The organism is Paenibacillus taihuensis (genome assembly GCF_003386535.1).
GTDB lineage: Bacteria > Bacillota > Bacilli > Paenibacillales > Paenibacillaceae > Paenibacillus_Z > Paenibacillus_Z taihuensis.
Window position 1 is genome coordinate 114,874 of sequence record NZ_QTTN01000007.1, and the last position, 57,671, is coordinate 172,544.

Annotated in this window: 53 protein-coding genes, 1 tRNA gene and 1 pseudogene (2 of these 55 only partly in view); 9 read left to right on the top strand and 46 right to left on the bottom strand. The window is 52.0% G+C overall.

What is annotated here, in order from left to right; genetic code table 11:
- The 3 genes from A8990_RS08155 to A8990_RS08165 form a co-directional block, all read right to left on the bottom strand.
- On the bottom strand, positions 1 to 380 hold the 5' portion of the coding sequence (locus A8990_RS08155; RefSeq protein ID WP_116188523.1) for a GNAT family N-acetyltransferase. 97 nt of this gene lie to the left of the window's left edge; the window shows 380 of its 477 coding nt (coding positions 1-380); the start codon lies at positions 378 to 380; its stop codon lies off the left edge, out of view.
- 216 nt (positions 381 to 596) lie between these two features.
- A complete protein-coding gene (locus A8990_RS08160) occupies positions 597 to 1,304 on the bottom strand; it encodes a DNA alkylation repair protein (protein WP_116188524.1) in 708 nt (235 codons plus the stop codon).
- Positions 1,305 to 1,365: 61 nt separating this feature from the next.
- The gene (locus A8990_RS08165) at positions 1,366 to 2,157 is read right to left on the bottom strand and encodes a DUF817 domain-containing protein (RefSeq protein WP_281272488.1); all 792 of its coding nucleotides are present in this window, start codon (positions 2,155 to 2,157) and stop codon (positions 1,366 to 1,368) included.
- Between the two features lie 477 nt (positions 2,158 to 2,634).
- Between A8990_RS08165 and A8990_RS08170 the strand changes: the two genes are divergently transcribed.
- Entirely contained in the window at positions 2,635 to 3,513 is an 879-nt protein-coding gene (locus A8990_RS08170) for a LysM peptidoglycan-binding domain-containing protein (RefSeq protein WP_116188526.1), read from the top strand.
- Positions 3,514 to 3,609: 96 nt separating this feature from the next.
- Here the strand turns inward: A8990_RS08170 and A8990_RS08175 are convergent, their stop codons facing one another.
- The 12 genes from A8990_RS08175 to rpiA all read right to left on the bottom strand — a co-directional run bounded on the left by A8990_RS08175 (position 3,610) and on the right by rpiA (position 17,603).
- Positions 3,610 to 4,914 carry a homocysteine synthase gene (locus A8990_RS08175; RefSeq protein WP_116188527.1) on the bottom strand — a complete coding sequence of 435 codons (1,305 nt, stop codon included), beginning with the start codon at positions 4,912 to 4,914 and terminating at the stop codon, positions 3,610 to 3,612.
- 105 nt (positions 4,915 to 5,019) lie between these two features.
- Positions 5,020 to 6,021, bottom strand: a complete 1,002-nt coding sequence (locus A8990_RS08180) for a zinc-binding dehydrogenase (protein ID WP_245995899.1) — start codon at positions 6,019 to 6,021, stop codon at positions 5,020 to 5,022.
- Positions 6,022 to 6,055: 34 nt separating this feature from the next.
- On the bottom strand, positions 6,056 to 7,192 hold the full coding sequence (locus tag A8990_RS08185; protein ID WP_116188528.1) for a GerAB/ArcD/ProY family transporter: 1,137 nt from the start codon (positions 7,190 to 7,192) through the stop codon (positions 6,056 to 6,058).
- Positions 7,193 to 7,209: 17 nt separating this feature from the next.
- Positions 7,210 to 7,449: a hypothetical protein gene (locus A8990_RS08190; RefSeq protein WP_116188529.1), complete on the bottom strand. Its 240-nt coding sequence runs from the start codon at positions 7,447 to 7,449 to the stop codon at positions 7,210 to 7,212.
- A 4-nt stretch (positions 7,450 to 7,453) separates the two neighbouring features.
- Positions 7,454 to 8,656: a Ger(x)C family spore germination protein gene (locus tag A8990_RS08195; RefSeq protein ID WP_116188530.1), complete on the bottom strand. Its 1,203-nt coding sequence runs from the start codon at positions 8,654 to 8,656 to the stop codon at positions 7,454 to 7,456.
- On the bottom strand, positions 8,656 to 10,128 hold the full coding sequence (locus tag A8990_RS08200; RefSeq protein WP_116188614.1) for a spore germination protein: 1,473 nt from the start codon (positions 10,126 to 10,128) through the stop codon (positions 8,656 to 8,658). The genes A8990_RS08195 and A8990_RS08200 overlap by 1 nt, the downstream gene beginning before the upstream one ends.
- A gap of 218 nt (positions 10,129 to 10,346) precedes the next feature.
- On the bottom strand, positions 10,347 to 10,907 hold the full coding sequence (locus tag A8990_RS08205) for a DJ-1/PfpI family protein (protein ID WP_116188531.1): 561 nt from the start codon (positions 10,905 to 10,907) through the stop codon (positions 10,347 to 10,349).
- A gap of 118 nt (positions 10,908 to 11,025) precedes the next feature.
- Positions 11,026 to 12,027 carry a formimidoylglutamase gene (gene hutG, locus A8990_RS08210; RefSeq protein ID WP_116188532.1) on the bottom strand — a complete coding sequence of 334 codons (1,002 nt, stop codon included), beginning with the start codon at positions 12,025 to 12,027 and terminating at the stop codon, positions 11,026 to 11,028.
- On the bottom strand, positions 12,024 to 13,337 hold the full coding sequence (hutI, locus tag A8990_RS08215; RefSeq protein ID WP_116188533.1) for an imidazolonepropionase: 1,314 nt from the start codon (positions 13,335 to 13,337) through the stop codon (positions 12,024 to 12,026). The genes hutG and hutI overlap by 4 nt, the downstream gene beginning before the upstream one ends.
- Before the next feature lie 14 nt (positions 13,338 to 13,351).
- Positions 13,352 to 15,007: a urocanate hydratase gene (hutU, locus tag A8990_RS08220; RefSeq protein WP_116188615.1), complete on the bottom strand. Its 1,656-nt coding sequence runs from the start codon at positions 15,005 to 15,007 to the stop codon at positions 13,352 to 13,354.
- Positions 15,008 to 15,093: 86 nt separating this feature from the next.
- The gene (hutH, locus tag A8990_RS08225; protein ID WP_116188534.1) at positions 15,094 to 16,623 is read right to left on the bottom strand and encodes a histidine ammonia-lyase; all 1,530 of its coding nucleotides are present in this window, start codon (positions 16,621 to 16,623) and stop codon (positions 15,094 to 15,096) included.
- Between the two features lie 299 nt (positions 16,624 to 16,922).
- On the bottom strand, positions 16,923 to 17,603 hold the full coding sequence (rpiA, locus tag A8990_RS08230; protein ID WP_116188535.1) for a ribose-5-phosphate isomerase RpiA: 681 nt from the start codon (positions 17,601 to 17,603) through the stop codon (positions 16,923 to 16,925).
- Positions 17,604 to 17,668: 65 nt separating this feature from the next.
- Between rpiA and A8990_RS08235 the strand changes: the two genes are divergently transcribed.
- The gene (locus A8990_RS08235) at positions 17,669 to 17,878 is read left to right on the top strand and encodes a hypothetical protein (RefSeq protein WP_245995901.1); all 210 of its coding nucleotides are present in this window, start codon (positions 17,669 to 17,671) and stop codon (positions 17,876 to 17,878) included.
- 805 nt (positions 17,879 to 18,683) lie between these two features.
- Here the strand turns inward: A8990_RS08235 and A8990_RS08240 are convergent.
- Positions 18,684 to 19,220: a nucleoside-triphosphatase gene (locus A8990_RS08240; RefSeq protein WP_181909463.1), complete on the bottom strand. Its 537-nt coding sequence runs from the start codon at positions 19,218 to 19,220 to the stop codon at positions 18,684 to 18,686.
- Positions 19,221 to 19,350: 130 nt separating this feature from the next.
- Here A8990_RS08240 and A8990_RS08245 point away from each other — a divergent pair, with 130 nt between their 5' ends.
- Positions 19,351 to 20,085, top strand: a complete 735-nt coding sequence (locus A8990_RS08245; protein WP_116188537.1) for a class I SAM-dependent methyltransferase — start codon at positions 19,351 to 19,353, stop codon at positions 20,083 to 20,085.
- Positions 20,086 to 20,171: 86 nt separating this feature from the next.
- Here the strand turns inward: A8990_RS08245 and A8990_RS08250 are convergent, their stop codons facing one another.
- The 7 genes from A8990_RS08250 to A8990_RS32035 all read right to left on the bottom strand — a co-directional run bounded on the left by A8990_RS08250 (position 20,172) and on the right by A8990_RS32035 (position 24,682).
- Positions 20,172 to 21,023, bottom strand: coding sequence for a phytanoyl-CoA dioxygenase family protein (locus tag A8990_RS08250; protein WP_116188538.1), 852 nt, complete (start codon positions 21,021 to 21,023; stop codon positions 20,172 to 20,174).
- A 98-nt stretch (positions 21,024 to 21,121) separates the two neighbouring features.
- Entirely contained in the window at positions 21,122 to 21,550 is a 429-nt protein-coding gene (locus A8990_RS08255) for a GNAT family N-acetyltransferase (RefSeq protein ID WP_116188539.1), read from the bottom strand.
- 152 nt (positions 21,551 to 21,702) lie between these two features.
- The gene (locus A8990_RS08260) at positions 21,703 to 21,918 is read right to left on the bottom strand and encodes a hypothetical protein (protein WP_116188540.1); all 216 of its coding nucleotides are present in this window, start codon (positions 21,916 to 21,918) and stop codon (positions 21,703 to 21,705) included.
- Positions 21,919 to 22,070: 152 nt separating this feature from the next.
- Positions 22,071 to 23,048, bottom strand: coding sequence for an ABC transporter ATP-binding protein (locus A8990_RS08265; RefSeq protein ID WP_116188541.1), 978 nt, complete (start codon positions 23,046 to 23,048; stop codon positions 22,071 to 22,073).
- Positions 23,049 to 23,065: 17 nt separating this feature from the next.
- Complete coding sequence (locus A8990_RS08270) at positions 23,066 to 23,878, bottom strand: ABC transporter permease (RefSeq protein ID WP_116188542.1); 813 nt, start codon at positions 23,876 to 23,878, stop codon at positions 23,066 to 23,068.
- A 7-nt stretch (positions 23,879 to 23,885) separates the two neighbouring features.
- Positions 23,886 to 24,413: an ABC transporter permease gene (locus A8990_RS08275; protein ID WP_342772807.1), complete on the bottom strand. Its 528-nt coding sequence runs from the start codon at positions 24,411 to 24,413 to the stop codon at positions 23,886 to 23,888.
- Positions 24,332 to 24,682 (bottom strand): hypothetical protein, encoded by a 351-nt coding sequence (locus A8990_RS32035; RefSeq protein ID WP_245995902.1) that lies wholly within the window; start codon positions 24,680 to 24,682, stop codon positions 24,332 to 24,334. The genes A8990_RS08275 and A8990_RS32035 overlap by 82 nt, the downstream gene beginning before the upstream one ends.
- 312 nt (positions 24,683 to 24,994) lie before the next feature.
- Between A8990_RS32035 and A8990_RS08280 the strand changes: the two genes are divergently transcribed.
- Both A8990_RS08280 and A8990_RS08285 read left to right on the top strand, forming a co-directional pair.
- A complete protein-coding gene (locus tag A8990_RS08280) occupies positions 24,995 to 25,762 on the top strand; it encodes a PIG-L deacetylase family protein (RefSeq protein WP_116188544.1) in 768 nt (255 codons plus the stop codon).
- 54 nt (positions 25,763 to 25,816) lie between these two features.
- Complete coding sequence (locus tag A8990_RS08285) at positions 25,817 to 27,100, top strand: MFS transporter (RefSeq protein ID WP_116188545.1); 1,284 nt, start codon at positions 25,817 to 25,819, stop codon at positions 27,098 to 27,100.
- Between the two features lie 241 nt (positions 27,101 to 27,341).
- On the opposite strand, the gene A8990_RS08290 is transcribed toward A8990_RS08285, so the two are convergent.
- Positions 27,342 to 28,322 carry a quinone oxidoreductase family protein gene (locus A8990_RS08290; RefSeq protein WP_116188546.1) on the bottom strand — a complete coding sequence of 327 codons (981 nt, stop codon included), beginning with the start codon at positions 28,320 to 28,322 and terminating at the stop codon, positions 27,342 to 27,344.
- Positions 28,319 to 28,555: a hypothetical protein gene (locus A8990_RS08295; protein ID WP_116188547.1), complete on the bottom strand. Its 237-nt coding sequence runs from the start codon at positions 28,553 to 28,555 to the stop codon at positions 28,319 to 28,321. Before A8990_RS08295 ends, A8990_RS08290 begins: the two co-directional genes overlap by 4 nt.
- Before the next feature lie 67 nt (positions 28,556 to 28,622).
- On the opposite strand from A8990_RS08295, the gene A8990_RS08300 reads away from it, so the two are divergent.
- Positions 28,623 to 29,009 carry a protein kinase family protein gene (locus A8990_RS08300; RefSeq protein ID WP_116188548.1) on the top strand — a complete coding sequence of 129 codons (387 nt, stop codon included), beginning with the start codon at positions 28,623 to 28,625 and terminating at the stop codon, positions 29,007 to 29,009.
- A 51-nt stretch (positions 29,010 to 29,060) separates the two neighbouring features.
- On the opposite strand, the gene A8990_RS08305 is transcribed toward A8990_RS08300, so the two are convergent.
- From A8990_RS08305 to A8990_RS08315, 3 genes are all read right to left on the bottom strand, one after another.
- Complete coding sequence (locus tag A8990_RS08305) at positions 29,061 to 29,819, bottom strand: cyclase family protein (protein WP_116188549.1); 759 nt, start codon at positions 29,817 to 29,819, stop codon at positions 29,061 to 29,063.
- A 159-nt stretch (positions 29,820 to 29,978) separates the two neighbouring features.
- Positions 29,979 to 31,538, bottom strand: a complete 1,560-nt coding sequence (locus A8990_RS08310; protein WP_281272490.1) for a malate:quinone oxidoreductase — start codon at positions 31,536 to 31,538, stop codon at positions 29,979 to 29,981.
- 401 nt (positions 31,539 to 31,939) lie between these two features.
- The gene (locus A8990_RS08315) at positions 31,940 to 33,142 is read right to left on the bottom strand and encodes a methyltransferase domain-containing protein (RefSeq protein WP_116188551.1); all 1,203 of its coding nucleotides are present in this window, start codon (positions 33,140 to 33,142) and stop codon (positions 31,940 to 31,942) included.
- A 202-nt stretch (positions 33,143 to 33,344) separates the two neighbouring features.
- Here A8990_RS08315 and A8990_RS08320 point away from each other — a divergent pair.
- Together A8990_RS08320 and gluQRS are read left to right on the top strand one after the other, a co-directional pair.
- Positions 33,345 to 33,421 (top strand) — tRNA-Asp (locus A8990_RS08320).
- Positions 33,422 to 33,520: 99 nt separating this feature from the next.
- Entirely contained in the window at positions 33,521 to 34,480 is a 960-nt protein-coding gene (gene gluQRS, locus A8990_RS08325; protein WP_116188552.1) for a tRNA glutamyl-Q(34) synthetase GluQRS, read from the top strand.
- 86 nt (positions 34,481 to 34,566) lie between these two features.
- Here gluQRS and A8990_RS08330 read toward each other — a convergent pair whose 3' ends face one another.
- Complete coding sequence (locus A8990_RS08330; protein ID WP_116188617.1) at positions 34,567 to 35,181, bottom strand: TetR/AcrR family transcriptional regulator; 615 nt, start codon at positions 35,179 to 35,181, stop codon at positions 34,567 to 34,569.
- Positions 35,182 to 35,461: 280 nt separating this feature from the next.
- Here A8990_RS08330 and A8990_RS08335 point away from each other — a divergent pair, with 280 nt between their 5' ends.
- Positions 35,462 to 36,895, top strand: a complete 1,434-nt coding sequence (locus tag A8990_RS08335; RefSeq protein WP_116188618.1) for a DHA2 family efflux MFS transporter permease subunit — start codon at positions 35,462 to 35,464, stop codon at positions 36,893 to 36,895.
- A gap of 74 nt (positions 36,896 to 36,969) precedes the next feature.
- Here the strand turns inward: A8990_RS08335 and A8990_RS08340 are convergent, their stop codons facing one another.
- The 17 genes and pseudogenes from A8990_RS08340 to A8990_RS08415 all read right to left on the bottom strand — a co-directional run.
- Entirely contained in the window at positions 36,970 to 38,142 is a 1,173-nt protein-coding gene (locus tag A8990_RS08340) for an MFS transporter (RefSeq protein ID WP_116188553.1), read from the bottom strand.
- Positions 38,129 to 39,322 carry an MGDG synthase family glycosyltransferase gene (locus A8990_RS08345; RefSeq protein ID WP_181909465.1) on the bottom strand — a complete coding sequence of 398 codons (1,194 nt, stop codon included), beginning with the start codon at positions 39,320 to 39,322 and terminating at the stop codon, positions 38,129 to 38,131. Before A8990_RS08345 ends, A8990_RS08340 begins: the two co-directional genes overlap by 14 nt.
- A gap of 216 nt (positions 39,323 to 39,538) precedes the next feature.
- Positions 39,539 to 40,303 carry a sugar phosphate isomerase/epimerase family protein gene (locus A8990_RS08350; RefSeq protein ID WP_116188555.1) on the bottom strand — a complete coding sequence of 255 codons (765 nt, stop codon included), beginning with the start codon at positions 40,301 to 40,303 and terminating at the stop codon, positions 39,539 to 39,541.
- A gap of 15 nt (positions 40,304 to 40,318) precedes the next feature.
- Positions 40,319 to 41,368, bottom strand: coding sequence for a Gfo/Idh/MocA family protein (locus tag A8990_RS08355; protein ID WP_181909466.1), 1,050 nt, complete (start codon positions 41,366 to 41,368; stop codon positions 40,319 to 40,321).
- A 192-nt stretch (positions 41,369 to 41,560) separates the two neighbouring features.
- Positions 41,561 to 42,868 (bottom strand): uracil-xanthine permease family protein, encoded by a 1,308-nt coding sequence (locus A8990_RS08360; RefSeq protein WP_116188557.1) that lies wholly within the window; start codon positions 42,866 to 42,868, stop codon positions 41,561 to 41,563.
- Complete coding sequence (gene thiE, locus A8990_RS08365; protein ID WP_116188558.1) at positions 42,865 to 43,575, bottom strand: thiamine phosphate synthase; 711 nt, start codon at positions 43,573 to 43,575, stop codon at positions 42,865 to 42,867. The genes A8990_RS08360 and thiE overlap by 4 nt, the downstream gene beginning before the upstream one ends.
- Positions 43,572 to 44,384 carry a bifunctional hydroxymethylpyrimidine kinase/phosphomethylpyrimidine kinase gene (gene thiD, locus A8990_RS08370; protein WP_116188559.1) on the bottom strand — a complete coding sequence of 271 codons (813 nt, stop codon included), beginning with the start codon at positions 44,382 to 44,384 and terminating at the stop codon, positions 43,572 to 43,574. The genes thiE and thiD overlap by 4 nt, the downstream gene beginning before the upstream one ends.
- The gene (thiM, locus tag A8990_RS08375; RefSeq protein WP_116188560.1) at positions 44,381 to 45,193 is read right to left on the bottom strand and encodes a hydroxyethylthiazole kinase; all 813 of its coding nucleotides are present in this window, start codon (positions 45,191 to 45,193) and stop codon (positions 44,381 to 44,383) included. Before thiM ends, thiD begins: the two co-directional genes overlap by 4 nt.
- 323 nt (positions 45,194 to 45,516) lie before the next feature.
- On the bottom strand, positions 45,517 to 47,367 hold the full coding sequence (locus A8990_RS08380; protein ID WP_181909467.1) for an RICIN domain-containing protein: 1,851 nt from the start codon (positions 47,365 to 47,367) through the stop codon (positions 45,517 to 45,519).
- Between the two features lie 148 nt (positions 47,368 to 47,515).
- Positions 47,516 to 48,706 carry a sensor histidine kinase gene (locus tag A8990_RS08385; protein ID WP_147306787.1) on the bottom strand — a complete coding sequence of 397 codons (1,191 nt, stop codon included), beginning with the start codon at positions 48,704 to 48,706 and terminating at the stop codon, positions 47,516 to 47,518.
- Between the two features lie 127 nt (positions 48,707 to 48,833).
- Positions 48,834 to 49,538 (bottom strand): Na-translocating system protein MpsC family protein, encoded by a 705-nt coding sequence (locus A8990_RS08390; protein WP_116188563.1) that lies wholly within the window; start codon positions 49,536 to 49,538, stop codon positions 48,834 to 48,836.
- A 182-nt stretch (positions 49,539 to 49,720) separates the two neighbouring features.
- Entirely contained in the window at positions 49,721 to 52,135 is a 2,415-nt protein-coding gene (locus tag A8990_RS08395; protein ID WP_116188564.1) for a sugar phosphate nucleotidyltransferase, read from the bottom strand.
- Positions 52,132 to 55,002, bottom strand: coding sequence for a 1,4-alpha-glucan branching protein domain-containing protein (locus A8990_RS08400; protein WP_116188565.1), 2,871 nt, complete (start codon positions 55,000 to 55,002; stop codon positions 52,132 to 52,134). Before A8990_RS08400 ends, A8990_RS08395 begins: the two co-directional genes overlap by 4 nt.
- Positions 55,003 to 55,024: 22 nt before the next feature.
- Positions 55,025 to 55,678, bottom strand: coding sequence for a DUF4912 domain-containing protein (locus tag A8990_RS08405; protein ID WP_181909472.1), 654 nt, complete (start codon positions 55,676 to 55,678; stop codon positions 55,025 to 55,027).
- Between the two features lie 766 nt (positions 55,679 to 56,444).
- A pseudogene (locus A8990_RS08410) lies at positions 56,445 to 56,932 on the bottom strand (Gfo/Idh/MocA family oxidoreductase); the annotation flags it as partial.
- Positions 56,862 to 57,023, bottom strand: a complete 162-nt coding sequence (locus tag A8990_RS31810) for a hypothetical protein (RefSeq protein ID WP_220376793.1) — start codon at positions 57,021 to 57,023, stop codon at positions 56,862 to 56,864. The gene A8990_RS31810 and the pseudogene A8990_RS08410, both read right to left, overlap by 71 nt.
- A gap of 125 nt (positions 57,024 to 57,148) precedes the next feature.
- Positions 57,149 to 57,671: the 3' portion of a GNAT family N-acetyltransferase gene (locus A8990_RS08415; protein WP_116188567.1), read on the bottom strand. The gene runs 32 nt beyond the window's last position; 523 of the gene's 555 nt are visible here — the last part of the coding sequence; its start codon lies beyond the right edge, outside the window — the gene reads right to left on this strand; the stop codon is at positions 57,149 to 57,151.

Below are 57,671 nucleotides of genomic sequence, written 5' to 3' on the forward strand. Positions count from 1 at the left end.
TCTTTATAGGCAATCCAGCAGTACTTGGCGGGACCTGCCGGGAACGTACGGATGAATGCCATGATGCGTTCCATCGCTTCCCGGCCATATCCTCTTCCTTGGCAGTTCTTATCGATCATTAGTCTTAGGATGGTGTACCCTTCTTCTGCAACCGAAGGCAGATCATAACTCGTAATCTTGTACGTAATCATGACGAAGCCGACCGGCTTCTCGTCCGCATAGATCGCGAAAGGGAACGGATGCCCCCCATTCGTGGACAGGACATAGCATGAAGCAACGCTGGACAGATTGGAAGCGACGAAGCGCTTCTGATCCTCGGAAACCTCCAGATTAAAGATCTCGCGTCTGTTCTCCAGCGTAATCTTACGAAGTGTAATCATGCACGTGCTCTCCCTTCAATGCTCGAATTGGTGATGCCGCGGCCGCTTCATAAAGATACAATTATCACTGAGAAAGATATAGACTTATTCGGAATTTTTTTATAGACTATTATGTATCCATGTCATTTTTAGCGATAACAAATAAGCAGCTGCTTCCCGGTCTCCCGACCTGGGCAAGAGCTGCTTTTTTACTTCCTATCTATCCTCGTAACCAACCTAACACCTTACATATTTACGTTTAAAGCCGATTCGTTCTTTATCGATATCTTTCTGAATACTAACCATGGCTTGGATATGCTTGCTGGGACCCTTGTCCTTCTTCACTTCAACGGGACCTACCGCTGTCGCAGTTGCCACCGCTTTGTCATGTAACGGGACATACGATACGGCAACGGTATACATGAAGTTGTTCATCGCGTATTTGGCGCGCTCCGGCGCATCATGAATCGCCATGGCAACTTGATCAAGCATGGCGGATAGCTTGCTTTCGTCGAACTCGCTGTCCTTCCGGCTCCCGAGCAGCCAGCAATAACAGCTCCAGCCTGCCGACATTTTCAGCTCATCGCCGCTTGCAATCCAGCGATCCGCCACTTCCTGCGCAATGTCTGCCTCGGCCAGAGTCACGGCTACCACATAATCGGACAGCATATAGAAGTACGCATCTTCGATCCAGCGGTCGAAGTCTTCCCCCGTCATCGCCTTCGGATCGGCAATGACCCCTGCAAAATACATCGCATCATAATTGCCCGTCGCGTACAGCTGCTCCGCCAGCTCCTGATCCTTCTTGATCTTCTTCGCGAGCGGCTTCATCTCCCCTGTCGCTACGCCGAACACCGGCTCCTTCGCGCCATTTCCGCTGTACATTTTCTTCAAGCGCTCTTTGCCAAGCGCTTCTAATTCTTGCATGACGAGTTCCGCATTCATTCCTGGCACGTCCTTTCGATCGGGATATCCTTCATACGTATGTAAGCATGGATAGGTCTCATCATTCTTTGTTTTTCAGATCTGCTTTCACATGCTTAAGCTGTGCGACAATAATGACGCTGATGATGACGAGCAGAAACCATGAGCTGATCTTGCTGATATGCACCACATGCCACTCATGATGCTGATCGGGATACTTCCAAGCCCCGAAGAATGTCGCGATATTCTCGGCTAACCAGATGAAGAAACCGACGATGAAGAATGCAATCGTCAGCGGCATCCGGTACGTCTTGCTCCGTACCCGATAGATAATCCACGTCTTCCAGAACACGATCACGACAAGACTTGTCAGCCACCACCGGACATCGATGATGAAGTGATTCGTGAAGAAGTTCAAATAGATGCTTCCCCCCACGAGTCCCGCTGGAATGAGCCCTGGCCAGCCGGTCATGTCCATCCTTAGTCTACGCCAGATTTGGCACATAAAGCTAGCAACACTTGCGTACATAAACCCGCTATACAGCGGGACATGGAGCAGCTTCGTGAACGCATGCTCCGGGTACGCCCATGAACCAACGTGAACCTTATAGATTTCCAGCATTAAGCCGATGACGTGGAACACGCAGATCACTTTGATTTCGTCGCGTGTTTCAAGCCCGCTGAGATACATGAGGAGCTGCACGCCTAGCAGAATGAGCAATATGGCATCGTACCGATGGAGGAATGGGACTTCAACCATCCTCGACAGCGCAAGTGTCCCGAATATCGCGACAGGGAATATACAGCTCATGGCCTGGTGATAGCCGAACAGGAGCAGCTGTATGAGGGACTCCTTCGCCCTTTTCACGTTCAATCGGTCACCTCCATTATCGTCCTTCCTTACCCTTAGAATACTAGAACCATCCGAACAATAAAGAGAAATTTGCCGCGAAAAGATTTCGTATTTACGAGCATATGCTTGCACTGCGGGTGCATCATGTTACAATTCGCCACTGCTGCTTAAGTCGTACAAGCATCCCGCTTCTGATCCCAGCACTAGCCATTTACTACCGGAGTCATCTATGCCCTGCTACTCCTCCATTGGTCACCCGAATTGTCGACATACCTATTCCATCTGTAGATATGCATAGTACCAATCACCCGATTATGGCCAGAATCCTTTTCCTCCGCGCAATTTCATGTAATATGGTGTGTACCGATTCCGAACACGAAAGGAAGATTATTGTTGAACCCGAATTCGACAAACTCTAAATATGGTCCTAGATCCAAACGGGCTAAGAAAAATAGGAGCACCGCTTCCATCCTGCAAGTTTCTACGGGACTCCTGCTTATGTGCGTGGTATTGTATAGCATCTATGCAACGCAATCTCACTTCGGAGGCAAGCCGCTGGCTTCAAGCCCAGGTGTCCAGACTGCAACGGCTGATGTGACGAAGAGCAATGATCCGGGCCAGAAGCCGGCCAACAGTTCTTCTGTTACGACGACGAAGCAAACGGATAAGCCGGGCGTGACGAAGAACGATCAGTCCGAGGGCACGGCACCAACCACAACAACTGCTGATGCGTCTGCCTCTTCTGTAACCGTTACGAATCAAGCGTTAACAACGCTTAAGGATGCAAGGCCTGTAAGCACATCGTCGGCTTCATCATCGTCGTCAGAATATCCGAAGAAGTATGTGGTCCAGAAAGGCGATACACTTTCGAAGATCGCGTTGAAGTTCTATCAGTCCAAGCAGCAAGTGAACTTGATTGCAGAAGCGAACGATATTGTCTTCATCAACGATATGGTAGAAGGCGATACCATCACGATTCCGGCGCCGTCCAAGAATGCGAGCTCTTCCACTGGAAAACAGCGCAGCCTGGATTACTCCAAAGTCACGCTTCCAGCTATGTATCTCGTTCAATCGGGAGACACGCTGTATCATATTGCGAAGCAGTTCTATCGAACAGACGACTATGTCGGGCTTATCGCAAAGCAAAACGACCTCGATGTGGACGCAGGCTTGAAAGCCGGGACATCACTTATGATTCCTGCCCTGCCGAAGCATACCGTCCAGGCTGGCGAGACGTTAACGAGTATTGCAAGAATCTATTACGGCTCCAGCAAATATGTTGGTGCGCTTGCGAGCTACAATCAGCTGGACAATAACGATATCGTCAAGATCGGTGATGAACTGACGATGCCGCAGTTTGACCGGGATGTGGATTAATAGATCAAGATAGATGAAAATAAACAGCCCCGCTGCCGGAGTCCGATTAGAGACTCTAGCAGCGGGGCTTTCTTAAACTAAATGGAATGATTCGATTTATTCCCGGCTTGCCCGGATCGCTTGATCCAGATCATAGATAATATCGTCGATCGCTTCCGTACCGACCGACAACCGGATAAGACCCGGAGTTACGCCTGTCGCAAGCTGTTCTTCATCGGACAGCTGCTGATGCGTCGTGCTTGCAGGATGGATGATGAGCGACTTGGAATCGCCGACGTTCGCCAAGTGCGAGAATAGCTTGACGGCATTAATAACCTTCTTGCCTGCCTCTACGCCGCCTTTGATCTCGAACGTAAGAATCGCGCCTTGTCCTTTCGGCAAGTACGTCTTCGCAAGCTCGTACGACGGATGGCTCTCAAGCCCAGCGTAGCTTACCCATTCGACAGCTTCATGCTGCTCCAGATATTCCGCCACTTTCTGCGCGTTTGAGGAATGGCGCTCCATCCGCAGATGCAGCGTCTCCAGTCCTTGCAGCAGCAAGAAGGAGTTGAACGGCGAGAGCGCAGCGCCCATATCGCGAAGCAGCTGCACGCGTGCTTTGATAATATAGGCAATCGGTCCAACCGCATGCGTGAATACGACTCCGTGGTAGCTCGGGTCCGGCGTAGTCAGACCTGGGAATTTGCCGCTGGCAGCCCAGTCAAACTTGCCGCTGTCGACGATAACGCCGCCGATTGATGTGCCATGACCGCCGATGAATTTCGTTGCGGAATGGACAACAATATCTGCGCCATGCTCAATCGGTTTGAGCAGATACGGGCTTGGGAACGTATTATCGACAATCAGCGGAATTCCGTTCTCATGCGCGATGCCGGCAACTGCCGCAACATCGAGCACGTCGCCTTTCGGATTGCCGATCGTCTCCGCGAAGATCGCTTTCGTCTTATCCGTAATAGCCGCACGGAAGTTCTCCGGATCGCTCGGATCAACGAAACGCACCGTAATGCCAAGCTTCTTGAGCGTATAAGAGAATAAATTATAAGTACCGCCATACAAGTGCGTCGAAGATACGATCTCATCGCCTGCTTCGGCAATGTTGAGGATCGAATATGTAATCGCTGCTTGTCCGGACGCGACGCCGAGCGCGCCGGCTCCGCCTTCAAGCGCATTGATCCGCTGCTCGAACACGTCGGTCGTCGGGTTCATGATGCGTGTATAAATGTTGCCAAATTCTTTCAAGCCGAACAAGTTAGCCGCGTGCTCTGTGTCTCTGAAGCCATATGATGTCGTTTGATAGATGGGAACTGCACGTGAGTAAGTCGAAGCATCCAGCTGCTGTCCGCCGTGCACGGCCAGCGTCTCCTCCAGAAACCGTCTTTCCTCTGAAAATTGATTCGCCATTGACGTCCATCCTCCACAGTTTTAGGATTGTCATACTCTTCCAATATAACATAGAGGACTTCCGGCAGTATAATAGATTCGTTCTATCGTGCTTTCTATCGAGTGCTAATCCATTTCTCCGATCTTCGCGACAATCTTCCCCTGCACATGACGCTCCGACAGAAGCTGCAGCCCTTGCGGAATCTCTTCAAGCGCGATTACCTTCTTCACAAGCGGATCAATCTTCTTCTCCTGAATCAACTGAAGAAATTCACCAGCCATCGCGGCAAGCTCCTCTTCCGCTTTTCTGCCAGATCCATACGCGCCGCCAAGCATCAGCTTATGCAGCGTGAATGTCTTCGTGGACGGCTGGAAATCGGCAACCGTCTCCGGCGCGCCTGCAATACAAGCCAATTGACCGCCGAAGGAAATTGTGGATAAATCCTTCTGCGAGGTTGCCCGGTTAACCGAATTCAAGATAAGGTCTACTCCTTCTCCTGCTGTAAGCTCCATCACTCTCGCATGAACGTCCTCGCGATTGTAATCCAGCACATGGTCGGCGCCGAGGCTGCGCACATAGTCCGCGTTGCCCGCAGATGCAGTCGCGATGATCATCGATGCGCCGAATAGCCTCGCCAATTGAATCGCATATCCGCCTACGCCGCCAGCTCCGGCATGCACCAAGATCGATTGTCCGAGCTGCATGTGCATTTTGCGAACAAGGATCTGATAAGCGGTCAAGCCTGCGCACGGGAACGCTGCAGCTTCAACGAATGTGACACCATCCGGGATCGCTGCCGCTGTATGCGCGAGGGTTACACTATATTCTGCGAAGCCGCCCGGCTTGGTGAAATCACCATGATAGACGACGCGGTCGCCAACCACCCACTGCGTAACCCCTTCGCCCACCGCATCTACAATACCGGCGGCATCGACACCGGAAACATGCGGATACTGCCAGTTCGGATGACCATTCATCGCTATTTTGTAATCGACCGGATTTAGTCCAGCCGCTTGCACGCGCACTCGAATTTCTCCAGCGCTCGCTTCAGGTATTTGCACCTCTGATAGCACGAATTGCTCAGGTTTACCTGGTCCGTTCAGTATGATCGCTCTCATTTGTTCCATTGTTCTACTCGCTCTCCTCGCTTATAACAGGTGGTTAACTTCCCTTATCCAATTGATTCTGCGTGGACGTCGAAGGCTCCTGCTGCGAATTCTGCTTGGCTAAGCCAATAATCCAGAGCAGCAGAGGAATGACGACTCCGAGAAGTATAATATAAGGTGGAAATATAATCGAGTCCCAGTACTGCATATAGACAACATCCGGATAAACGACGAGTGAAAATACGACTACCGCCATCGCACAGGGGAGTGTAACGACCTTATACTGCTTCAAGCCGAGAATTTCCGACAAGCTTCTTACTCCGGCATAGTAGTAGAAGGTTGTTTTCACATAGGTGGTAATGAACCATAAGCCTGCCAGAATCGCCTCTACCCGCTGCAGGAAGTTGCCAATATTAATTTTTTTGACAAGTGCGTAGCTGGGATACATGCTTCTCCCCGTAATATTCGGACCGAGTATGAGGATACAAAATAGCGTAACCAATATAACGCAGACTCCGCCGAGTAACGCAGAGACATACATGCCAATCTTCGTTTTCTCTGGGGCTTTCACATGAGGAAGCACTGAGAACAGAAACACCATAGGCATATAGGCTGTCCCTGCGAAGGATAACCCCGCTGAGAATATGGGCTTCCAGCCTACTTCGAACACGGGCAGTACATTTGCTGACTTGGCAGCCGGGACTAATGTCAGCACCAGCAGGACGAACAACATGAGAAACCACGGTAGCATCAGCTCCGAGGCTCGGGCTATCGTCTCCAATCCAAGACGCGCCCCCATCGCAACGACGACGGCAAAAAGCATGATCGTGCACCAGAGCGGGGTATGCGGAATGAACTGGGTTTTGAAGAAATTGCCGACATAGAACAGTACCGTGCTCGCCCCAATAAATGCATAGCACATGTAGATAACGCCCAGCGCTGTGCCCACCCATTTGCCTAATGCGCTTCGGCATATGTTGACGAACGATAGTCCGGGATAAACTGTCAACAAGCCCATATATAAACCGATTACGACAGTGCCGATCAGGACACCGGCAATCGCTCCGAGCCATGCGTCCTGTTTCGCCGTTGCAGCAAGCCCTGCAGGGATGACAAGTACCGTAGTCCCGATTGTATATAGAAAAGTGAGCACCATGAGCTGGAGCCCACTGATTTTCCCATTCTCGGCCATGCTTCCTATCACTCTCCTTACTTTGCTGGCGGAAGGACATTGTGGAGCCAGTACCCGATCGGCTTGAAAATGAAAGCGATCAATTCAAGCGGGTTCGGAATCGTAAGCTTCGACACATAGGCCATACCAAGACCCGTACTCAGAATGAGCAGCAGCCAGAAGGTCCATCGTTCCTTCTTCTGCCCTTTGAGCGAGGGCAGTTCGAGCGCAGCGAAAAAGCCCGAAAGAACGACGACTCCTGCTAAAGACCACATCATGGCGCTACTCCTCCTCTTCCATGAACGAATTCGTTATGGTTCCGGTCCGTATGATCTTAATCTGCACGTTAACGTCAACGAGAGCATCCTCGAATCGCTCGTCCCAGTCCTTCTGCAGCTGTTTCCACATCTTCGGATGACCCCGGTGAATCGCATTGCCGAAGCCAAAATAATCCGACTTGAATTTCTTCTGACCCGCATCTATGGCGTGCCTAATGATTCGTGTCAATGAGTTTTCCGCACGTTTCTCAAGCTCCTGAATCGTACTAATCTTCGTTAAGTCAATGCGGCATTCCACTTCCCCGACAGATTGCTCAACAGTCACATCGACAGAAAGATAAGGACGACCGCTAACCATTTTACCGCCTATCTTGGAATGAGCATCAACCACCTCAAGAGCAAGCTTCCCTCCGCCCGGACAGCTAATATGACCAACTGTGCTATGCACATTATTCGTGATATAGTTGTAGCCTTTGCTCTCTTCTTCACTCATCCAGCCGATCAATCGGTCTTTACGAAATACGGCGATGCCATCGTTCTCAAGCATGACTTTCGGACGAATGGTGTTCAAGTTCTTTGTAGATGCTCCCACCTCATCTGGGTTAACAATGCGAATGCCGCTAATGATCGGATTCTTCCCCTTACTCACAATGTCATTGACAAAGTCATCCAGCGATATCGATACGACAGGCGCCCAGGCTTTCTCCGACGTTTCAATGGAGCGGAACAGCTTGTTCGGTGGGGTTTTCTCCAGCGGCGTCAACACATTAAGCGCTTCTTGTGCAGTCGCCCCTCTGGCAATGAGCAAATAAAAATCCGTACGAAGCTCATAATCCCTTGAGAGCAGATCGAGCGCATTTCCGATGCCTTGCCTTGCGAGCGCTTCTCCGAACAAGAGAACACGAAGATGCGCGGCATAAATTTTACGCGGACTGGCAGTTGTCATTTTGCGAATGGCTTCGTAGATGGTCGGCCCTTCTGATTTGTACATCACAACGGGCGATTCCGCGCCTGTTGCCCCCTTCTGCTCGGCAACTTGGCCGGGCTTGACGACTTGCACGGTTACCACGTATTTGTCATCCACGCGGTCGATGCCCATTCCGAGTGCGATGCCGAGCTCATTCATTTCCCGCCGGTCCCAGCAGCCTGTTATCGGTAGCGTGAGCAGCAGTAGTAACAAGGCGGTCAACATTCGTCTAACCCTCATTATTGACCGCTCTTTCTCACAGCTTTACGCTGGCGAATCGGATTCAGCTTACTGAACATGCTTGGCCTTCTTGTCATGAGGGGGTGAGGCGCACGCACCAGAACATCCTTCTGATCCTGGATCGTTAAAGGACCTACTGGAGCCATATACGGGACGCCGAATGAACGCAGGCTGCAGAGATGCAGCAGAAGCGCCAGCATGCCTATGAAAATGCCGTACATGCCGAAGGCTGCCGCGAGCCCCATGAATAGAAACCGCGTAATCCGCACGGCAATCGACATATCGAACTCTGGAATGACATAGTTTGAAATCGCAGTAATGGATACGACGATAATCATACTCGCCGAGATGATGCCCGCTTCTACGGCAGCTTGACCGATGACGAGCGTCCCGACAATCGATACCGCTTGTCCGACGGCTCTCGGCATCCGAATGCCGGCTTCCCGCAGAATCTCATAAGTCGCTTCCATGATGAGCGCTTCAATAAAAGCTGGAAAAGGCACGCCTTCCCGCTGGGCAGCCAAGCTGATGAGGAGCTGCGTCGGAAGCATCTCCTGATGGAAGGTCGTGATCGCGATATAAAGTGCCGGCACCAATGCGGCGATGAACAGCCCGAAGTATCGCAGAATCCGCAGCAGCGAGCTGATATCGGCGCGCTGGTAGTAATCCTCTGCAGATTGGAGAAATTGCACGAACAAGGCCGGCACAATCAGGGCATGCGGCGTACCTTCGATCAGAATGGCGATGCGCCCTTCCAGCAATGCTGCTGCGACAACGTCCGGCCGTTCCGTATTTTGCACGGTCGGATAGAGCGTGACTGTCTCGTCTTGGATGTACTCCTCGATGTAGCCGCTTTCCAGAATAGCGTCGGTATCGATCAGGGAGAGTCGCTTATTGACCTCCTGCAAGGCGGTCTCATCCGCTATGCCTTTGACATACATGACGGATACGTTCGTCTTCGTCACTTTCCCGATTTGCTGATTCTTGAGAATGACACTCGGATTTTTAATGATGCGCCGAATAAGTGCTGTATTGACACGGATATTTTCGGTAAAAGCTTCCTTCGGTCCGCGAATAACCGACTGGTTCGCCGGCTCGTTAACCGCGCGATGCTCCCAGCTGATCATCGACATTTGGAGTGCAGCAGCACAACCTTCTACAAAGAGAATCACGTTGCCGTTAATAAGCGCATCTGCCGCATTCTCCAGTTTATCAACCTTCGTCACTTGTCCTGCGGTTAGCACCGATTGATTCAGGTAATCTAGCAATTTCGCCGGGTCTTCGTTATTATCTGCACTGCCTGCGGTGTCTGTGCCGGCTTGAAGCAGCGGTTCAATTATGAACTGTTGAATCGCCTTTTCTTCCGTAAGCCCATCAATAAATAAAAGGGCCATACCCTTTCGGACACCGCCCGCCCGGCTTTGAAGCTCACGAACGATCAGGTCGTCACTATCGCCTAATCGCTGCTTCATTGCAGCAATATTGTCTTGTACTGCGGTCTGCAGATTCGGGCCCAGTACCTTGTTATCGCCCACCAGCTTCGCCCCCTGTCGCTCTTGTTGTAATAGAAATTATTTCCTTGCCAGGTGGCGTTTAAACTAAAAAGTAGAATTTAGCGGGATATGCGGAAATGCGCAAAGAGGCCGCCGTTCCATCGGCAGCCCCTCTAAATCGTTATAATAACGGCCTATTAGCGGCTGTTCACTTGCTTCAGAAACTCCCGCATGAACCCGGGAAGATCCGGCCACGCATGACCGGATATGATATTGCCGTCCACGCAAAGCGTCTCTTTCGCATAGGTTGCGCCAAGGCCCTCGACATCCGGGCGGCAAGCCGAATACGCCGTCATCGTACGGCCTTCGAATGCCGAACGGTTCGGAACTACGCTAAGAATAAGCACTGCGTGGCAGATGGCTCCAACCGGCTTATTCGCTTCAAAGAAGTGACCGACAATACGAGGAATGTTGTCGTCGAGACGAATGTATTCAGGTGCGCGGCCGCCAGGAATGATGAGTCCATCGTAAGCCGCTGGATCAACCTCGGAGAATGCGACATGGGCGTTCAGCTGATAGCCCGGTTTCTCCGTGTATGTATCCCAGCCTTCGAAATCATGCACGACCGTGCGCAAGGTCTTGACGCTTGGGGCAGCAATGACAGCTTCGTAGCCTTCCTCCAGCACGCGGAAATACGGATAATACACTTCCAGCGACTCAGCGGCATCTCCGGTAATGATGAGAATTTTTTTGGACAACTTGATCACGCTCCATGAACAAATTAGAACCCGTCCTTATTGTCATTGAAGCGGCGTTTCCTGTAAATGGGTGTAAATTGTTGAAATATGTGTTCTTTCTGTATGGACCATGTCGAAATCAGCCTGGACGGCTTGCCATTCCCGCTAAGAAGCTAAGCATCAATTGCACCGCGAGGCGTGAGGTGGCGTTGCGCACATCAACCGTCGGATCGATACAGACGAAGTCGATTGCCATCACTTGCGGCAGCGTGCCGAGATGATACAGCGCATCAAGGGCATCCCACGGATTCAGCCCGCCGGTGCCGATTGCTGGACAGCCGGGGGCAAAAGCTTGATCGATGACATCGACATCGAAGCTCACGTAGATCGCATCCGTACCGTCTCCTGCGGCAGAGAGCGCCCTCGCAAGTACGGTGCTAATACCGCTATTGCGCACATTGCGTGACGTAAATACATGAACGCCTTTACTTTTTACGTAATCATGATAGGGTTTCGAATTCATGAAACCGCGTATGCCAATCTGCGCGATATTACTTCCGGAGACTACGCCAGACTCCAAAATTCCGCGAAATGGCGTTCCGTTCGTTGCGCCGCCGTCCTCGAAATTGCGGACATCATGGTGAGCGTCGAAGTGGATCATCCCTAGCTTCTTCTCTGGATATCGACTGGCAAAAGCTTTCACCGATGGGAAGCTGATCGAATGATCCCCGCCAAATACGATTGGAACGATCGTGGGCTGGCGCTCATACAGCTTGGCGAGACAAGCCTCAATCCGTCGGTGGCATTCATTGACGTCGGTCACATGCATTTGGATATCTCCAAGATCGCGGACGGCCATCTGCTGCAGATCGACATCGTATTCCATCGAGTAGGTGGTAAAAGATTTGAACGCTGCACGCACAGCGGCCGGTGTCGTCGATGCGCCGGAAAGCGAGATCGAAGCCTTGGACAGCGGGACGCCGATGACTCCAGCCGTAAGCTGCTCTTGCCCATCCCATTGTCTGATCCAATGGGCGACCTTCGTCTCCAGATGATCTCGAAACGCTGCCTGATCGGGCGATGCCAGGAATGGTACGGGGTCAAATGCTGCATGATCATTCTCGTGTTCGCTGTCTTTCATAGCCGCCCCTCCCCCTCTACCAGTCTGCCTTCCCAAACCACGATGCTGCCGCTCTTGATCACGCCAAACGTATGGTTGATGCCAAAATGGTACGGCAAATAGGCGAGGTTCGGAGCATCGAGAATCGTCACATCCGCTCGTTTGCGGGCCTCGATGGAACCGATCGCGTCTGCACGTCCGATCGCTGCCGCCGCATTAATCGTGCAGGCGGTCAGTATCTCTTCCGGCGTCATCCGGAGGTTCAGCGATGCGAGCATCATAATGAGCTGGAGCGACTCAGTTGGACACGATCCAGGATTGTAGTCCGTTGACAGCGCCACCGGCAGCTGATGGATGTCGATCATTTCACGAGCACGCGCGTGCTGCTTCAGCCCGAGGTTGAACGATGTGCCGGGCAGGAGCACTGGAATAACGCCGCTCGCTGCGAGCGAGCATAGTCCTTGGTCCGACGCGGCGAGCAGATGCTCCGCAGATATCGCGCCGATCTCCCCGGCGAGCTCTGCACCGCCGAGCGGCACGATTTCGTCTGCGTGGATTTTGGCTCGAAGTCCGTATCGCGCAGCTTCTTGAAGAATACGCCTCGATTGCGGAACGCTGAAGACGCCTTCCTCGCAGAATACATCACAACATTCAGCAAGTCCTTGGCGCGACACTTCAGGCAGCATGCTGCTTACGATGAGCTCGACATATTCGTCCGTCCGCCCTTTGTACTCCGGCGGTACCGCATGAGCGCCCATAAACGTCGTGACGAGATCGACCGGATGCTCCGCATCAAGCTGCTTCGCTACACGCAGCTGCTTCAGCTCATACTCGAGCGACAGCCCATAGCCGCTCTTCGCTTCAACGGTCGTGACTCCGTTCAGGAGCATGATATCGAGGCTTTTGCGCGCTTTCGCGAGCAGCTCCTGCTCGCTCGCCGCGCGAGTCGCTCGCACCGTGCTCAGAATGCCGCCGCCCTGCGCCAAAATATCCAAATACGGAACGCCCGACCTTTTGAGCGACAGCTCATGCTCCCTCGAGCCGCCATGGACTAGATGCGTGTGCGGATCGACGAAGCCGGGGACCACGAGTCTGCCTTCGGCACTAACCGATTCGGCGATTTCCACACCTTCGCCGTTCAGCTGCTGCCGCACTTCACTCTCGGGTCCGAACAACACAATGATCCCTTCGCGAATCGCGATAGCCGCATGCTCGATTTCATGAACCGCGCTCATCTCTGTCCCATAGCGCGGATTGCCGCCTGGCGGCGGCGTGACCAACCGACCGATATCGGTAAGAAGCAAATCAACTCGCTCACCTCTCGAACTCACTTCGGCTACCTCCTCTATTCCCGCATCGGAATCCGAATGCCATGCTTCTTAGCCGTTTCAATCGCTTCGTCGTAACCGGCATCCACATGGCGAACAACGCCCATGCCCGGGTCCGATGTCAGAACTGCGCTTAGCCGCTCGGCCGCTTCATCCGTCCCGTCAGCGACGATTACCATGCCGGCATGGAGCGAGTAACCCATCCCGACGCCTCCCCCATGATGGACGGAAACCCAGGATGCGCCAGCCGATGTGTTGATAAGCGCATTCAGAATGGCCCAATCGCCGACTGTGTCGGAGCCGTCCTTCATCGCTTCTGTCTCGCGGTTAGGCGAGGCCACCGAGCCGCAGTCGAGATGATCCCGGCCGATGACAATCGGCGCTTTCAGCTCACCGCTGCGGACCAGCTCATTGAGCGCGAGGCCGAACTTCTCGCGTTCGCCATAGCCAAGCCAGCAGATGCGGGCCGGCAGTCCTTGGAATGCGACGCGCTCGCTCGCCATCTCGATCCATCGGCGCAGCCGTTCATTGTCCGGGAACAGACGGAGCACCAGCTCATCCGTCTTGCGAATATCTACTGGATCGCCGGATAGCGCCGCCCAACGGAAGGGTCCTTTCCCTTCGCAGAACAACGGGCGGATATACGCCGGGACGAAGCCGGGGAAATCGAACGCAGCGGACACACCTTCGTCGAAGGCAACTTGGCGGATGTTGTTGCCGTAGTCGAACACGACCGAGCCCATCTGCTGGAGATCGAGCATCGCTTGCACATGGACGGCGATGCTAGATTTTGCAAGCTTCATGTACTTTGCGGGGTCACTTGACCGCAGCCTCGCAGCTTCCTCGAGCGATAACCCTGCCGGAATATAGCCGACCAGCGGGTCATGCGCCGATGTCTGGTCCGTCGTAAAATCCGGCTTCATCCCGCGCCGCACAATCTCCGGATAGATCTCCGCTGCATTGCCGAGCAGCCCTATCGAGAGCGGCTTACTCGAAGCAACCGCGTTGTTAGCCAATGCGAGCGCGTCATCTAGGGACTCTGCCAGCACATCGCAGTAACGCGTTTGGATGCGACGTTCGATTCGCGCACGATCAACCTCAACGGCAATAACGACACCGCCGTTCATCGTTACAGCTAACGGTTGCGCGCCCCCCATCCCGCCAAGCCCGGCTGTAAGCGTAAGCGTACCGCGCAAGCTGCCGCCAGCGTGCTGCCTTGCCGCTTCCGCGAATGTCTCATACGTCCCCTGCAGGATCCCTTGCGTTCCGATATAAATCCAGCTGCCCGCTGTCATCTGGCCGTACATCATCAGCCCTTTCTGCTCCAGCTCGCGGAAATTCTCCCACGTAGCCCACTTGGGCACGAGCACGGAGTTCGACAGCAGGACTCGCGGCGCGCGTTCATGGGTCTTGAAGACGCCGACTGGTTTCCCGGACTGAATGAGCAGCGTCTCATTGCTCTCCAGGCGCTGCAGCTCGCGAACGATCGCATCGTAAGACGGCCAGTTCCGTGCTGCCTTGCCAATTCCGCCATACACGACGAGATCCTCCGGCCGCTCGGCGACGTCGGGATCCAGGTTGTTCATCAGCATGCGCATGGCAGCCTCTTGCACCCAGCCTTTGCAGGTCAGCTCCGTACCGCGCGGGGCACGAATGACGCGTTTGGGCTCCATCGGTTGATTCGCACTCATCTGGAAGTGAACCTCCTTTAACGAGTTGAGAGTTGAGAGTTGAGAGCTTCAGAATTGCGAGTTATGAGCTAATACAGTGGACCAGACACCGCTTCAACCGCCTCCAGCCATTCGCCTGACAACAACGCCTTGGCAGTACGCTCGATATCCGCAGAAGTCGATCGATCTTCATCGACTTTCGGAACGATAGCCCGCAAGCTGTCATACAACACCCTCGTCGCTGGCGCCAAGCCACTCGCACCAACGAAATCAGCAGCTTCTGCCGCGCATATGAGCTCAATCGCCAGCACTTTTGCAACGTTACGGATCACCTGCTCGGCATGCCGCGCTGCGGTCGTTCCCATCGACACATGATCCTCTTGATTCGCAGACGAAGGAATCGAATCGACGCTGGCCGGATGCGCGAGCACCTTGTTCTCGGATACGAGTGATGCGCTGACGTACTGCGTGATCATAAGTCCCGATCCGAGACCCGGACTATGACTAAGGAATGCCGGCAACCCGCCGGACAATGCCGGATTGACCAGTCTCTCTGTTCGGCGCTCTGAAATGTTCGCGAGCTCGCTCATGCCGATCTTTAAGAAGTCCATCGCAAAAGCAATCGGTTGACCGTGAAAGTTACCGCCAGATATTACGAGCCCTTTCTCCGGGAACAGGAGCGGATTATCTGTTGCGGCATTGATCTCCATGTTCAGCTTGTCGAGCGTGTAGGCGAGCACTTGTCTTGTGGCGCCATGCACCTGCGGCAGACAGCGAAGGGAATAGGCGTCTTGGACGCGAAGCTCGCCTTGGCGCGTCGTATGTCGGCTCCCTTGCAGCAATGTTCGCAAGTTGCGCGCGACGCCGATCTGCTCCGGATAAGGACGCACGAGCTGCACTTCTTCTGCATAAGCATCGGGTATGCCGCGCAGCGTCTCCACTGTCATGGCCGCAATGACATCCGCAATCTTCGCAAGCCGCTGCGACTTAACATACGAGAGCGTGCCGATCGCAGTCATGATCTGAGTCCCGTTAATGAGCGCGAGCCCTTCTTTCGCTTGCAGCGTGATCGGCTGAAGTCCTGCATTCGCAAGTGCTTGCAGGCCGGAGACCCTTTTCCCTTGATCATACGCCTCTCCCTCGCCGATCAGCACAAGTACGAGATGCGACAGCGGTGCCAAGTCGCCGCTTGCGCCGAGCGAGCCTTGCTCCGGTATGACCGGATACACACGCTTGTTGATGCAATCGATGAGAAGCTGCAGCGTTTCCGGCGTGATGCCCGAATTCCCTCTGCACAGCGCATTCGCACGAAGCAGCATGATCGCGCGCACGACCGGTTCAGAGAGCGGATTGCCGACAGCGCACGCATGGCTGCGAATCAAGTTCACTTGCAGCTGTGCGCCGTGCTGCGGTGATACGACGACATCACTGAATTTCCCAAAGCCCGTTGTTACTCCGTACACCACTTGCCCGCTCGCCAAGAGTTCATCGACCATCTCGCGGCATTTGACAACCCGCTTCATCGCATCGTCTGCGACAATAACCGGTCGATAATGATAAGCGACGTCAGCAACTAATTCAGGAGTGAGGTTCGCTCCATCCAGCACGATTGGCTTCATGTCATGTCAGCACTCCTTTCCTGCTTTACCATAAGAAAGGGACCGTGCGGAAGCTGTTCGCTTCCACGCGGTCCCTGTTTTCGAAGGGTAGTAATGCGATTGTCCTGTATCGTGCTTCCCGCCAATACATCGCGATCACTCATTCCCTGATCATTTTTAGGTTTCAACATCATTTTTGCATGCGGTCCTTGATCAAGTCAATATCGTTCGCCCAGAAGGACTTGTCCTTTTTAAGAGGAGTTGTCTCTCTCCAGTACAGCTCTCCGGTACACCTCTCTACTACAGCTCTTTTGTAAAGCTTACCTACCCAACTCTCTCACTGAGCCATCCCCAAACCCCACAATTACTTTCGTCGCCAGATGGATGAACAATCCATTTTCCACAACGCCTGGAATCATGTTAAGCGCAACATGCAGCTCACTCGGTTGCTCAATCCGACCAAACTCGCAATCGACGATGAAATTGCCGTTATCCGTTATGAACCGCTTCTCGCCGGACATTCTCAGATGCGGGATGCAGCCGTAAGAGGCAAGCTTGCGCAGCGTCAGCTCATATCCGAACTGTACGATCTCCACGGGAAGATGGAATTTGCCGAGCTGCTCCACTTTCTTGCCCTCATCGGCAACAACAATCAGCTCCTTACTGGCAGAAGCAATGATCTTCTCCCGCAGCAGCGCGCCTCCTCCGCCTTTGATTAAGTTCCACTCATCGTCGACCTCATCTGCACCGTCAATCGTAACATCAATACCATCGATATCTGTAAATGCGATTAACGGGATCTGCAGCTCCTTCGCCAGTGCTTCAGATTGGTTGGAAGTGGCGACCGCCTTGATCTGCAAGCCGTTCTTCGTCATCTCACCCAGCTTCTGAATCGCCCAATATGCTGTCGAACCTGTTCCTAACCCCACGACCATCCCGTCACGTACATACTGCGCAGCCTTCTCCGACGCTGCTCGTTTTGCCATTACAATTTTGTCCATTGCTGCCTCCTGAGAATAATATGTATAATTATAACAAATGGCGTTTCGAAAGGGTGATTCTTATTTTGAAGAACGAAATGTATGAATCCCGCGCAGCCGATGTGCCAAGCTTTAATGATGTCACCGAACATAACCGATCGATCATGGGCGTACCAAGCAACAGCGTGCAATTCAGCAGTCTTCCGACTCCGATACGGTGGATAGGCTATATTTTGTTCACTGCGTTTGCGATTTGCAGCATCACATTTGTCGTTGTGTACGTGCTCACGAGATAATGATTATCCACTAGCCTGCTCCTTACTGGAGCAGGCCTTTTTATTAGAATCCAGCTCTCAGCAGCAGGATAAGCAGGAATTGCTGCGAGGCTGCTCTCCCAACTTTGCTCATCCCTCTCCGGGCAACAATAAAATGTGCGAACGGTTGTATGAGCGGCTATTTCGTGAAGAATGCAGTTTCTGGAAATCTAACGGTTGTGACAGCAGCTATTTCCTGCGAAAAGGCCGTTTCCTGAGAAAAACGACCAAATAGGCTCGCTGACAACCATTAGGAAAATTATAATGGGCATTTGGAGAACAATAGGCGCTGTGACAACCGTTGGGAATGGGGGGATCCCGATGCTAACGTTGACCCGCTCGGCTTCGGATTGCGCTATTGTTCGAGGAAATTCCAGCACGCTAAGGAGCATGCGACGTGGAACAAGATCTATCCGGGTTCTCTGAACATATACAAGATCAATGCTTTTACGATCAGAATTACGATAACAGCTGCCCAGCCAAACACGAACAGCCCCATACAAGTGCTCAGAAATTGCCTGTTAAAGCTCGCTTTCGATTTATGCTCCAGCGTTTTGGTGATGATCAAACTAATGAATAGCAAGAAGAACAGCGACCCCTCAAGCTATGCAATAGGAAGTAGCTGATACTGCCATATGCTAACGATCCGATATAAAAATAAATCCGTGTTTCTTTGTTGTTCATTCCGCTAACTCCGCTTCTGTTTGTAAAAATCGCAATTTCTATTTTACAGAGGCGGAGTCGCTGGTTATAGGAGTAAATTGTTCCATCGCGTGATGCGCTGGACTCAATCGAGGATTAACTTAATTTCATTAATTAACGCACCGAAAATCGCATCTCTATTGCTCTCATCCAAATGAATGATCCGCACCCCTGCAAGCTGCTTAATCGGATCGATGTCCGGATGGCTGTCCAGCGGTACAGTCCCAATCACGAGCTTCGAAGTGGCCAAGGACGTCAGGATGGATTGGACACGCGGCGCAAATGTCGAGGCATGCATCTGCATAAACCCGATTTCATCGATAAGAATGATCTCCTGCGTACTTGCTGCTTCCTCCAAGACTGCGCCTGCAAATCTCTCAAACAGCTCTGCTTCTACGCCATACCGCCCCACTCGAATCGGACTGGTACTCTCCACGTGTGCGATGCCCACGCTGTCTCCTTGAACGGATACACAATTGAACCCAATTCTATTATGTTCGTTACGCATTTCATCTGTATAAAACCCGCCGCAGCGGTCGGAACCAATCTCTTGTACCAGCTTCTTGATCAACGTGGATTTGCCCATTCTAGGCTTACCCGTGATCAGAATAACATTCGACATCGTACTCATCTCCTTCACCTCTCAACTACATTTTCGCCTCGCGGCTCTGTAATACCTGCGCCTACGAATTGCACCTGCTCTAGGCTTACAGGTAAAATAAGACTTAATAGACAGGAGGTCTTCCACACCGATGAAACAGAACAAATATGACGATTCCAGCTTCTTCGCCAAATACAGCCAAATGCCGCGCTCCATCGGCGGCCTGGATGCTGCCGGAGAATGGAGCACGTTCCGTGCCATGCTCCCTGAACTGCAGGGCAAGAAAGTGCTTGATCTCGGCTGCGGATTCGGCTGGCATTGCCGATACGCACGCGAGCAGCAGGCGAGCTATGTGCTAGGGCTCGATCTTTCCGCCAACATGCTGGAGCGTGCCAAAGAAATGACGAACGACGAACAGATCGAATACCGCCAAATCGCCATCGAAGAGGTCGACCTGCCAGCAGGCTCGTTCGATGTGGTACTCAGCTCGCTCGCCCTTCATTACATCGAGGATTTCGGCGCAATTTGCCGGAGCGTTCATGCTCATCTCGCGCCTGGCGGCAGCTTCGTCTTCTCTGTGGAGCATCCGATCTTCACGGCGCTTGCAGCGCAAGATTGGCATTACGACTCACAGGGCGAGAAGCAGCATTGGCCAGTGGACGGTTATCATTTTGAAGGCCCGCGCGAAGCCAGATTCTTGAACGATGACGTCCTCAAATATCACCGCACCGTGGCAACGTATATCAACGGGCTGCTCGCAGCTGGGTTCAGCATTACGAAGCTGTCTGAGCTTCAGCCTACGAAGGAGATGATAGAGAGCAATCCAGCATGGCAGGAAGAAGTCCGCCGGCCGATGTTTCTATTAATTGCGGCGAGTAAGATCTAGCGCTGAGCCGAAATATGAGAATGACAAAACGACGAAATGACAAAAAGACCGCTGGTAACAGCGGTCTTTGGACTATTAATAAACACCTATTTAATACTCTGAACCGGATAATAGGCCGGAACCGGCCTCGTGTAATTGTCGCGCGCGAACTTAATCTGGTTCGGCGTCCATTGCGAGTAGAACAAGCGAGTTTCATGATCATCGCTCAGCGCCAGCACCTCAGGCACAGTCGCCCAATTGGTCAGCGGATAGCTGGATGCACGCGAATGATAGTTATGCATGGTACGTCGGCCGTGTGTACAGTCCACAGTTCCGCCTTTTCGAGTGTGATAGGTCGTAATGTTGTACAGCACCGCGGTACCGGCTTTTCCCCGAATCGGAATTTCCTCGTATGCTTCTCCTAGCTTCGTCTTCGCCTCATCAAGCGATTCGTACGTGTGGCTGTTCGGAACAAGGCAGAACGCCGGGCAGCAATCATGCACATCCGACAAATAATAGATGACACACGTGTATGTGCTGATGTACGGGTTTTCCGGATCGTAGATTTTCCCGCCGATCGTCCCATAATAGCTGATGTCGCGATGAAACCGCATCTCACTGCTGCTCGCACGCTCGGCCGTTACATCTCGGAAGTCAAACTGTGCAAAACGAGCCTCACCGAGCAGAACCTCCTGAACGAACGGAAACGTAACCGGATGCCGGATGAAGCGATCCATCTCGAGCGGATGCATTTCCAGCAATCCTACCGTGCCTACTGCACCATCCTGAGGCTGATGCCACAGCTCCGGATTTTGCTGCAAGGAAGCTTCAACCAATTTATTTAAGTAATCAAGCTCTTCCTGCGAGAGTGCGTTCGGTATGACTGCGAAGCCCTTCTCTTTGTAGTGGGTTAGAATTTCCTCTCTCGAATGACTAGCTTGGACCTTTTGCTTATCCATAAGGTTACCCCTTCTTTCATTACATGGATAACGAATCAATGGTACATTATGCGGGATTGGACAGGTTTAGAAGTACATCAAGGTTCCATTGCGTCTCGCTAAACAATATCCTTCTTAAAATAATAATGTCTGCTGCCGCTCGGAGCATCCTCCAGTACGGCAATCTCCCGATAACCCTTCTTCTTGTAAAACTCCGGCGCTTGGAAGCTGAATGTGTTCAGCTTAAGGAAATTGCACTCTTTTTCCCTCGCGATGGTCTCGATCTGCTGTAACAGCTTGGAACCGTAGCCCGACCTTCTTACAGCATCATCCACCCACAAAATATGAACCTCGATCCAATTCCAGCAAAACTCCGCCAGCATGCCGCCAACGACACGTCCATCCTCGTCTTTGACCGTCAGATTGATTTCCTCATAGCGGTTGCGGAGATGCTCAGGCACATGCTGCGCATTGTACTCGATCAGCCTTCTTCTTATGTACTCGCTCTCTTCTTTCGTCGCAGCTTCGATTACCGGTTTCGTTGTCATTTTAGTTAGCCCCCTTTTGGCAGTCAGATAAGCGACCAGTCTACATGAGTAATTCCCCATAATTTCCAACTCCCCTGCCTGCCCAAACAAAAAAGAGCCTCAACTCGGCTCCATAAACTTAGCGATTCTATTGAACTACTAACGATCACGATCTACAGTCCACCTTGCACAAAAGCGATCATTCTCGAGCGCACGGTCATGGCCTGGTACAGATATTGAACGCTCTTCGAAGAAGTAACTTCCCCGTTAAAGTACGAGATCGCAGAAGCTATGTTCGGGTCCATCAATTGTATAGATTGGATTGCTTCTCGGATATACGCTTCATCCTGATAATAAACGGGCATCACAATGCGACTCGCGCCATACATGCACATCCCTTCCCCTTTTATTGTAATCTATGAAAATAGCACGAAGAGCGAGTTAGTCAGAGCGCACATTTTGTCCAACTTGTTTGTGAAAATCAAAAAAAGCCCGCATGAGCTGCGGGCTTAATGAGTGAAACTGGTCACCGACAGAAGACTTATGTAGTTGCGTAAACTTCTCTGATCGCATCCTCGATATCCGGCTCTTGGACGCTTAGATCTTGAATCGGCAGCTTCTGCGATAGATCTGCGATCAACTCCGCCGCTGTAACGCGGGCTTTCTCAAATTGATACCAGATGCGAAGACCGTCCTGCTTAATAATCTGCGCAGACTTGTGTCCCACATCAGCGCACGGATGCTGCAGGTCGACAACGAGCAGCCGTTTCGGCGTCAGCTTGCCGATCAGCTCGCCGATCGGACCGTCCTCGACAACCTTCCCATGGTTGACGATTATTAATCGGCTGCATAGCTCTTCAACGTCATCGAGATCATGCGTTGTCAGTATAACGGTAATGCCGCGCGTTCGGTTCATCTCTTGTATGAAGCTGCGAATGGCGTGCTTTGCCTCCGCATCAAGGCCAATCGTCGGTTCGTCCAGAAACAGCACATCCGGCGAATGAAGCATGGCCGCGGCCAAATCCCCGCGCATCCGCTGACCAAGCGATAACTGTCTGACCGGCGTATCAATGAATTGATCCAGGCGAAGCACTTCAGTAAGCACATTCATATTATCTTCATACGTCTTGTCATCCACTTGGTAGATTCGTTTGAGCAGCTCGAACGACTCGCCCAGCCGCAAGTCCCAATACAGCTGCGTCCGTTGTCCGAAGACGACGCCAAGCTTGCGCACCACCGCTTTCCGGTCAGCTTGCGGCGAGACACCGCATACTCGGATCGTGCCTGAGGTCGGGTGCAGAATGCCTGTGAGCATCTTGATCGTCGTGCTTTTCCCGGCACCATTCGGTCCGATATAGCCGACAATTTCACCGCGTTCGATAGAGAAGCTGATCCCGTCAACGCCGCGCACATTCCTCTTGTCCGGGAAGAACAGCCCTTTGAGCGCACCGCGAAGTCCCCGTTCCTTCTTCGCAATAACATATTCCTTCACCAGCTCTGTAACTTCAATAACTGCCATCGCTGTACGCCTCCCGCTTATGAGCCTGCACTTTCGTAGTTTCGTAGTCCGAATTTGAAGATCCGCTGCGAGAGCCAGAAGCAGAGTATGCCGATGATCGGCGTCCATAGCGCAATGCTCGTCGGCATCCCGAATTCCCCTGATTTCCCTAGAAATTCAATTGATGGATAGAACGTAATGAACCCGATGGGCACAAGAAAGGTGAACAACAGCTGGATCATATAGGGAAAAATACTCAGCGGATACATCGTTCCTCTCTCCAGCATCGAGAGCGCAAAGCCGACCATGGATGCGTTTCGTTTCGTCCAGAACGCGATCGTACCCAGCGTGATGAAGAGCGATGCGCGGATGAGGACGCCGCCGATGATGACGAGGATGATTTTGATAATATTCATCATGGTCCAATCGAAGCCTACGAGATGGCAGCCATAGATGAAGATCACCATGCCTGGAATCAGGTCGATAAGCCCGATAAAGTTGAAATAGCTCGCGATGAGCTGGAAGAACACGTTCATCGGCCTGAGCAGCAGCCGGTCGAAAGCACCGTCAATGACCATACCGTCGATGTGCCAAGTGTTAATGAAGAGCACAACCATGATGCCGTGACTTAGCAGACCTAGCCCGTAGATAAAAGCAAGCTCCGGAAAATCCCAACCACCCAGCGGCTGAAACCGATCGACGATAATCTTCAGCATCCAGATGCCGGAGAAGTATTGAATCGGGATCATGAGCAGCCAGCTGAACAGGAACAGCGGATATTCGAGCTGTCGTTGGATTGCAAGCCGGGCGAAGCAGGTCGCAACCGAGTAATAATGACGGATCGTCGCCACGTTGCGTTCACCCTCCCTGGATTAATGTTTTGGTTTTGGTGTGGCGCCAGAAGAACGCGAGTGCGAGATATAGAACGATGATCCAGGCGCCTTGAATCGCCATGGCACGCAGTCCATCAGCCGGCCCGGTCTCGCCAATGTAAATGCCAAGCGGTGTTTGGTAGGTATATTGAAAAGGTAAATACGCGGAGATCGTTTGAACGGATTGCGGGAAGAGCCAGAGCGGAACGAGACTGCCGGAGAGGACACGAACGATGGCGTCTTTGACGTTCCCCATGTTGCCGAGCTCCATCACCCAGAAGGCGACCAAGCCCACAAGCGCGCTAAGCAGCCACAGAATGGCGTAGCTTAAGAGGCAGCTCGGGAGGAATAACAGCATTCCGATCCATGTTGCTGGCAGCGGAACGCCGAACAGGATGGATACCACCAAGAAGAGCGGCAGTACTTTGTTTATTAAGGAGCTGAGCATCGAACCGATATCTTCTGCAAGGTAACAAGCGAGCAGCGGGACGGGACGGTAGAAATCGGTGACGATTTGCCCTCGCGAATCTTGTAGTAGATCGTGTCTTGTACGTCCGTGACGAACAGCGATGCCAGCAAAATCGAGACGATCGTATACGTGACCAAATCATGCAGCGTCATTCCTACGCCACTGCCTGAACCGCCGCTGTAAGCAGCTTTCCACAGGAAGACGGACGCCACCATGAGAATGAGGTTCGTGCCGACAGAGGCGAACACTTCGAATCGGTAGGCAAGCCCGGTCAATACGCGCAGCTTCGTCATATACCAGTAAGCTTGGAACATAGAAGCCCCCTCTTCACTAGTTGAAATCGATCTATTACAATTCACCATATATTACCACTAGCATCTTCCGTTTGTCATTCACTTTCATGACTAAATAGTAGTTTCTCACGATGAATTTCTTGACAAATAAATGCTATCATATGGCATGAGCAGCAGCTATGTAACATTTATATAGAACAGTTCTATCCCTCAAGCGCCTAAGCAGGACTGCCATATCACACAAGCACATAGACTACCGATATCAGATATGAAATTCAGATGTTAGTTCATGATCGAATTATGCTAAAATATGTCGTATCGGAGGTAATCATCATGAATATTAAACAGTTATTAGGCTTACCCGACTTACTGGATGTCAAAAGAATCATTTGCGTTCAACCGCATCCCGACGATAACGAGGTCGGGGCTGCCGGAACTTTGCGCGAGCTTGCGCTGCGAGGAGTTGAAATCGTTTACATTACCGTCACGGACGGCAGTGCCAGCGGCTCGACAGGCGCTTCAACCCCTGAGGAGATAATCCGCATCCGAGAGTCCGAGAAGCAAGCGGCTGGCCAATTGCTAGGTGTAACCAAGCAGATCAATCTCGGCTTCCCCGACATGGGCGGCTACTCGGAGGATGATGTGCTGAAGAAGCTCATCCCGATCATCCGCGATGAGAAACCGGACATGCTCATGACCGTCGATCCTTGGATGCCATATGAGGCTCATCCAGATCACATCAAGACTGGCAAAGCAGTCGCAACGGCGATGCTGTTCGCCGCGAACAGGATTCGATTCCCTGAAGGCGATCCGCATGATGTTCCGCAGATCGCATTCTATGCGACTTCGCACCCGAACACGTTTATCGACGTCACTGCTCAATGGGAGACGAAGCTGGCATCTATTTTGGCGCACAAGAGCCAGTTCGATAATGCGGAATGGCCGATGCTTCGAATGTATTTCGAGCATCAAGCTGCACAGCTCCACAGCAAGCTAATCCAGGAACAAGAGCCGGTGCAAGCGCCAGCTGGTTTCGCAGAAGCATTCAAAGTGCTTGCAGCACAGCAGCTCCACTTCTTCCCAGCGGCACTATATAGCTAATGCAGCTAATTCGCAGTACTTACTCCACCACCTTATTTAGGAGGCATCCCATCCATGGCATCCACGTCCAAGAAGCTTGCGTATTCACTGAACCAAATTGGACTTAGCGTCCTATGGCAGGCGTTCAGCGCCGTCGCCGTCTATTATTATGTGGACGAATTGCATGTATCCGGGACATCGATCTCGATCGGCATGATCGTATATGGACTCTTGAATGCCCTCTTCAATCTATTGGCTGGGCATGTCAGCGACCGTACGCGCAGCCGCTTCGGCAGACGGATTCCTTATATCATGTTCGGCAGCCTCCCGTTCGGCGTCGTGTTCTATCTGCTCTTCAGTCCGCCGGCGGTCGGTACGACGATGCTGCTCGTCTATTTCTTCGCCATGACCTTAATCTTCGACCTGCTCTACTCGTTCATCGGGCTCAACACAGGCGCCCTGTTCCCAGAGATGTATCAATCGAAGAAGGACCGCTACCAGGTTTCCGCATACCAGCAAATGTTCAGCATTATCGGCATGATCATCGGCATCGCGCTTGCCAAGTCACTCGGATTATCGATCGGTTGGAGCTTAACTGCGGGCATATTTGCTTTTATCGGCATCATTACTCTTTATGCATCGCTCTACGGTTCCTTTGAGAACCCTGCATATTCAGAAAACCCGCTCCGTTTCAAAGAGGCAGCAATCACAACACTGAAGAACAAGCTGTTCACGTCCTACGTAGTTGCCAACTTGCTGATCCAGCTGACAACGACAATGTTCGTTTCCTTGACTGCTTTCTACACTAAGTACGTTGTTGAGCTGACCGCTACACAGAACTCGATATTCCTAGGCGCAGTCTTCATCGTAGCGATTCCGATGTCGTTTGTCTGGGCCAAGAGCGGCCTTCGCTTCGCAACGGTCAAAGCTGCAATCCTCTCTTCCATTCTGTACGCCATCATCTCGCTCGGGTTCCTATTCGTGAGCTCGCCAGCTGATGTAATCGTCATTGGTGCGCTGCTAGGTATTCCGGTTTCTGGTTTCATGTTATCGCTGCACGTGCTTATCTCGGATGTAATTGATTTTGACGCGGAGCAGTCAGGTCGTCGCCGTGAAGGCATGTATTACGGCATCAACGGCTTCATCATCCGTATCGGCATGTCGATTCAATACGCGATTATGGGCATCTTCTTCGCGACCAGCGGCTTTGACGAGAACGCCGCATCGCAGCCAGACAGCGCGATCAATGGCTTCCGATTCTTGATCGGCGGTTTGCCATTTATTATTTTGCTAATCACAGTCATATATCTCTTCCAATATAGTCGCCGAGAGAAGCAGCTCAGAGGCACGAATTTGTAGAGTAGAAAGGCAGTTGGACATTCAATGAAACATTCACCGCCTTGGGGCGGCTGCACATTCAAGCACATCCGATTTCGCGGTCATCGCTACACGCTGTTAGCAACAGGCGGCGCATGACATGTGACGTGCGAGGACGATTCTGCGCACGAGCATCCTTTTATCCTCGAGTAATACGATAATAGACCGCACTCTCCTCGCGAGAATGCGGTCTATTTGTTTTGCTCCATCATAACGAGCTGTACTACTCCTCAACAACAAGCAGCACTTTCCCAGTGCTCGCCCTGGTCTCAACGAGCTCCTGTGCCTGCGCGGCAGATTCCAGCGGAAGCTTCTCATTGATTTTAATTCGCACCTTCCCGCTTGCCAGCAACTGGAACACTTGTGGCGCAGCAGCCTGCAATTGTTCAGGCCGCTCCTTGCGCGTTGTGCCGAGGCTGTAGCCGAGAATCGATCGGCAGCTTGCATGCAGCTCGCCAGTCGAAAGCTGCGCGTATGTACCGCTTGAGTTGCCGAATACAACGAAACGGCCGTATTTGGCAAGGCATGCCAAACTCTGCTCGCTAACTGCTCCGCCAACCGAATCGAGAATGATCGCTGAGCCAGTTCCACCGGTTAATGCGCTCACCTGTTCAACCCAGGAACCGTCCGCATAACAGAGAACGTGATCAGCTCCAGCGTCGTATGCCACAGGCATTTTGGACTCGGTGCCAACTGTGCCGATGACCATCCCCGCGCTTAATGCTTTTGCCACCTGAATCGCGGTCGTCCCGACGCCTCCTGCCGCTGAATGAACCACAACCGTCTCGCCTGCTTCCATCTTCGCAAGATCTGCGAGCAGCTTATACGATAGGAAAGTGACAATCCCGCTTGCCCCCGCTGCCTCCATCGTCACCTCGTCTGGTAACGAGAAAGTCAGATTCGCATCAGCGATGATATACTCCGCGTATGAGCCGTTGTGCGGAAAAGCAAGCACGCGCTGCCCAACCTGCACCGTACTTACTCGCTTGCCTACCTGCTCCACAACTCCAGCTGCTTCAAGACCCGGAATGAACGGCAGCTTGCCTGCTCCCTTATTGCCATATCTAGCTTTTATATCGGCGAAGTTCACGCTTGTCGTCTTCACGCGGATCAACACCTGTCCGGGTCCGGGGGTCGGCGTCTCCATATCGACAAGCTTCAAATGCTCGGTTCCCCCGAATTGCTCGACGATGATCGCTTTCATGATCTCGAACCTCCACGTTTCTTGTTTTGTACGCCTATCAGATAGAATAATAACGTAATGATGAAGGAGCATTGAATCGACAGGACTATACCAATGCAGATGAGCTCGTCCTCAATCCCAACTGGATTGATTGCAGCTCCAACGATAACATAAAGGATAACCGCAAAAAATACGTTAAGCATGAATATCGAGAACCACTTCACGATCTCTCTCCCTGCCTGATCAGCACGCATTCGCTCACCTTCCTCTCTGCCCATTTGTGGTAAACTATCCCTATTGTAACAGATTGGAGGGACGACTTTGAGAAGAACTGCGACCACATTCCAAATCGAATCCGTCCCGCTAGCGATGCAGCCCTACTTGCAAGGAGCTGCATTCTATGACAGCAGCTGTTCGAAGGATGCCCAAACTTATTTTATCGCAAATGCTGCTTCCACTGATGCTTTTCTCAAAATCAGCCGCAAAGGTACGCTTGTGCGCGAAGCTGCAATGACCGCGTACATTCATCAGCATAAGCTCGCGCCGAAGGTGATCGCATTCGATTCGGACGAGCAGCAGGACTTCTTGCTGACAGAAGCTTTGAAGACCGACGAATTCGATGACGTCTTCTTGGACGCTTACGGTAGAGAGTATATTCACCCTAATGGTATCTCTTATTATGCGAAGCTTATGGAGCTGATGGAATGATAAAAACAAACCCCAACGCACAGAAATTGTCGTTGGGGTTTATCGTTTTCATTAACCTTCAATAATCGCTACGGGACGCGCCCAGCCTGCACTGCCCTTCTCGACTTTCACCGGGAAGCAGCACACTTTGAATCCGAAAGGCTGCGGGATTTGATCCAGATTCGCCAGCTTCTCGATCTGGCAATATTCAAGGTCTTTGCCAACATAGTGCGCTGCCCAGAGTACGCCTTCTCTTGGATTCGACTTGAAGTCTTGCGCTTGCAGATTGAGCGGAATATCCCAGCCCCAGCCGTCCGTTCCGACGACCTTGATGCCTTGCTCAAGCAGCCATACCGTCGCCTCCGCGGACACGCCGGCATGCAGAAACGCGTAATGCTCCTGATAGAGCCGCTTGTCGGCATCGCTTCGGATGAGCACAATATCGAACGGCTTCAGCGTATACCCGATACGCGCAAGCTCCTCTTGCAGATCAACCGTCGTAATCTCATAACCAGGCGGCTTCCCGCTAAAATCGAGCAGAACGCCGTCGCTGTAGAACCACTCCAGCGGCAATTCATCGATCGTTCTCGCAGGTGCCCCCTCCGACGTCGGCCAATAATGCCAAGGGGCATCAACATGCGTTCCCGCATGCGTATTCAGCGTGACCGTCTCAGTCGCCCAAGCTTTCCCCTCTGGAAAATCGCTCTGCTGCAAGCCTAGTATAGCCGATGCTTGCCGCGCGCCATCTTCATGGCTTGCGTAGTCAATCTTCGCGGGCAGCGGCTCGCGGATCTTCGGGCTTAACGGAACACTCAAATCTATTAGTTTCATCGGTCTGCCTCCATCCTAAATCTACCAATTTCAATTCCAATTCCAATTCAATTCCAATTCCAATTCCAATTCAACCCACCCATTATATCACAGGTTCCTCATAGACTTGGCTAAATAAAAGCCTCCGTCCTATCAGAGGACGAAGGCTTAATCTTAATCTTAATGTACAGTTTCCAACTCACGATTGAGCCCCAGCGCAGCCGATGTCGAAGCATGAAGCTCCTTAATCAGCTCCGGATTCTTCACCAGAGACTGGCCGTACGAAGGAATCATTTCTTTAATCTTCGGCTCCCATGCTTTCATCTCGTTCGGGAAGCATCGCGACATGACTTCAAGCATAACGGATACGGCCGTCGATGCACCTGGCGACGCGCCGAGCAGTGCTGCGATTGTACCTTCTGCATCCGTAACAACTTCCGTACCGAATTGAAGCGTGCCCTTACCTCCGGCTTGCGTATCTTTAATAACTTGAACACGCTGGCCTGCTACAACAAGATCCCAATCTTCGCTCTTCGCGCTCGGGATGAATGTGCGAAGATCTTCCATACGCTTCTCTTTGGAGAGCATGACTTGCTGGATGAGGTATTTCGTAAGCGACATATTCTTAGCGCCGGCAGCCATCATCGTAACGACGTTGCTTGGTTTAACCGACGTAATCAGATCGAACATCGAGCCCGTCTTCAGGAACTTCGGTGAGAAGCCTGCGAAAGGTCCGAAGAGCAGCGATTTCTTGCCATCGATGAAGCGTGTGTCCAAATGCGGAACGGACATTGGCGGTGCGCCAACCGGTGCTTTTCCGTATACTTTCGCATGATGCTGTTCGACCACTTCCGGATTCGTACAAACCATGAACAGACCGCTTACCGGGAAGCCGCCGATGCCTTTGCCTTCCGGAATGCCGGATTTCTGAAGCAGATGCAAGCTGCCGCCGCCGCTTCCGATAAAGACGAACTTCGCAGTGTGACGTTCAACCGCGCCAGTGCCCATGTTGCGAACTTTCAGATCCCACTCGCCATCGCGCGTACGCCTCATATTATTCACAATGTGATTGTAATTTATTTCAACGTTCTTCTTCTTCAAATATTCGAACATAACGCGTGTCAGCTCGCCGAAGTTTACGTCTGTACCTGTATCGATGCGAGTCGCCGCGATCGGCTCAGCCGATGTGCGATCCTGCATAATAAGCGGAATCCACTCTGCCAGCTTCTTCGGATCATCCGAGAATTCCATCCCTTGGAAGAGCGGGTTGCTGGTCATCGCTTCGAACCGTTTCTTCAGGAAGCTTACGTTCTTCGTTCCTTGAACCATGCTCATATGAGGAATCGGCATAATGAACTCTTCCGGGTGCTTGATCAAATTTTTGTTGACCAGATACGACCAGAACTGTCTCGAGACTTGGAACTGCTCGTTAATCTTGATTGCTTTCGTGATGTCGACAGAGCCGTCCGGCTTCTCGTCTGTATAGTTGAGCTCGCACAAAGCCGCATGGCCAGTGCCAGCGTTATTCCATTCGTTAGAGCTTTCCTCGCCTGCCGTCGCAAGCTTCTCGAACACTTTAATTTCCCATTCTGGTTTCAGTTCTTTGAGCAGTGCCCCAAGAGTCGCACTCATAATTCCGGCACCGATTAAAATGACGTCTGTTTTCGATTGTCTGTTACTCATTTCTACCTTCCTTACATGCTCATATTTTGAAGAAAAGAAGTAGGCGCTTTGCTTGATGCCCAAAGGCTGATCAACTAGCTGTGCATGCAGCCGTACTTTTCTCGGTTCATAACCAGTCGTTCGTCGGTCAGCGCTATTAATTAAATTCTATTATATGATAGTTAGTTGCTATTTAAAAGTCGGTAAATTTCTGTGACAAAATCCTATAGATGTTAACACGTGAGATACTGCCCAATTCAGACGGAGTTTAACACAGTTGGAATGAAAAACAGCTCGACATATTCATATGCAGACTTTGTAACAAAATGTTACTTGGGCTCGCAAGCTAGGACAGCTCTCCAGACACGTGCTCGACATTCGCGTCGAAGAGAACGAAGAATAGCGCCGCATTGAACAGAACACCACCCGATTCACATTACATGGATCGGGTGGTGTTTTTAGGTTTTGCTTTCTTCGACTTAATGATCTTCGAAACTAGCTGAAGCTGAGCTTGCTTTATTCGTCGACTGCTGTTTCTTCTTGCTCTTCGTGTTGTTAGGAACAGTCGACCGCAGTTTCGCAACCTGTTTATTAGGTTGTTTTACTGCGGCCTTCTTCAGCGATGGTTTCTTTGCAGCGACCTTCTTCTTACTAGGTTCGCATCTGATCCACTGCTTTTGTTCCTTCTCGACGAATTGCTCTTCATCTTCACTTTCCAGTTCTGCGTCCATTTCTAGAAGAAGCTCCGTAATCTCTTCCGGTTCCGGTTCTGGCTCCTCGAACATCTCCGAATGCTTGATCGGCAGCAGCGCCGCTGAAGTCTGCTTTTTTCCAATCTGTTTTTCAGACTGTTTTTCGGCCTGTTTACCAGGTTGTTTACCAGTCTTCTTCCCCGTCGTTTTCTTGGCCGCGGCTTTCTTCTTATTCATGTTCGTGTTCTCGTTCTCATTCTTGTCCTTGTTCTCGATCTGCTCGCGAATAATCGGCAGCATATGCTCCAGATAGAATAGCTTCTCCTTACCCTCTTTTGCTGCGCTCGCTGCTCTCAGCTCCGTGATTTCTTCCGGTTCCTCGAACGTCTCCGAATCCTTGATCAGCTGCAGCTCCGACTGCGTAACCGGCTGCTTCACAACGATCAGATGCATCATCATCTGATTCGCCACATTCAACTGCGATTGCCGGAGCAGAGACAGCTCCTGTTGGTCGAAGCCGCTATTGTATGCCGGAAAATAAAAAAACTCCATCCGCATCAGTCGTAAATCGATCATGGGCTTCTCATTGCGGACTTCGATCTCAGGCGCGGACCACGACACATTTTGCGTAATGTTATATTCATCCTGGGTCAAAATCGTATCCGGACTCGGCGTCCAATAGCGAGGAGAGTGTTCATTGAAGAGCTGCTTGAATTGCGGATTCACCATATGCGTGCTTACATGCGCGTAGGGGACAATCATACAGATCATCGCTTTATGGCGGCAGACGCGGTACAGCTCCTTCAGAACGTCCATCAGATGATCCGCATACTCCAAGCTGTGCGAGGCCATAACGAAAGAAACCGAATGATCCTTCAGCGGCAGCCGTTCATTAAAATCATGTACAAGATCGACCCCAGGAAGATCTACCCTGTCGATTCCGTAACAGTCGTGGAATTTATGGGCACCGCAGCCCAAATCGATTCTCATGCCATTTCCTTCTTTCTGTTCACACTGTTACTCTCATTCTATTCATCTCGAAATCATCGGACTATGTGTTTGTTCGCTAGCATTAACCTATAATTGAATGCCTACACCTTTCAACCGCTTCACATTTTTCGTGCAAACGCTTGCCAGCTTGTACACGTTCGTGTTACTATTCATTTTGTGTTCAGAACACATCTTGAAATGCGGAGCCGTGGTGTAGAGGCCTAACATGCCTGCCTGTCACGCAGGAGACCGCGGGTTCGAATCCCGTCGGCTCCGCCATTCCTCTTCATATCTGACCCTATGTCAACTTTCGCAAAGAGCCGCTATGCTGCTCTTTTTTTGCATATTCAGAATCTTTGATTGTGGAGTGTGGATTCGATGATGGAACGACGCGGACGATTCGCCCCTACCCCATCAGGTCAGCTGCACATCGGCAATGCATTCACGGCGCTCTGCGCATGGCTGCAAATCCGGCAAGCTGACGGCAAATTTCTATTGCGGATTGAAGATATTGATAAACCTAGATGCCGTACCGAATATGCCCGGCAGCAGCTGGATGATCTGCGCTGGCTCGGATTGGACTGGGATGAAGGGCCTCTGGTCGACGGACCATATGGGCCTTACGAGCAAAGCAGCCGTGAGCCGCTCTACGAGGAAGCACTGCAACGTTTGATTCGCAAAGGTCACGTATATCCCTGCTATTGCAGCCGCGCAGATCAGACGGCAATCGGCAGCGCTCCGCACGGTCTCTCTTCCGAAGGTGCGGCTTATCAAGGCTTATGCCGCTCGATGTCACATGAGGAACGAGATGTGCGAGCGATCACGAAAGCACCGTCACTAAGGTTCATGATGCCCGAGGAAGCGCTCAGCTTCGAAGACGATATCGCTGGCACACAGGCGTATGCGAGCGGTGACTACATTGTGAAGCGCGCTGACGGCATGTTCAGCTACCAGCTGGCGGTAACCGTCGACGACGCAGCGATGGGAATCACGGATGTGTGGCGCGGTTCCGATTTGCTCGACTCGACGCCAAGGCAGCTTGCGCTATACGAAGCGCTCGAGCTCAAGCCGCCGAGATTCGCCCACGTACCGCTTATTGGAGATGCGGAAGGCAATCGGCTGTCCAAACGCGGCAGGAGCAACACGCTTGCTGCGCTGCGGGCAGAGAGCATTCCGCCTGAGCGGCTTGTTGGCCTCCTCTCCTACTTGGCTGGATGGAAGCAGCAGCTGGAGCCGGCTCAACCCCAAGAGCTTATACCGCGCTTCCACACCGAGCAGTTGAATCAACCAATCATTTCTATTCGCGATAACCAGTTGGAGTGGTTGCGATTTACATAACAAACCGTGTGCGATGCCGCACAAACGCACACGCACACAAACGACAAACGACAAAAAGCAGTGACCCCAGGTCACTGCTTTCGTCGTTATTTCCCCTTCGCTGGTTGATCAAGGAACTGATGCGTCCGCAGCAGAGTGAACTGCCTAGCCAGATAGGTTGGCGAATACGGCATATCGTTACGAATCCAAGAGACGATCGTGCCGATCAAGGCGGAGGAACCGTACCAGATCGCGATATCCTTCTGGATGCCTGCCTTCGAAATGGAAGAGTCCGCTCCCATCAGTTCCATTCTTGCTGCAACGGAGCCCGTTAACATTTTGAGCAAACGCTCTGTGAAGATCGGCGTCCGTTTCGTCCCAAGCACGACTTTGTAGAACTTCGAATTCGCCGCAATATGCTCGAGCAAGCTGATGAACCTGTGCGAGTCCGCGTCCTCTATGCTCCGCTTTGCATCCTGAGACTGCTCGATAACCTCCTGAATCTCTTCAATCATATCGTCCGCCATCTTCTCCAGCATATCGGGAATGTCGCGATAATGCAGATAGAAGGTAACACGGTTGATCGTCGCCTTCTCCGCAATCTTGTTCACCGATATTTTCTCAATGTCCATCTCCTGCAGCAGGTCGATCAGCGCATCCTTCAACAGCTGCCGTGTCCGCAAAATTCGGGGGTCTGTCCGTGGCTTGGTAGGCTCTGTCATATCCATTTCCCTTCCTCATTCTGGAACTACAATTCATAATTGCTTTGTTGTTTAACTCGCAAGTAAACGACACTCGCTTCATTAGTGATAATTAGTTTACATATCGCCTTGATGTGTCGCTTGTAGAAAGACGCAAACTGACTATAATCTAATTCATATAATGTTAATTATCTTACACGTTGTAAATTAAGTCTAGACACTATTTTGGAGGAGATGGAGCAAGTTGAGTAATACGAAGACAGACACCAGTTCCATTAAGAAGGGACCTATTCTGTTTATTATGATTCTAGGCGCCTTTCTTGCGACACTGAATCAGACCATCATGAGCGTTGCGACGCCGGAGCTAATGAGCGACTTCAGCATTACCGCGACAACGGCTCAATGGCTCACAACGGGCTACATGCTCGTTAACGGCGTACTTATTCCGATTACCGCCTATTTCATGCAGCGGTTTTCAACGAGGCAGTTATTCCTCGCTTCGATGATTATCTTCTTCATCGGAACGGTCGTCTCTGCACTTGCCGGCACGTTCCCTGTCCTGCTCACTGGTCGGATGATTCAAGCAGCTGGAGCAGGCATAATCATGCCGCTGCTCATGAACGTAATCCTTACGCTGTTCCCGCCTGAGAAGCGCGGCGCCGCGATGGGCATGATGGGCTTCGCGATTATTTTCGCACCGGCTATCGGTCCTACACTTGCAGGTTATTTGCTCGAAAATTACGCATGGCAATCGATGTTCTACGGCATGATTCCATTCGCAATTATTGTTATCATCTGTGGTCATGTTTTCCTGCGAAACGTTTCCGAGCGCCGCGATACCAAAATTGATATTCTCAGTGTGCTTGTGTCGACGCTCGGCTTCGGCGCGTTGCTCTATGGCTTCAGCCGTGCAGGCTCTGAAGGCTGGTCGAGCGCAGAAGTTATCAGCTCCATCGCGATTGGCGTTGCAGCACTTGTCATCTTCACATGGCGACAACTCGTATTGCGCGAGCCGCTGCTTGAACTGCGTGCGTTCAAATTCAACATGTTTACGCTCACGACAATCATCAATGTCGCTGTCACGATGGTGATGTATGCCGATATGATGCTTCTGCCGCTGTATCTCCAGAACGCTCGCGGCTACACTGCACTTGAATCCGGACTGCTGCTCCTCCCTGGCGCGCTTGTCATGGGCTTCTTGATGCCGGTTGCGGGAAGACTGTTCGACCGTTTCGGCGCTAGATGGCTCGCCGTTATCGGTCTCATTATTACGATCGGCATGACGATCGGTTTTGTTGATTTGACGGACTCGACTAGCTATACGTATCTGGTTCTCATGTCTACAGGTCGCCGAATCGGTATGGCGCTGATGCTCATGCCAATTACTACGGCCGGTCTGAATCAGCTGCCTAACCGCCTCAATGCGCACGGAACTGCGATTTCCAATACGATCCGTCAAGTTGCAGGCGCTGTCGGTACATCGTTGCTTGTAACGATCATGACTAGCCGGACAAAAACTCATCTTACCGATATGATGATATCTGGCTCTGCTAAAGATACGCAGGAGCATATGATCATGGAAGCGTCCATCCAAGGCATCAACGACGCTTACCTCGTTATCATAGCGATCGGCATCGTCGGTCTGGTGCTCGCGTTCTTCATCAAGCGCGTGAAGCAAGCGACTGAAGAGGACACTGCTGCTCCGCTGACGCGGACTGTTGCGACGGAAGCTTAATATTTGTTTGTAAGAATACAGTAGAGCAAATGCTCAAAAAGGCTATTCCAATTGTTGGGATAGCCTTCTCTCTGCTACAGCTCATTCTTCGCAATAATGTAATAGCACGCAATACAGGCGAAGATGACTGCCGCCATCCAAAATGGCAATGCCTCGTTAATCCGCTCCGCCATCCACCCGCCGAGCGCCGGACCGGCAACGACGCCGATTCCTTCGATCGTCGAGATGAGCCCCCACCCTGCCCCCGCGTATTCTTCCGGTACGAAACGGGCAAGGTAGGCATTCCAAGCTGGAAGCAGCGAAGCGTAAGAAGCGCCTAAGATCATTGCAAACAGAATCGTCTCCGTGAACGAATCCGAGAACGTCAGCGCGAATACCGCGATGCCGAATATGCCGAAGCCGCCAATCAGAAACCACCTGCCGCCCAGCTTGTCAACCCATCTGCCAGCCGGAACCAGGATCAGCGCTGCGGTTGCCCCTCCTGCGATAAGCGACAGCGACAGCTCCGAATGGCTAAGGCCGATCTGCTTCGTCGCGAACGGCGAGAGCAGTGGAATGAGCAAGCCGCCAGCCGTCGTCTGAAGGATCATTCCGGGCAGCAGGAAACCGGTCTTGGTGAAGCGCTCCCAGAGCATTTTCAGCTGATTGGCAAATGACTTTCGGATGCTCGGCTGCTGATGCCGCACGTTCGGCACAGCCAACGACATCAACGTACACACGGCTAACAGTCCAACCAGACTGAAGAATACGAGATGCTCACCCATATCCATCAGGAAGTTCATTGCGACAGGCCCAAGTGCTAGTCCGCACATCCAGAATAGATACAACAAGCTCATCTGAGAAGCACGATTATTTTCCCGAATACTCCTCAGGCAGACAAGCCACACCGGCGATCCGCCGATGCCAAGAAGGGCAGTTGACAGCAGCAACAGCCCTTCCGATCTCGCGTTCACCACGAGCAGCATGCTTACCAGCGATAGCATCATCCCGGCGAACAGGATATTTCTGCTTGAGAAGCGGTCCAGCAAGTAGCCGGCGAATACCTTGACCCCGTTATCCATCAAGTAGTGCAGCGACACCGCAAGGCCGATAACCGACAAGGAGAAGTTCAATTTCTCTGAAGCATACGTCGGCAGGTATGCCACCAGGAATGCTCCGCGTACGAATTCTACGAGCAGCAGCAAAAGCAGTTGAACCGTCACGCCTGCTGCCCCGGCATTCGTTCTAATCCGGTCAAGTATACTCATCGATCAGCTGCCTTCCCTGTATCACCACATCGACATCGGAATTCTTCTTCGAACGTTTATGAACAAGCCCCGCAATTTCGTACAGCACCGTATCTGATGCAAGCCGATCCGCCCCAGCGGCAGCGTCGCCGACAGCCTGCTCTTGTTCCAGCTCAATCTCTGGTTTGCGCTCAATAGCTCTCTGAACAGCACTAACTAAGCTCGCTTTATCATTCACAATTTGAACGAACCCTTTGGACTGCCAATATTCCGCATTTCCCCGCTCCTGCCCAGGCAATGGACGGTACACGACGACCGGAAGCCGCATCTTCCGCGCTTCAGCCAGTGTAATCCCGCCAGCTTTCGTAATCAGGCACGAAGACATCGCCATCAGCTCTTCGATTCGCTCCACGTAGCCGAACACGCGCACATGGCCTGCTGTGCCGAATGCACCCGACATCGCCTGATAGAGCGAGCGATTCCGGCCGCAGACAAGCAGCACCTGAGCCTCCTCCATGCGCTCGATTTCCTCGACCATTGCTGCAGCATCGTTGATCACGCCATACGCGCCAGCCATGATCAGCACAATTGGCTTTGACACTTGCAGCCCATACTTCTGCTTCACGTCCGCGATGGGGATCGATTCATGGAACGCTGACCGAATCGGTATCCCGCTCACCACGATGCGATGCGGATGAACGCCAGCCGATGTCAATTGCGTCTTCAGTTCATCGGAAGCGACAAAATACCGATCCGTATCCGGATGAATCCAGCGGCAATGAGCCACGTAATCGGTCACGATCGTGAAACAAGCGAAGCTGTTTCCATCTTGCTCCTTCAGCTTCGACATCGCGAGAAGCGGGAAGGTATGAATGACCGCATCCGGCCGCTCCTCCGCCGCTATCGCCTTCATCTTGGACAATCCGAGCAGCTGCAGCCACCGGTTGATAGGACTGTTTGGTTTCAGCTGATTCGTTACCGTGTACAGCCAGCCATAGATATCTGGAAAGTAAATCGAGCCCTTATGAAAAATATATCGGGAAACCGCATTCCATACCGGATTCGTCTGCGCAAACATATCAATCAGCTTCACATTAAAAAGTCCGGTACGTTCCAATCGCCGCTGCATCGTTCGAGCGACCTGATAATGTCCGTCACCATACATCGCGTAGACGATTAACACTTTACGTTTTGGATTCATCGCTGATCCTCCCGATTCTGAAGACATGTCGCACTGCGCTCTCTCGCATCTTCAGTCTAAAGGCTGCATCTAAACTAATCGTAAACTGGGTATTAATTTTATATAAACTGGCAGATGACCGCTGCTCGAAACAGCAAAAAACCCGCCAATTGCTCGCGGGTTTCTACATCCTTCTATGAAAGGTTTGTAAACGACTGGAAATCGATCACAAACCGTTTACAGTAAGCCTTTTTCTTTCAGATTCAAGTAGCTCACAGTCGCTGTCTCAAGACCCGTCAAATGACGGAGTTGATCCTGCTCGACGGTCATCCACTCAACACCGATTTCTGCTGCCGCTTCAATCGATTCCTTAATCTGAACGACGCCCGTTCCAACCGCTGTCCATTTGCCGATCTCGTCCGTGCCGTACACGTCCTTCAAGTGGATCGCCGGCACACGGCCAGCCATCTTGCGAAGGATATGAGCCGGATCAGCGCCGCCAAGCGTAATCCATGCTACGTCCAGGCGGAAGAACAGGTTGCGCGGATCAGTGTGCTCTGCCAGAATATCTAACGCGTATACGCCATTGAACACTTTCTGGAACTCATGCGCATGGTTGTGGTAGCAGAAACGCAAGCCTTCCGCAGCAAGACGCGCACCTGCTGCGTTATACAGCTCCGCATCATGGAGCAGCTGCTCACGCGATTCGGCAACCTCCCACCAGAGCGTAACGTCTTTCGTCTGTAATGCTTGTGCCTGACGAATGACATTGTCCAGCAGCTTCTCATCCTTCAGCTGTTCCTTGTTAACGCTATGCGTCGCGATTTGCAGTCCCAGCTCGTGGAACCGCGCAACGTTCGCTTTCACATCGCCGTTCAGCAGCTCCGCGCCGCCTTCAATGCCTTCGTAGCCGATTTCAGCAACGCGCTGCATCGTACCCCAGAAGTCCTGCTTCGCTTCTTCATGAACGATACCGATAAGTCCAAGCTTTGGTCTTGTCATCGTAAGTACACGCTCCTATTTCGCAAATTGTCCATTCTCCAGCATCGTGATAAAAGGGCTGTCCGTCACGTCCGTCAGAGGCAGCGAGACGCGAGCATTGCGGCGCACCGACTCATAGGTAGCGAAGATAATCTCAGACGCACGAAGCGCTTTGCGATGCGAAACCTCAGGCTCCTCGCCCGATTGCAAGCAGTCGATCGCATGGCGGACATAACCGATCATCTGATCGGACATGCTCGTCAGCTCCATCTCCGGCTTCCAAGCTGGATCCGCATAGTTCACGCCACGGACGATTTGGCCATCCCACATCACTTCAATAAATCCTTCGGAGCCGATCACCCGAACTCCTGCCCAGATCTTCGATATATCGCCATTTGGATCCCATGTATCGATTGCACCCGAGTACATATTCGCTTGAACACCATTGGCAAAAACAACCTGGCCTGTCGCCCCGCACTCCGACGGTACATTGAACCAGTTGTAAATTTCCGTTGTATCAACCGCGCCTAGCACGGATTTCGCCGGCGTCTCGTTCATGAAGCTGATCGCCTGATCGAAAGTATGAATGCCGCAGTCCAGTAAATTCGGCGGCGAATAGAGATCAAGCCGAATCACTTCTCCGATACGGCCTTCCCCAATGAGGCGGCGTACTGTTTGGTTGCCCTTCGCGAAGCGGCGCTGCAGCGAGAATGTAAGCTGGCAGCCTGCCTCATCGGCGATACGGCTCATCTCCTGACATTCGCCCCATGTAGCCGACATCGGCTTCTCGCACAGAACGGCCTTCACGCCAGCCTCTGCGCAGTCCCGGAATACCGGAAGATGAAGCGGCGTCCAGAGACAGATCAGAACGACGTCCGGCTTCTCGGCAGCGAGCATTTCTTTATGATCCGTATAAAGGTTTGCTTGAAAACCAAATTCCGTATTCAATGTTTGTGCAGATGCTTCAGAAATATCCGATAATCCAACAACTTCAAGTCTGCTGTCGGCTTTAATGCCGATGGCATGTTCATGCGCACGCTTCCCGCAGCCGATAAACGCGACTCGATAAACAGACGAACTGCTCACTTCAACGATCCTCTCCTAAAACTGGATTTTTTGGAACCAATTGAAACGTTTCGATATACATAATAGAATACTCTCTTATTATAGCGCTTTCAATATGTGTATGGAGATTTGACAAAACAAATATATGAAAAGCCCGCTGCATCAAGCGATGCAACGGGCTGGACAGGAATAACTGCACAGGTCTAACTAACTCTACGCTTCTCTCGATTTGAAGTAGCTTGGTAGTTTCACAAGAAGCAGCTGCAGAACAAGCACACTGCAGGCGCCTACTAGAATCGCATTCGACAGCAGCGTTCCCCAGAAACCAGGCAGCGAGGCTAGATTCGAAGGTAACGCAATTGCAAGCAGCAGCGAAATTCCGGCAACCGTGAAGTTCGCTTCCGTCCGCTCCATCTTCATGAGCAGCGATATGCCAGACATGAACAATCCAGCTGCAGCTGGCAGGAACAAACCGCCGACGACTGCACCAGGTGTGAGTCCAAGCAGTGCACCTGCTTTCGGCACGAACCCGAGCACCAGCAGCAGCCCGCCCGCCCATATAACGGGGTAGCGAGAGCCGCTGCGAGTGAGACGTAACAAGCCGACGTTCTGTGCGTAAGCCGTAGTCGGCAACCCGCCGAGCAGCGAGGATACGATGGATCCGGCTGATTCGCCGATAAAGCCGCGTCTAATGCGGTCGTTCGTCAGCTCGATATCCGTTATCTCGGAAGCGGCTTGATAGACGCCCATCGCTTCCATAATTGCTGCCAGGTATGCGACCAAGAATGTAAGAATGACGGTAGTATCCCACTGAAAAGCGCCATGCGGCATAAACTTCGGCAGTCCGAACCAATCCGCCTCGCGCACGCTGCTGAAATCCATTCCGCTCATGAACGCTGCAATGATATCACCTGCTAGCAAACCGATCAGGAAGGCATACCGCTTCCACCAGCCTCGGCCGAAGACGGATAATAAGGTTACGATTGCAGCCGTCGTGATCGATAACGTCAACGTCGTGCCATCCAGGAAGCCTTCCTCGCCGGCGCTTCCGCCGAGAAACTCATACATCGTAAACTGCGAAAGCACAACGCCGACAATACAGATGACTGTACCTGATACGAGCGGCGTAAACCATGACCGCAGCTTGCCGATCAAACCTGTTGCGGATAGGAGAAATACAAGAATAGCGCTAATGAGCATCCCGCCATAGGAAGCGGCTAAACCTGGAGCCTTGCCTGTCGTAATCATCAGCGTATCGAAGGACGCCGATGGGCCTTGCACGATCGGCAGCTTCGCCAGCCGCGTCGCTTGCAGCAATGTGACAAGTCCGGCTACGACGAAGACCGTATTAATAAACGATGTGGTCGCGATCGGTGTCATGCCGATCATCGCGGCGATGAACAGCGGATCGAGCCACACATTCGAAACGAACACATGCTGAAGTCCAAGCAGCAAGCCTTGCAGCTTGCCGACTCGCTGCTCGACTTCCAGCTTCATATCTTCGGACGGCGCTGTCGTCATCTGCTTCCACCTGCCTTGCCGCTCTTGGCATTGCTGGTCGAGCCGCCAGCTGCATGAACCGCCTGGCGCATCTCCCGCGCCGCAGCGGTCGGATCATCCGCGTGCGAGATCGCGGTAATGAACGACACGCCATCCGCTCCTGCGTGAATGACCTGCCCAGCATTCGCAGCCGTTATACCGCCGATGCCGACGATCGGGATGTGAATCCCGCTTCCTCGCATCTCTGTCAGCACCTGCAAACCGGAAGCAGCCTTCGCATCTTCCTTCGTTTGCGTGGAGAACAAGGGACCAACGCCTAAGTAATCAGCGCCGGAGCAAATTGCCGCCCCGGCTTCGCCCATATTGTAAGCCGACACGCCAAGCAGCCGGCTGCCAATACGCTCGCGCACCGCGGATGCGCCTTCGTCCTCCTGCCCGACGTGTACGCCGTCAGCATCCACCGTAATCGCCAATTCCACATCATCATTGACGATAAAGGGTACATCGTGCCGCCGGCACAGCTCGCGCATCCGATACGCAAGCTCCACCATCGGTTCGCCACTAAGCGCACCGGTCCCTTTTTCCCGAAACTGGAACAAGGTGATGCCGCCATCGATAGCCTCTCGGAGCACGTCCATCGGATCTTTCAGACAGTTGTTGCTGCCCATGATGAAATAAACTTGCAGCGCCTTCCGAATCGCCGCATCATGCCACTTGAATTCGCTCATCGGCTGCTCCTCCGTTCCCGGTACGCCCAATGATTCGTCGGGCCATGCCCAAGTCCTAGGTGCAGCGAGTCTTCAATCGCCGCTTGAATGAACGCTTTGGCAACGGGCACTGCTTCCAGTACCGAGTGCCCTTTTGCCAGCTCTGCCGTGATTGCCGCTGCGAATGTACAGCCCGTGCCATGCGTGTGCCGCGTCTCTTGGCGCTCGCTGCGGAACTCATAGAAATCGCGCCCGTCATAGAGCAGGTCGACAATTTCATCTGCTCCCGCAGGATCATGCCCGCCTTTCATCACGACATGCTTCGCACCGTATGCAGCCAGCTTCCTCGCCGCCTCCTTACGATCCTCCATCGTCACGATCTGCATATCTGTCAATATTTCCGCTTCCGGTATATTCGGTGTCACCACATAAGCAAGCGGCAGCAGGGATTGCTTCAGAGCGCGAATCGACTCGTTAAGCAGCAGCGCTGCACCGCCTTTGGCGATCATCACCGGATCGACGACGACCTTCTCCCACTTGTACTGCTGCAGCTTCTCCGCTACGCAGACGATGATTTCGCTGGAGAAGAGCATTCCGGTCTTCACGGCGTCAGCGCCAAGATCCTCGCCGATCGCATCGATCTGCTGCGCCACTGCCTCTGTCGACAATGGATAAATACCATGAACGCCTAGTGTGTTCTGGGCTGTCACTGCTGTAATCGCCGACATCCCGAAGGCGCGAAGCTCCTGAAATGTCTTGAGGTCGGCTTGAATTCCCGCGCCGCCTCCGCTGTCTGAACCTGCTATCGTTAATGCGCGTGCTATTGTCATACGTTCACTCGTTCTGCTTGGCCAAGGCGTTCAATGTCTGCTTCCGTCACGCGAGCCAGCTGATTCAGGAACTCGATCTGGAAGCTGCCTGGTCCTTGCTCCGCGGTCTTCGCAGCAGCGATCTCCGCCGCAACGCCATACACGACAAGCGCCGCTGTCGCTGCTTTTACGAAATCAGGCTCTACCGCAGCGAAAGCCCCAATCACAGATGTGAGCAAGCAGCCAGTTCCCGTAACGCGCGTCAGAATCGCATCACCGTTGCGCACTACGCAAGCTCCTGAGCGATCGGCGATCACATCTTCTTTGCCCGTGATGACGACAACGCAGTTCAATTGTTCCGCCGCCAGCTTCGCAAGCTCCAGCACGTCGCCGTTTCCTTCGCCAGCATCCACGCCTTTGATGCTCCATTCGCGGCCGACCACATTCGCGATTTCAGCTGCGTTCCCGCGAATAATATCGACGCGCAGTGTATTCATAAGATCTCTAGCCGTATCCGTACGGAACGCTGTTGCGCCAGCACCAACCGGATCGAACACAACCGGTACTCCGCTAGCATTCGCAGAAGCACCTGCCAGCTTCATCGCTTCAATCTCCGTACTGTTCAACGTGCCGATATTCAGCACGAGCGCGCCTGAAATCCGCGCTACATCTGCCGCTTCCTCTTTGGCGTACGCCATAATCGGCGACGCGCCGAGCGCGAGCAGCCCGTTCGCCGTAAAGTTGGTCACGACCACATTCGTAATGTTGTGGACGAGCGGGTTCACTTGCTTCATTTTCGACCAAATCTGTACCACTTCTTGATTATTCATCTGCTGCACGTCTCCCTCTCATGATCAAGATTCAAACCCGTTTGGAGCAACAAAAAAACGCCCCGCCTACGACAAATCGGTCGCAGGCAGAGCGTTTAAATAAACGCACGCTAGTAGCAGTACTCTTCCTACGATGGCATTACCCAACAGGTTATACGGTCTACGACACCTTAGTCGTACTCTCAGCCTGCTTGCCGCAAGCTCCCGCGTTTATTCAATTGTGACAAGTGTATTGTACAACTGTAGAAAATGCAACCATTAATTCTCATCTGCTTCAACCAGCAGCAAACCGCTTCATTCCATTTCAATCCGTTTCAAACGTTTCAATTCACTTTTACAAGCTGCCATTGCTGATTATTGCCGCCAGTGTCCGTGTATTGAATAACATCTCCGCCGTCGGAAGTCGATTGACCGCTGACATCCATCACTTTGCCGCTGTTCCGATTGACGAACTTATAATAACCGCCTGACTGCACAGGCAGCCATTGCTGGTTCGTACCGCCGTTATCGGTGTACTGAATGACATTGCCGCCATCGGCAGTGGATTGCCCGCTAACATCCAGCACTTTGCCGCTGTTCCGATTCACGAGCTTATAATAGCCGCTGCCTGTGCTCACAAACTGCCATTGCTGATTATATCCGCTATTATCGGTCCACTGGATGACATCTGCGCCATCAGATGTCGAGCCTTGGGACACGTCCATTAGTTTGCCGCTATTACGGTTCACCAGCTTATAATATCCCGTAGTATCAATGCCGCTCGATATGCCGTCTACCCCCGTAATGACGAAGGTGCTGACAGAGCCTGCAGGCAATGTCACGCTAAATTGCTTATTCGACAACGTGAGGCCGGATAATGCGGCATTGTTCTCTGTCGAGCTTGTGCGAGTGCCTGTCAGCGTACCGGAAACGGTTGCAAATTGAGACAGGTCATACGTAATCGTATTGGAAGACGCAGAATCGTTCATGCCGACGATAATTAGCTTCTTCCCTACGCTGTCATAGGCTGCGATGGAGTCGCCGTTGTTGATATCGAGCATTTTGTAGCCGGGACGAATATATTTGCTCCACTGGCCCATCGTGTAATACTTCCGCGTCACCGAGTAAACAGAACGGTCACCGCTTGGATTGTTGAGATCCGTCTCGAGCATTCCCCAGCCGCTGCCTGCTGTTTCGACCACTTGCCAATAGACCCAGGCACTGTTCTTCATGTACTTGATATCCCACAGAATATTACGAGACATCGTAAGTCCAGTCGAATCGCCGTCACCATGCTCGGAGTTCCAAATCCGTTTACCGCCAGCCGCGGTATTCAAGCCGACACGGTCACTGCCGCCGTACGTATGGGAGTTGAATTGCACCATCTTCGCTCTGGTCGCTGCCGAGAAGCTGTTAATCGTATCACGAGCAAGATCGATGCTCGTTTCTTCCGGTCCGCTGATACCTGTAGAGAGCCCCTTCGAAGCAAGTGAATCATACAGATAGCCGATCATAACCTGCTGATTCGCCGGGTACATCCGGTTGCCTTCTTGCCGATTCCCATAGTACCAATAATCGGAGCTTGGCTCGTTAACCGGCGATAGCGTACGGAAGTCGATGCCCCAATTGTCATGGAACTGTTTCACAACAGCCGTGAGGTAATCGGCAAAATCATCATACATGTCATCCTTCAAGTTCTCCGCAGCATTGACGCCGCCAGTTACACTGCCGCTCTTCGTCATCCACCAAGGCGGCGAATTCGCGAATGCTTCCGCAATGAACTCGCTCGAGGCGATACGCGATTTCGCTGCATTCAGAATCCATCGTTGATTCGCGTCACTATTCCAGTCATACGAAGCTGCCGCAGACGCCTTATATCCCGGCACGCGCGCGCGATACTCCATATTGTTCGGGTAAGCGGGATTCTCGCCGCCGCCAATGTTGTACCGGACGATGTTCATACCGAGTCCGCCGCTTGCGCTAAACAGCTTGTTCGCATAATCATTGCGCACCGAATCAGGCGCTCCGCCGATAACATTCGCCCACCAAGCGAGAGACGTCCCCCAGCCTTCCCAGGTCTGGTACTGGACACTCGGGTTCACGACAGCGGTGTAGCTTGCTGCACTGGCTTCTTTGGCAGGCTGCCATTTGCTGCCCGGCAAGCCAAAGGAGAAAATTAGAAGCATACAACTCATGATAAGCCCCAGCCTCCTTAAAGAATGAATCATCAATTCACGCTCCGTTTCCACATGGATTGTAAGCGCTCGCGGTCGTGCAACCTATTCCGCTGACAGCACTTCTACCCATATTTACGAATGAAGCAGTGAATTCATGTCCAACACCCTATGCGCTTTGACTCTTCTGTTTCGCAAATGCGAACTTGAACGTTGTTCCCTTCTCACCGCTGTCAATGCTGATCTCGGCTCCATGTCTCCGCGCGATGTCATAGCAAATGGATAAGCCAAGGCCTGTTCCTTTCTCTTTCGTCGTAAGGAACGGCGTACCCAGCTGCGCAACGATTTCCGGCGGGATGCCGGGACCTTCATCTTTTACATAGAAGCCTATGCTCGCTTCATTCTCGAACATCTCCACGACTACGGTGGTCCCTTTTTCGGACGCTTCCAGACTATTGCGCACCAGATTGATAAGCACTTGCTGAATCTCCTTCGAATTCAGTCGAACAGGCGTGACCGACTTCTCGATAAATGATACCTTCTTCCCCATCATAAGCGCGTCTGCTTCCAATAAAGGCAGTATGAATCCTAATGTTTCGGCGAGGTCCTTCTCAAGCCTTTCAGCGGAATCATTCTGCTTCGATAGAGATAGGAAGTTGCCAATGATCTCATTCGCACGGTCCAGCTCGCTAATGATGAGCTTATAATAATTGTCATTGTAAGTTTGATTGCGCTGCATCAGCTGCAAGAAGCCTCTTACGGTTGAGATCGGATTACGAACCTCATGGCTAATGCTGGCCGCCATCTGAGCCACGAGACTGAATCGGTCCAGACGTTCCACTTCGCTGCGGAGCCTTGTCTGTTCCTCGATTTTCTCCGTAACGACATTCTCGAGATTTATTTTATCCAACTGCATCTCACGCTCTCGCAGGACATATCGCGTAATCTCTTCTGTTGTCGCCAGTACGCCAACCACTCGATCTTCCTTATTCAGAATCGGGATGGAATTCCAGACGGATACCGTTCGGAATCCGTCTGGCCATACAAACTCAAGCACTTCATCCTGGACCTCTTCTCCATCTACGCCGGAACGCTGCATCGGCATTTCATGCGGCAGAAGCTCGATTCCGTCGCGAAACACCTTTACGCTTGGCGGCTTGAAGGATGAATGTGAGAAGAACCCTCCGGCTGGAATGCGCAGCATGCGAGACGCTTTACGATTATGGATAATCGTTGTGCAGTGCGGATCTGTACCGATCGATACGCCACCTGGTGAGATCTCGAATAACTGCCAGAACTCTTCCGGGATATGATTATATTTGAAACTCCCATCATGTTCAGATTCATACGAATGGTTCATATACAATAAAAGCACTCCTTCTGAAAAGTTAAAGAATACGGGATCAAAAAAAGCCTAAACAAGAGCTCTAATCGAGGGCTCTTATTTAGGCTTATGTCCAGCGCTGTCTCTGTCTCATTAAGACCTATTATGAACTTGGATGCAGGATGAGGACGATGACCGATTTATCGAGATGGAAATCCCAGTCCACGAATACATCTACAACACCTGCATTTAACATCTTGCTGAATCGATTGTTCCGGTGAAGATGGCCTTTCTCTAAATTGCGTTTAGCCAGCTTCAGCGTTTCTTCTTGTCCAATCCGGATCAATTCTTTTTCGATGCTGATGAGAATTCCGTTTCGTATGACCAGAATGGTCCGGTCATTGATTTTGTACGAATAAGTTTTCTCAGGTTTCTTCTCCACGTTATGGCTGATTAGATCAATCTCTTGGTGAAGCTCCTCCTGGCCCGCATACGTTTCGTGCACGTTAACTGAGTGAGGATGCTCGTCATCGCAATCTATGCCAACCATAATTCCGGATTGATTGTGCAAGCCCCAATCATAATAGAACTCCTGGATATTGAGACCCGTTAGCAGCAATATATAAGCTTTCATTTCTGGAAATAACGACTTCATTAACAAATCTCTCGTACTCTGAATCGAATAGATCTGATCTTGTTGAAGTAAAATCTTTTCCGTTGGTGAAAGAAAATTACGAAGATAAATGACCACGAAAGGTCGGTTTACGCTGACGTAGATGGACTGCGGTCCTTTGCCGAATGCATCGCGCAGCAATCTGCCGATGTGGCTTGTAAGCTCGTTCTGAACTTGTTTGTCGTTAGCTTCCATAAGGTTCACTCTTATCTGGAGGCAGCAGCATCATATCTCCTACCCTACCTGTATTTTAATAAGTCTTTGCAATTTAGACAACCTTTCTTCACAATTATCTATATTTTTCTCCTTTCCTATTCATGGGTATAGAACAAAAGCCACATCCGAATTGGATGTGGCTTCCCTCGATATTCCTAATTCTAGCTGCTGCGGTACTTCCGAATCTTATCCGCATAAGAAGCGGCCATCTGCTTCGCCGCAAGCTGCGACTCCGCATTTGCATATACTTGGAAAATTGGCTTCTCATTATCTGGGAGAATGAGCGTCCAGCCTTCTTCGTGGAAGATCTTGATGCCGTCGATGAGCTCAACGTGCTTGCCTTTCGTCTCCTGCATCAAATGCCGCATTACCTTCCCTTTCTCGGACCATGGGCAATCGACTTTCTCCTTCAGCAGCGCAAAAGCCGGAATCGTCTGAATCAGCTCGGACAGCGACACACCCATGAATGCCATGATCTCCATCAAGCGAACAAGTGTATAAATGCCGTCAAGATAGACGTGGAAGCCGTTATGCTGGCAGCTCTCCAGAATGGACCGTATGTCCGATTTGGTACGCATCACCTTGCGGTTGCTCTGCGTGACCATCAGCTCGGCAATGTCCGGGAAATGAACCGGTACATGAATGACTTCATCCTTCGAGGCTTGCAATTGAATGCGCATTTGCAGCATATGCGTAAGCTCATCCGAGATGACCTCGCCAAGCTCCGTCACCAGTTGGATCCGCTGCCCGTTCGTGTCGAGCATCATTCCAAAATCAGCGCCATTGTCACGTACCCAGTGTGCCAGTTCCGACGGCTCCGTAATGACGCCGTTCAACTGAATAACGCGGCAGCCCAGCTCTTGCAGAAACTCCGGCAGCACATTATTCAAGTTGTGACCATTGTACACCGTGACCACTTTATAGGAATGGCTTTCGATGATTTGGGTGTCGACCGATTCAAGCAGATCCCGGCGATATAAGCGGCCCACTGCAGGGCAAGTGCGCTTTCGGCCGACCTCGCTTGGCTTGATGATGCGCTGATCCTCCTGGAAGTAGGCATTCTCGAGTTTGCGCTCCATCGCTTTCGTAATCGGCAGCCCCTGCTCATCCAGAAACTCGATGACCGCTTGCTCTTCGCCGTCTTCCTCTGTCATCCGAATATAGATACCCGCCGTGCAATCAAGGTGGCATGCCGCATAACGGGTGATCGAAGAAGTAACCGCGCCAAAATGGTACGTGTTGATGCCCGCTGCATGAAGTCCTGCCGCGAACGCTTCCGCCATTAACTCGGCGAAAGGCGCCGCGTCATGTCCGATGCCGACTGTAACGCCCATCGGAAGCGCCGTGCTTAGCGCCATCGACAGCCGATTGACGAAGCTGGTCGTCATCTGGACGTTGCATGCCCCTTTGACGCCGAACTCTCCGAAGATCGTCTTCGTCGCGTGCTCGCCCCAGATGAGCGAGTGCTTCAATACGGCATTGTCTTCGACTGACTTGTTCGGGAACATCTTGACACCGGAACCAACGACGCTGTGCACACCGACCACGCAATTATCGCCGAGCACGGCTTCTTCATTGATCGAAGCGCCGTACCGGCTAATGACATTGCGGCACAGCGTTGCGCCCTTCACTTCCACGTTGTTATCCAGCATATTGTGCTTCCAGAGCACCGTTCTCTCGACGGATGCACGATCCAAAATCATCGACCCGCCGCCAACAACGGTGTACTCTCCGATGATGGCATGCTTGCCGATTACGCTGCGCTCCCCGATATAAGCAGGTCCGACAATCGAAGCGGTCGGATCGATCTTCGCACGGTCGCCAGCCCATACGCCAGGCGCGATTTCACGGCCAGGCAGCTCGATCGCGACTTTGCCCTCCAGCATATCGAATTGCGTCTGGCGGTATTGCGTCAGGTTGCCGATATCCGACCAATAACCATCTGCCACATAGCCGTACATCGGACGGTTATTCTTCATCAGCATCGGGAACAAATCTTTGCTGAAGTCGAACTCCTGATTCTTCTCGGAGTATTGGAATACCTCGGTCTCAAGAATGTAGATGCCCGTGTTGACCGTGTCGCTGAACACTTCGCCCCAGCTCGGCTTCTCCAGGAAACGATTGATGCGGCCATTCTCATCCGTCATCACAACGCCGAATTCAAGCGGGCTGTCGACCTGCGTCAGGACGAGCGTCGCAACCGAGCCCTTCTCCTGGTGATAGTTAATTGCACGAGTCAGATCGAAATCCGTGAGCGCATCGCCGCTGATGACGATGAACGTTTCATCCAGAAACTGTTCTGCATTCTTCACGCTGCCGGCTGTGCCGAGCGGGCTTTGCTCCTCGAAATAGTGAAGACGGACGCCGAAATCCGATCCATCGTCAAAATAATTCCGAATCGCTTCTGGAATATACTGCACCGTAACCGCAATGTCGGTAATGCCATGCTTCTTCAGCAGCGCGATCGTATATTCCATGACCGGACGGTCCAAGAGAGGAACCATAGGTTTTGGGGTATTGCTCGTTAAGGGACGAAGACGGTTTCCTTTTCCACCAGCCATTATGACAGCTTTCATTGTAGCCCTCCTGTAGTTTCGATAGTTGCAGCCGCTTCCCGGCTAACTTGCAGCTGTGATTGTTCCAGCAACACTCGGCGATAAGTGCCGATCGTTTCTCTTGCAATGGTGTTCCAATCATAGTCATCGATTACTTTATGAAATGCGTTCAACGCCATCGCGTTCGCATTGTCCTCATCTTGCAGCATCATGATCAGGCGCGACGAAAGCGAAGGAATATCTCCCGGCAGGACGGTATAACCGTCTTCGCCGTCTTCGACGATCTCTGCGAGTCCGCCGACGCCGGATACGATAACCGGCAGCTGCGCTGCCATCGCTTCAAGCGCTACGATGCCGAACGGCTCGTAGAGGCTTGGGAATACAGCGGTGTACGCTGCGCGGAAGAGCCGATTTCTGGTGCTGTCGTCGATGAATCCGGGGAAGCACACTTTGTCGGTAATGCCGAGCTCGGCAGCGCGGGATTTCAGCTCATCAAGCATCGGTCCTTTGCCAGCCAGCACAAACTTTGCTTCCGGACATGCCTCGAGCACAGCTGGAATGCTCTCGAGAAGAATGTGGACACCTTTCTCGCGGACCATCCGGCCGACATAGAAAATGATTTTCTCATCCGGCGTTGCAAATTGCGCATGTGTTTCCGCAGCCATCTCTTCATCAGCCTGGAAATGCTCCGTAATGACGCCGTTCGGGATAATGTCAATCTTGTCTACCGGCAGCTGGAAGAGCGAACGCAGTTCCTCCTCCATGTAGCTGCTGCACACGATGACGCGCCACGCTTCGTACGTCATCTCCCACTCTTGATGATGGATCTGATGCTGCAGCTCCGTGCGAATACCTTGATTGCGTCCATGCTCCGTCGCATGAATTGTCGCAACGAGCGGTAAGCCGAACTTATATTTAAGTGCCTTCGCCGCTTGATTCACCAGCCAGTCATGCGCGTGGATGAGATTGAACACGCCGTAGTTGCTGATCAAATGGGAAGCGTAATCGGTCATAGCCAGATTCAGCTGGAGGATCCATTCCATGAATGAAATGTTGGACCCTTGATACGTCCCCACGCGGTGAACATGAACTCCGCCCTGCTCCTCATAGGACGGGTAGCCATCTACATGCGAGGTGACGACATGCACTTCTGTGCCAAGCTCAGCGAGCATCCGGCTCAGGTCGTATACATGCCTGGATAATCCCCCGACGATCATCGGCGGGTATTCCCATGCCAGCAGGAGAACCTTGAAGCCTGACGGCTTCGAATCAAGCATTGTCACGACGTTACTGCTGCCCGCATATCTGCCAGAAAGATAGACACGATAGTCAAGCTCCGGGAAAATAGCATCTCGCTTCTCTACTTCTGCCAGCCAGCGCTCGTCTATTAAACCGGAAATCATCATTTCATAGAGTCGACCGAAACGTCCGACATGGTTGTTCACCCGTCTAATGGCGTAGTCGACCATTGTCCGATTGTCCATAATGAACGGCCAATCGCTGCACTGTGCCAGCAGCAGCTCGCGAGCCGCTTGGTCGAGCGCTCTACGGGTCAAGCCATCTGCCGCCGGATAGCGATCTGCCAGCTCTATCATCTGCGCTTCCATATCGTGCAGATAACGATAGATCCACTGATTCGTATCGTTCAGCCAAACATCGCCATATCCGCCTCTTCCCCAGGTCGAGAAAGCGAGCTGGCACTGCTCATTAACGGGATATTCATCCAAATAAGCAGCAGGCGTGGAGAGCTTCACCGTCTGCTGTTCGGAAGCGATCTTGCGGAACAGCTCCTCCAGCCACATAGGACCTTCGTACCACCAGTGACCGAAGAGCTCCGCGTCATATGATGCGATAATGATCGGCTTGCGGTGCATGTTACCCGCGAGATGTTCGATTTGCTTCTCGCGATTAAACATGAAGTTGCCCGCGTGCTGAGCAGCTTTTTGCCGCGCCCAATCCAGTTGGTAGATCTGTTTCTCCATGTTCGGACCCGTGATCCGGTAGTATTTCATCCCAGTGTTCAATCGGAAGTCTTCGATCGGCATATGCGGATTGAGATAATCCATATCCAGGTCAAAGCCGATATCTCGGTAATATTCCCGATAGTCGTAATCGCCCGGATAACCTTCTTGCGCGCTCCATACTTGCTTCGACGTTTCTTGATCGCGCGCGAATGCGGCAATGCCTCCAGGCGTCACGATCGGCGCGTATACGCCCTGTATTGGCGACGGATCAGCGTTATGGAACACATGACTGTCAGTCATGAAGTACTGGATACCGAACTCACGCAGCACGTGATCGAGCTCCGGTTTGTACCCGCATTCCGGCAGCCAAATCCCGCGCGGCGCCTTGCCGAGGTACTTCGTATGAACGCGTACGGCGTTCTCAACCTGTGCCCGCAGCGCTTGTTCGGTGCGGATATAAGGCAAGAAAGCATGCGTTGCAGATGAGGTGATCAGCTCCAAATGTCCGAGATCCGACATCGCTTTGAAGCCATCAATGATGCAGCCATTGTACGCTTGCTCGAAGCGTCTCTTCGTATGGCTGAATTTCTCCGCATACATCATGACCACTGGCAGCAGCGCTTCATCTTCTTGAACTCTAGCAATCTCCTTATCCGCAAGCGCGATAAGTCGATCCATATGTTTGATATACCGCTCCTGCAACAGCGGGCTTGCGAGCATCGTCAGCAGCGTCGGTGTCATCGACATCGTCAGCTGAAACGCGACTTGATCGCGGACAAGCCCTTCCATCATGTCGAGCAGCGGAATATACGTTTCGGTAATGGCTTCGAACAGCCAGCGTTCCTCAATGAATCGTTCGCTTTCGGGGTGATGCACAAATGGCAGATGCGCGTGAAGGACGACGGAGAGATATCCTTTTTCCACAGTAGACTTCCTTTCCGATGGTTTATTCTGTAATGGAGTATCCGGTGAACGCTGCAGCCCATTCAGGCTGCTTAACCGGCTCGGCGCTTGCCCAGACGCTGCCCTTGTCAACAGTGTGGCGCTCGTCATTCAGCCTTGGCGTCTCGACCGCATTTGAACGAAGCAGCGTAATGAATCTGCCATCAAGCGACGTCGTGCCGAAATCAACACAGTAAGCCGTTCCTGCCGACATATCCCTCATAAACCAGTTGTCCGCTTCATTGCCCACTTGAATATCCCATGTCCGATTCGCGTTATCGCCATTGAACGTTATGTATGATACGTCATACACCCGCAGCCATTTGGGCAGCTCATGCCATGCACAGTGAAAATGCTGCTCGATCATCCGAATACGCCGCTCAGTCAGCTTCCAATATACATAGAGAGTCTTGGGATCCTTCGGGAGCAGCACAAGCCTGTCCTCATCGAGAGTTACAGACTCGGGTAAATAAGCGAAGTCCACATCAGGGAACCCAGCAGCTTCTTCCACTCTTCCACTTCCATTATTTCGGCTGCCTTGCGGTAATAGTCCATGCTTCGCCAAATGATACCTAACCTTGCTGCTGGTAATGCCAAGACGCGCTGCAATTTCCCGCTGAGACAACCCTTCATTCCTTAATCGAATGATTTCTTCCAAACGACAACGTACCCCCTTTTCTTCATTGCGGCCACTCTCAAACTCGCTAAACATCTACCGCACATTTACGCATTATATAAGGATCCGGCTGAAAAATTGCTCGAACGGTGCTGCATAAAAAAAATAGAGACATAGGCGCATCTAATGGCGATGTCCCATGTCTCTTCTTCCAATTACATGTATTTAATTCGTTAAAATCCAGCAATGAAATCGTTTGCTCTTCCAAATACACATACAGGTACTTAGAACCATGGGACTAAGGACCTAATTCGAAATTGACCGATGCTGTCGGGTAATTTCCTGAAATTGGCCGGTGTTCGACAAGGTTGAAAGAGCACTCGACAGTGCTTGTAACATAAAGGTCACTTTTGAGTTGGAATGACCAAATAACTGTTTGGTTCAGCTAGTTTCTCAACATGTTTTGGTCAGTTTTCACTCAGTTCAGAGTCGGTTTTATTCATTTCAAGGACCGTTTTTTCAGCTTCCAGCTTAGCCTAGCAGCTCTTGCCGATACTCCTTCAAGTGAATAACTCTGCCTTCCAGACGTGACTTTTCTGCTGCAAAAGCCATCAGATGACTTTGAACCGACACTTGCGCTCCTGTCAGTCTCGCCGTATTCCACCTCCGCTCACCAACTTAACGAAGTCGCGCATAATGCCATAATCACCGCCGCCGTGCCCTTCAATCGGCGCATCGATTGCGATCGTCTTCGTTTCGCCGGTCGAGAAGTTCGATAACTCAATGACATTCTTCTCCATATGTGGCGAATTTGCCCGCCGGTGCCCATCATATTCATCGTTCTGCCGCCTTCCATCGTAAAGGCGCACATCGTGAACACAATGGTCACGTCATTCGCGAACTCCAGATTGACAACCTGGTGATCGACGACATTATTGTCGCAGCGGTAGACGCATCTCCCATACGGTCCAACCCGCAGCTCGTGCATGACCGCTTCCCTGCTGATATCGTCGCTGACCACTTTGCCAATCGCAAGACCAGCCCAATCCTCGCGTTCGAGTACATTCTCGGCGCGTAATAAGGGCAGGTGTTCTCCACGGGACAGCCGTCCGTGCAGCGGAGCGGCGCCCCTTCCGGAGCATGCTCTTCGCGAAAATGCGTCAGCGACCCGAAGGACGACACCTTCGTGCAGTCCGCATCTGCGAGCCACAGCAGCACATCCATATCATGGAAGCTCTTGGACAGAATCATTGGGCTGGAGGTCTCGGAGTTCCGCCAATTCCCGCGCACGAAGCTGCAGCTCCTCTGGGAACTCGAGCCCGTACGGATCGTATGCGCGAGCAACTCGTTGACCAGCTCCGATAAGCGCGGCCGTCACTTTAGACATCAACCCGCAACCCCTTTCGATCAACTATCACACAATCTATTTAGTACCGATTATGCTGCCGCTACAGCCCACGGAACAAGTGACTAAAAAGAACAAGACTGCCTATATTGGCAGTCTTATTGACGTTATCCATGAAGTTGTTCGAATTCAGCCTTCGTAAGTCCATATATGTACTCATCATAATGGCGGCCCTTCGTATAAATCATATCGCGCAGTGTACCTTCGAGCTTGAAGCCAAGTCGTTCCTGGAACGCAGCTGACCTATCATTAAACGCATACACATGCGCATTTACTTTATGATACCGGAGCTCTTCGAAGTAATAGCGCAGCAGCGTCTTCACAGCATCCGTAGCGTAACCGTTGCGCCAGTGGTCTCGAAAGATGGAAATGCCGTATTTGAAGGTTCCGGTCCGAGCATTGCTGCCCCAAGTATTCATACTCCCTACGAGTGTTCCATCATGCGTTTCAATCGCCAGAAACACATTGTCTCCGTCCGTCACGTTATTCGATTGTTCCTCCGCCCACTTCTGAGTCCCTTCATCCGAACGAGGAAAATGAATCTCGTCGCATAATCGCGCGTTCTCGGAATCGAGATCATTGTTGTGGTAGTTTTCCCAATCCTCCGGCTTAACCGGACGCAGCCTGACC

What these genes read in the sequence shown, in the direction of transcription:
- A8990_RS08160 (WP_116188524.1), bottom strand. Translation starts at nt 1,304, where the DNA reads ATGAATGCGGAACTCGTCATGCAAGAATTAGAAGCGCTTGGCAAAGAG.
- A8990_RS08170 (WP_116188526.1), top strand. Translation starts at nt 2,635, where the DNA reads ATGTGCGTGGTATTGTATAGCATCTATGCAACGCAATCTCACTTCGGA.
- A8990_RS08175 (WP_116188527.1), bottom strand. Translation starts at nt 4,914, where the DNA reads ATGGCGAATCAATTTTCAGAGGAAAGACGGTTTCTGGAGGAGACGCTG.
- A8990_RS08180 (WP_245995899.1), bottom strand. Translation starts at nt 6,021, where the DNA reads ATGGAACAAATGAGAGCGATCATACTGAACGGACCAGGTAAACCTGAG.
- A8990_RS08185 (WP_116188528.1), bottom strand. Translation starts at nt 7,192, where the DNA reads ATGGCCGAGAATGGGAAAATCAGTGGGCTCCAGCTCATGGTGCTCACT.
- A8990_RS08190 (WP_116188529.1), bottom strand. Translation starts at nt 7,449, where the DNA reads ATGATGTGGTCTTTAGCAGGAGTCGTCGTTCTTTCGGGCTTTTTCGCT.
- A8990_RS08195 (WP_116188530.1), bottom strand. Translation starts at nt 8,656, where the DNA reads ATGAGGGTTAGACGAATGTTGACCGCCTTGTTACTACTGCTGCTCACG.
- A8990_RS08200 (WP_116188614.1), bottom strand. Translation starts at nt 10,128, where the DNA reads ATGAAGCAGCGATTAGGCGATAGTGACGACCTGATCGTTCGTGAGCTT.
- hutG (WP_116188532.1), bottom strand. Translation starts at nt 12,027, where the DNA reads ATGAAAGACAGCGAACACGAGAATGATCATGCAGCATTTGACCCCGTA.
- hutU (WP_116188615.1), bottom strand. Translation starts at nt 15,007, where the DNA reads ATGGAGCCCAAACGCGTCATTCGTGCCCCGCGCGGTACGGAGCTGACC.
- hutH (WP_116188534.1), bottom strand. Translation starts at nt 16,623, where the DNA reads ATGAAGCCAATCGTGCTGGATGGAGCGAACCTCACTCCTGAATTAGTT.
- rpiA (WP_116188535.1), bottom strand. Translation starts at nt 17,603, where the DNA reads ATGGACAAAATTGTAATGGCAAAACGAGCAGCGTCGGAGAAGGCTGCG.
- A8990_RS08240 (WP_181909463.1), bottom strand. Translation starts at nt 19,220, where the DNA reads ATGTCGAATGTTATTCTGATCACGGGTAAGCCTAGAATGGGCAAATCC.
- A8990_RS08245 (WP_116188537.1), top strand. Translation starts at nt 19,351, where the DNA reads ATGAAACAGAACAAATATGACGATTCCAGCTTCTTCGCCAAATACAGC.
- A8990_RS08250 (WP_116188538.1), bottom strand. Translation starts at nt 21,023, where the DNA reads ATGGATAAGCAAAAGGTCCAAGCTAGTCATTCGAGAGAGGAAATTCTA.
- A8990_RS08255 (WP_116188539.1), bottom strand. Translation starts at nt 21,550, where the DNA reads ATGACAACGAAACCGGTAATCGAAGCTGCGACGAAAGAAGAGAGCGAG.
- A8990_RS08260 (WP_116188540.1), bottom strand. Translation starts at nt 21,918, where the DNA reads ATGTATGGCGCGAGTCGCATTGTGATGCCCGTTTATTATCAGGATGAA.
- A8990_RS08265 (WP_116188541.1), bottom strand. Translation starts at nt 23,048, where the DNA reads ATGGCAGTTATTGAAGTTACAGAGCTGGTGAAGGAATATGTTATTGCG.
- A8990_RS32035 (WP_245995902.1), bottom strand. Translation starts at nt 24,682, where the DNA reads ATGTTCCAAGCTTACTGGTATATGACGAAGCTGCGCGTATTGACCGGG.
- A8990_RS08280 (WP_116188544.1), top strand. Translation starts at nt 24,995, where the DNA reads ATGAATATTAAACAGTTATTAGGCTTACCCGACTTACTGGATGTCAAA.
- A8990_RS08285 (WP_116188545.1), top strand. Translation starts at nt 25,817, where the DNA reads ATGGCATCCACGTCCAAGAAGCTTGCGTATTCACTGAACCAAATTGGA.
- A8990_RS08290 (WP_116188546.1), bottom strand. Translation starts at nt 28,322, where the DNA reads ATGAAAGCGATCATCGTCGAGCAATTCGGGGGAACCGAGCATTTGAAG.
- A8990_RS08295 (WP_116188547.1), bottom strand. Translation starts at nt 28,555, where the DNA reads ATGCGTGCTGATCAGGCAGGGAGAGAGATCGTGAAGTGGTTCTCGATA.
- A8990_RS08305 (WP_116188549.1), bottom strand. Translation starts at nt 29,819, where the DNA reads ATGAAACTAATAGATTTGAGTGTTCCGTTAAGCCCGAAGATCCGCGAG.
- A8990_RS08315 (WP_116188551.1), bottom strand. Translation starts at nt 33,142, where the DNA reads ATGAGAATCGATTTGGGCTGCGGTGCCCATAAATTCCACGACTGTTAC.
- gluQRS (WP_116188552.1), top strand. Translation starts at nt 33,521, where the DNA reads ATGATGGAACGACGCGGACGATTCGCCCCTACCCCATCAGGTCAGCTG.
- A8990_RS08330 (WP_116188617.1), bottom strand. Translation starts at nt 35,181, where the DNA reads ATGACAGAGCCTACCAAGCCACGGACAGACCCCCGAATTTTGCGGACA.
- A8990_RS08335 (WP_116188618.1), top strand. Translation starts at nt 35,462, where the DNA reads ATGATTCTAGGCGCCTTTCTTGCGACACTGAATCAGACCATCATGAGC.
- A8990_RS08340 (WP_116188553.1), bottom strand. Translation starts at nt 38,142, where the DNA reads ATGAGTATACTTGACCGGATTAGAACGAATGCCGGGGCAGCAGGCGTG.
- A8990_RS08345 (WP_181909465.1), bottom strand. Translation starts at nt 39,322, where the DNA reads ATGAATCCAAAACGTAAAGTGTTAATCGTCTACGCGATGTATGGTGAC.
- A8990_RS08350 (WP_116188555.1), bottom strand. Translation starts at nt 40,303, where the DNA reads ATGACAAGACCAAAGCTTGGACTTATCGGTATCGTTCATGAAGAAGCG.
- A8990_RS08360 (WP_116188557.1), bottom strand. Translation starts at nt 42,868, where the DNA reads ATGACGACAGCGCCGTCCGAAGATATGAAGCTGGAAGTCGAGCAGCGA.
- thiE (WP_116188558.1), bottom strand. Translation starts at nt 43,575, where the DNA reads ATGAGCGAATTCAAGTGGCATGATGCGGCGATTCGGAAGGCGCTGCAA.
- thiD (WP_116188559.1), bottom strand. Translation starts at nt 44,384, where the DNA reads ATGACAATAGCACGCGCATTAACGATAGCAGGTTCAGACAGCGGAGGC.
- thiM (WP_116188560.1), bottom strand. Translation starts at nt 45,193, where the DNA reads ATGAATAATCAAGAAGTGGTACAGATTTGGTCGAAAATGAAGCAAGTG.
- A8990_RS08380 (WP_181909467.1), bottom strand. Translation starts at nt 47,367, where the DNA reads ATGAGTTGTATGCTTCTAATTTTCTCCTTTGGCTTGCCGGGCAGCAAA.
- A8990_RS08385 (WP_147306787.1), bottom strand. Translation starts at nt 48,706, where the DNA reads ATGAACCATTCGTATGAATCTGAACATGATGGGAGTTTCAAATATAAT.
- A8990_RS08390 (WP_116188563.1), bottom strand. Translation starts at nt 49,538, where the DNA reads ATGGAAGCTAACGACAAACAAGTTCAGAACGAGCTTACAAGCCACATC.
- A8990_RS08395 (WP_116188564.1), bottom strand. Translation starts at nt 52,135, where the DNA reads ATGAAAGCTGTCATAATGGCTGGTGGAAAAGGAAACCGTCTTCGTCCC.
- A8990_RS31810 (WP_220376793.1), bottom strand. Translation starts at nt 57,023, where the DNA reads ATGTCTAAAGTGACGGCCGCGCTTATCGGAGCTGGTCAACGAGTTGCT.